Consider the following 57671-nt stretch of genomic DNA (forward strand, 5'->3'; position numbering starts at 1 on the left):
TCGTACAGCTTCTCAAGCTCATCATTATTGCTGTAATCCGAGCTGCTGCAATGACTGGCAAGCCGCAGTCTCAGCTCATTATCGTTATAGAGCTTCTCGATTCCTTCGGCAATGCCTGCGACTGACAATTCCGTAATATATCCGTCTGTCATATGCTCCACCTGGCTTGCAGCCGTCGAATAATTCGTAATCACGATCGGTTTCCCTAATATTTTGGCTTCTGTCACAGTAACTGCTTTGCCCTCGTATCTAGAAGGCTGTACGTATAAGTCACATTTGCTCATGAACGGATAAGGGTTTATCTGCTTCCCCAACAGGATAAAACGTTCCTCCAGCTGATGCTCCTTGATCAGAGACTTCAGCATCGCTTCGTCGCCGCCATATCCGACAATGTACCAAACCAGATTATGATAGCCCTTGTCTATGAGAAGCTTGAATGCGCGTATGGCATCATCGAAGCCTTTTGCATGGCATAGTCTGCCAACCGATAGAAGCTTGAACCGTGAATCATCAACTAATGGATTGTTTTCTACTTGCTGGGCTGACAGGCTTCTTATAGGCAGCGGCGATACGATATTTTCCATTACGACAACTTTATCGCGCAGAAGTCCATACCGTTCAAGAAATGAAGCTTTGCAGGCATCCGAAACCGCCACGATATAGTCAAACTTGTTCCATATTTTGTAGTCCAGCTTATGATCAGCGGCAATCGTCGAATAATCCGTATGGATCCAAGCGATTTTCCTCTGTGCAGCCACCTTGTTGGCTACAAAGTCATGCGGCCATAAATAGCTGATTGCCACGTCATATTCTCTCTTGAGCGAAGGCAGGAAGGGTCGTGCATATCGCCATACCATCTGCATCTGCACATAACCGATATCATTGATTCCGTGAGCTTTTTGAAAAAGCATGGCATGAGCTTTGGCGAGTACGCGCGAGGCTCCAATCGAAACCTGCTTATCCTTGAAGGTCTCTGCTACAGACTTCCTAAATGAAGTGTATTGCGGAATTTCACCTAACAAATTTGCTCGATCAGTCAATAGGCCCATGAAATCTCCCTTATGCCGGTACAACATGAGGTCAATGTTGAACGCCGCATAGTTAAACTGATCGAGCATGCCTGCTAAGCTTCTTTCAACGCCGCCGACTTCCATGTCATAGGACGCTATAAGTACGTTTTTCATCATCTGCTCCTAGTCACATATAAGTTTCTTTGTCTTTATCGTTTGGACGAATTTTCCTCCACCCCCAAATGAAAGGACGAAGCGGAAAATAGAGAAAATGGAGCGCTTTGGGGAGCGGCAGCGTTTTGGCGTCTTCCGGATAAGGGTAGAGAAAGCTAGCGAGAAACATCATCTTCTGCCTAACCGTAAGCAATCCAAAAAGATACTTTCTATGATAGCGGTCTACCTCCTCCGGCAAGGGAGGACTATGCAAATTAACCATTCGATGCACATAGAACATGGCATCCTCAGCCGACCATTCTGCTCTTCTATCACTTAACAAGGGCTTCATTTCCTCGCGCAGCGGCACAGCGAACAATCTAGCTAATAACAGCAAGGCCTGCCCTCCAATATGCGAGAACTGATGCTTGCGAAGCAGGTGAATAAGCTTGGGCCAATCGACTTTCTGTTCAAGCAGCTGTTTAATATCCAGCAGCCATCGAAGCCTTGACCAGCCGTGACGCGCACCGTGCGAGACCAAAAACATGAATAGATCCTCTCTGCCCAAATAATAGATGGGACGCGAGATTAATGAGCTTTGCCTTCTCCTCTCCCAAAGGTCCTCGAATTTCGGTTCCTTAGCGGGAGCTGGATTGAGTCTCCAATGAACCTCTACCTTAATCTTTTTGTCTGGATGCATAAAGGAAGTATGATGATGGCGCCATTTCCAATCGTTCAATACCGTCAAAATATAATCATCCTTCACATATCCGCAAGAGAGGAGCAGATTTTCTGTTCTCTCTAGATCAACAATGGGTACGAGCAAATCCAGATCACATGAGGTTCGCAGCGATACATCTCCGTACAAGTCGGCGGCAATCACAGGTCCCTTCAGAAATAATGAACGTATGCCATTGTCAGAGAACAGTTTGGCAAGCTGCTCCATTTCTCCACTTAGTGTGAGCATTTGCAGTGTATTCCGATAATAATCGCGCTGAAACAATTGCGACACAAACACAGGAATGCCATTCGCTTTCAGCTTCTGCAGCTTATGGTTAAGTGACGGAAACACCCTGTGATGCCTGGCCAGCTCAATAAATCGATCCCAATCCGCATGACGGAGCAGCTCCTGCAGATCGAATGTGATCTCGGCCTTATTATCCATTGAAAGAATCGAGAGCATGAGTCTCAATTCATCAGACAAGTCTTCATTATGGAGAGTGACATCGTTATTCATGAATTTCTCCTTCATACTAATTAGCCGACAGCGAACAAAATATTCATTTTTGTTCTATAAAACGAACACAAATACAGATTAACACCTTCCCTAATATCTGTCAATCATCATTCTCTTTTTACGTTTACAAAAATAACCTTATATCTGCTAGAATGAAAGAGCCGTTTGGAACGGCTATATAAGGAGGCATTAGGGATATGAAAAATATTATCGTATTCGGCGCTGGCGGTCATGCCAAAGCCGTGATAGATACCATTGAGAAAACCGGCATATACCAGATCGTCGGTATCATTGACGGCTTGAAGCCCGCTGGAACGATGTTTTATGGTTACGAGATTCTAGGCGATGAACAATGGCTGGCACAGCATGAATCGCTTGCGAGCAGCGGGATTGTCGCCATTGGCGATAACTGGACACGAGCAGCTGTCGTCGAAAAAATCAAAAGCATTCTACCTCACTTTTCATTCATTACGGCAATCCATCCTAGTGCATCAGTAGCCAGGGGTGCACAAATCGGGAGCGGCACAATTCTTATGGCTGGCAGCGTCGTTGGCAGCGATACACGAATCAGCGAACATTGCATCTTCTACGCGAATACCATTGCCGAGCATGATACAACGATCGGAAACTATGTAACGTTGGCGCCGGGTGCGTGTACGGGTGGAAACGTACGTATTGGCGACTATTCTGTCGTATCGCTGGGAGCAGCCATCATTCATGGCAAAACAATCGGCGAGCACACCGTAATTGGCGCTGGCTCTACCGTCTTAACCGACATTGCAGCATATATAGTTGCTTACGGAACGCCCGCTAAGGCTGTTCGTGCAAGAGTACAAGGCGAACGATATCTCTAAGCTTCTCCTATGCAGACTGCGCGCTTTTTTCGGCCGCTTTATCAAATACCTCATTCATGCAATCCATCACTCTTACTTGATCAACAAATGCCATGCTGGAGCCCGACGGCAAACAAAGCCCGCTTTCGAACAGCCGTTCACAAACAGCTACCTCGCCCGCATGGGCATAAAAGCGAGTACCTTCGAACAGCGGCTGCAAATGCAGCGGCTTCCATAGCGGGCGCGCCTCAATATTCGCGGCTTCCATCGTGGCCAGCAGCTCTGTAACGGTTGCATCCGTCTCTCCCTTATCCAGAACGAGGGTCGACAGCCAGCGGTTCGAGCGCGTACCGCTTAGCTCGGGCATAAAGCTTACGCCTTGCCTTGTCGAGAATGCCCGTACATAATGATCGAATATCGCTCTTCTAGCCGCGACCCGCTCATCTATTACCTCAAGCTGGGCCCTTCCAACACCTGCCAAAATATTGCTCATCCGATAATTGAACCCCATACTGCTATGCTGGTAATGCGGTGCCGTATCTCTTGCCTGCGTAGCAAGAAAGCGTGCTTTTCTCAGGAGCTCCACATCATCAGAGACGAGCATCCCTCCGCCCGACGTCGTAATAATCTTGTTCCCGTTGAATGAGAATATTCCAAACTTTCCGAATGAACCGCTCTGTTTCCCTTTGTACGTAGATCCCAGCGATTCCGCTGCGTCTTCGATTAAAGGCACTTCATACTGCTCACACAATGCCATAAGCTCATCCATTTTGGATACTTGCCCGTATAAATGTACGACGATTACGGCTTTCGGCAATTCTCCTCTGCGATCCGCGTCTTCAAATGCCCGCTTTAATGCCAAAGGCGACATATTCCACGTTTCCGGCTCCGAGTCGATAAATACAGGCTCCGCATGGCAGTACCGAATCGGATTAGCGCTTGCTACAAAAGTAAAACTGGAGCAAAACACTTTATCTCCCGTACCTACGCCAAGCAGTTGCAAAGCTAGATGGATCGCAGCCGTTCCTGAGCTAACCGCTACCGCGTCTGCCGTCCCCACATAAGCCGCCATTTGTTTTTCAAAGGCATCGATATGAGGTCCCAACGGTGCAATCCAATTGGTTTCAAAAGCCTCGTCAATATAGCGCTGTTCCTTCCCGCTCATATGCGGTGGAGATAAATAAATTCGTTTCATTTCATTTGTCGACACGCTGCCACACTTCCTTTTCCAATAAAATAAGCCATTCCTCAAGCTATGCTGCCGCTTGAGAAATGGCTTTATCCTTCACTGCTTGTCGTCGTTCCTTGAAATACGGGCATCGTGGCATGATTGCCATTCGAGACACCTTCAGACCTAATGACCTTCTTTATCGTCATGGCCAAAATTTTGAGATCCAGCATAAAACTTTGATTCTCTACATACCAGACATCATGCTGGAATCTCTCTTCCCACGAAACTGCATTTCTGCCATGCACTTGCGCCCATCCTGTAATGCCTGGGCGTACTAGATGACGTTTAGCCTGCTCGGTGGTATACAGCGGCAAATATTCCATTAGGAGAGGACGCGGCCCAATGAGGCTGAGCTCGCCTTTCAGAACGTTCACAAGCTGCAGCAGCTCATCCAGGCTGAATTTGCGCAAAAGGCTGCCGAAAGCAGTAAGCCGCAGATGATCGGGTAGCAGCTTGCCCATACTGTCTTTCTCGGAGGTCATCGTACGAAGTTTATACACGTAGAACGGTACGCCATGCAAGCCAGGACGCTGCTGCTTGAACACAATCGGCGCTCCCAGCTTGAAGCGCACAAGGATGGCGGTGAATGCAATAATCGGGGAAAGCAGCACCAAAAGGACAGCTGAGAGGATGAAATCAAATAATCTTTTTATCATCGGTATGAGCTCCTGATATTGAAATATTGTCTTTTAATTGGAAGACAGCAGCTTTCTCATTTTGGAGATGACTGCTGGACCGACGATGCGGCTTACAGCCTTCTTTACACCACCTCTTATACGCACATGCGCAGGCAGCCAGGATTGAGCAAAATGATGAATGGTGTGGCTGTCATTTGATATGTAATTACCACCATCAATATAATCATATGGACTGAAGTATGTACGAGGATAAAAGGTCACTCCATTAGTCAACACTTGAAACTCACCGTTTAATTGAAGATCATGCCTGCTGCATATTTCAGTTATAACGGCAGTGTTGGTCGTCGTATCGAGCTTTCCGCTAGGAAGTAAAAAACTTCTCTTATCATAATTTTCAAGTAATTCTTTGATCCACGGATGCTCTTTCGCTGCTCCCATCGTGCCTGATTGTAAAAAGCGTTGGTCTTCGAACCCCGAAAAAGCTTCATGGCCAAGAAATTTATCCAATGGCTTAATTACCTCGACATCGGTATCCAAATAGATGCCTCCATGCGAATATAACGCATATAATCGAACATAGTCACTCACGAAAGCATATTTCCGTGCTTCATATGCTTCTTTCACATATCGAATGGAAGAGATATCAAAGTTATCTTCATTCCACTCCATGACTTGAAAATCCCCTAGATGCTTCTCCCAGCTTTTCATGCATTTCACGATTTTTCGAGGTTTCTCCCCCCTGCCGAACCAGCAATAATGCAAGACCCGGGGAATTTGTTCCGCTTCGCTCACCATTCCGCCTCCTTTATGATGGCCATATTAAATAATCACTTGTATATCTGATATCCAGCGTAATGACACTTTCAAAATAAAAAAACAGTAAATAAAAAATCAATATGGCGAAGTAAACCAATTTTTGGTCCTTCTCTCGAAATACTTTCACGATCCAACCAATTAAAATTAATTGATAGAGATTAAAATAAATCGTCATTCTGGCAAATATCCAGTTTTGAGTCGAGATAATCATGAGTGCAATTCCTATAATAGATAGATTCGCCAATATATCACTTTTCGGAAATACCGTTCTCAGTTTTTCTCTCCCCAAGAAACATATGATTAGCGGAACTGCATATACAAGTACGCGAATAATGCTCGCTCCGCCTTCTTGGAAATTCTGATAATGGGCGTATTGTGTTCCTTGAATGGTTTTGAATAATAGATCAGAGAACTGATTAAAACCAGCGACGATCAAAATGGCTACCGATAATAATAAAAAAGTTGTGCCTGTCCAAGCCTTTCTTCTAACGATGAAATAAAGCGGCACCATGACAAGCGCACTCTGATGAAAAATAGCAGCAAATAACACGACTGCCATGTACGTTTTCCATTTACCATCGAAAAGAGCCTTGGTTGCTGCAAATACGATAGCCGCAGCTAAAAACTGCCTAAGCCCATTCATTGAAACAACAAATGCACCCGAAGTTATGTATACATATAAGCTCAATTCATACATACGAGAATACTTAAACATAACAATTGCGATAATCATATTAGTCACTAACGCTGTTGTTATTAATAAGATTTGCGGATCTGCTGTAATCTGCTTAAGCAATAATTGGAGAATGCCAAACCCTATGTCCTTCTTACTGATAATGGTTGCCCAATCATATGTATCCACAGTATAGGCATGAACATAAAAGAAGGTATCTCCAATGTTATTCCGTAAACCTGAAACTAAAATAAGAGAAGCCGCGGCTGCAGCCGCTAATATTCTATTAGGTTGAATGTTAAAAAAGCCTATTTTTGCTGGTACAGCAAAGTATCGAGCAAAGGTCGCCAACATAAAAACAACAACTAAATTAAGCCATAGGATAGTCATTTGCCGGTCCTTTCGGTCGATATGCTTTATTCGTTTTTAATGTGATATAACCATATAACAATATGCCTGGGCATAAGGCAGCTATCGTCAAAACTTTGGATGGTGCATCTTTTAGCCAACTCGTGTTTTTTGACATCAGACCGCTAGATACATAGTGAATGGCCTGCCTATATTTATACTTAAAGTTTCCAAACGGCATTTCCATTAACGATTTTCGATAGAAAACAAATCCATTAGGATTTTTCCGATACTGCATCAGCATGTTTCGCGATGACCCATCTGCTAAGTATTCTACATGACATAAAACCTCGTTCATCAGCAGCAATTCATATTGCTGATTAATTAAATGATATTTATAATCTAATCCTACATACCTTTCTCCTTCAAATAGAGGGTAAGGATACCGTTTGGTGAGGGAAGTACGATAGACTAACTTTTTATCGCCAGTTACACCATACTTATGATATAAATCAAAAAGAGTGGAGCTTTTCAGTTCAGTAGGAAATGTAGATCCAACAATATTACCGTTTGAATAGGCATCTAATCCGACAAACCCACACACTTTATCACTTTTATTTTCTTGCCAAAAACGTACGATTCGTTCGACAGCATCATCTGGCATATAATCATCTGAATCAATACATACGTTTAGCTCAGTTTTCATTCGTTCATATGCCGTATTATGCGCGCCATGCATGCCTTGATTATGCTGATAGATGTAATTGATGGTCATATCCTGTTTAGCTACCCAACTAGCAACAAGCTTCTCGGTATCATCGCTTGATCCGTCATCAATAATAAGCCACTCGAAATCCTTGCATGTCTGACGCTGCAAGCTCTCATACACTTGATGCAAGCAGTAAGCTCGATTATACGTGGGCGTAAACACGGTTAACGTCTTCATATTCCACCTCGAATTGTGATAAATATAATGATGTCGCCTTCTGTACGGTTTGGCGGATATCATAACCCTTTTGAGCTAACGCACCAATCGGAATTTCACGCGACGTCTTTTTAGAAGCTTCAACGATATGATTAATGCCGTTATCAGCATGTTTCAATGAGAAAAACCGGACCAAGCCTATTCCCATATCTACCTCCGCCGGGACCGTGTCCGAAATGATGCATGGCAGCCCTGCCCCTTGCGCTTCAATAACGACAATGCCTAGCCCTTCATGATAGGATGGGAAAACAAATACATCAAAAGCCTGAAGCATTTCATTAATGTTGCTTTTAACGCCAAGAAACATCACATGATCTTCGATTCGAAGATCTCTTACCTTTCTTTCTATCTCAGACTTCAAAGGGCCGTCACCAACCAATAGAAGCCTGCTATTTGGCCTTTTTTCTAATAGCTTGTGGAACATATCAATGAGTTGTACGTGATTTTTTTGATGAGCGAATCTTCCTACATGACCGACAACAAAACAATCATCTGGAATGCTCAACTCTTTGCGCAATCTTGAACGTGTTTCTATGGAATAAATAAATTTCTCAGTTGCTATGCCGTTTTGTAATACAAGTACAGATTCCTCTTTTCGTGGGAACATCCACCGAGCGGCGTCGATTGAGCAAGCAACATAATGCGTCGCTGCCGACTGCACAAAAGTTCCTGCATACCACTTATAGATGCGTGAAGGAACGCTGCCTTCGCTGCTTGTGTTGTGGCTATGTGCAATCCGCATCGGAATAGCTGCTCGGCGAGCTGCCCTTAGTACAAATCCGCTCATTTTATCCATGTGCGAATGAACAACCTTATACTCAGCATGATTAAGAAAAAAACGGTCCAAGCCTTGCAAATAACCTCTGTGTCCAGCCTCCGTAATATAAGGGGTCCGATGTATGATTCCACCTAAGCTTCGAATCTCATCATCAAATACACCTTCTTTGCATGTTAGAAAATCGAACTGAATTTTAGATCGATCGATATGGCGATACATATTCATCAGCAAGGTCTCTGCTCCGCCACGATTCATGTTAACAACAACGTGCAATACCCTTAAAGGACCACCCATTGCAACCTCTCCTTATTGTCTGCCTGCGGCTGTTCCATTAAAGATTTGTATATATCGTTCAATTCTAGAGCTACTTGCGCTAGAGAGTATTTCTTAACCATTACTCCGCTTTTCTCTCCTAACTCTTCACGTAACGACTTTGACCTGCTAAGCTCAACCAACTTGTTTGCAAAAACCTTCATTTGATTTTCTTTCACCAAATACCCATTCTCCCCCTCCGTCACCAGCTCCGAATGCCCTCTATTCGTTGTTGCGACGATCGGCAGGCCGCAAGCCATTGCTTCCATTATATTGACAGGAAGCCCTTCGCGCAGGCTGGACGCGACAGCGACATCGCACATCGGCAGAAGCCTGTCGATATCCGTCCGGTAGCCAAGGAAATGAACCATCATACCAACACCAAGCTGCTCGGCAAGCTGCTTGCTCTCCTCTAGAAGAGTCCCTTTTCCCGCAAGCAGCAGCCTTGCATGGGGCACTTCTTCTTTAATCGCTGCCATGGCATGGATTAACAGCTGATGGTTTTTATTCTTGTTGAACTCTGCCGCATAGAACATGAGGAAATCATCTGTTCGGTAATCAAGCTCTTGACGAAGCCGCCATTTGTCAATTTTGGACAATGGCTTATAGTTAGAGGTATTCACACCTACGCCGTGAACATGGGCAATTTGCTTTGCTTTGAAGCGCTTCGAAACCGCAAGCTGGTAATCCTCGTTGTTAATCGTGATCAAACAATCAGTCAGACGCGCAAAGTACTTCTCGATTGGATAATAAAGAATCCAGTTTAGTAGAGAGCCACCTTTGCAGAAATGAAACCCATGTGCCGTATAAATCACCTTCGTGCCTTTTTTTCTAGCTTCTTGCGCAGCCAAACGGGCAAGAACGCCGCCTGTCGGCGTATGGCAATGAATGATTTTATACTGCTGCTCGTTAATGATGGCCTTTAGCTCTCGGTAAGCTGTCATATTATTCGAATGGATTGGAGATCTCTCGATCGGCAAATTAAACTTGCGGTCAGCAAAAGGGAGCTCCATATCACCTTTAGCGGCGATATGAACCTCCCAGCCCTGCTGCTTGAACCATTCCATAACAGGCAAATGAAAAGCCTTGAAGTGGTAGTCAACCGTTGCGCAAAATAATATTTTATTGGGCATGCTTATACCATCCTATACTAGAATTATTTTCTAGCTGCTTCTCGTTCAACCATCGCGGACAAGTAGTTTAAGAGGTCGTAACGCAAATCCTCACGCTGCAGAGCAAACTCAATCGTCGTTTGGATAAAGCCCATTTTTTCTCCCACATCATAGCGTTTGCCCTCAAATTCATAGGCGTATACCGCCTCCGATAGGTTTAATGCTGCAATCGCGTCCGTAAGCTGGATTTCTCCGCCTGCTCCTGGAGTCTGGTTGCCCAATATATCAAAGATTGCCGGATTCAAAATGTAACGTCCCATGATCGCCATATTCGATGGCGCAAGCTCTCTAGCAGGCTTTTCAACCAAATGTCTAACCCTATGGAAGCCATCCTCCATCAACGTTCCATCGACGATGCCATATCTGGACACCGCTTCCTCCGCAACACGCTGCACGCCGATTATTGAGGTATGATACTGCTCATGCTTCTCGATCATTTGTCTGATGCACGGCTTCTCCGCGGAAATGATATCGTCCCCAAGCAGCACGGCGAATGGTTCATCCCCTATGAATTTGCGGGCGCACCAAATGGCATGCCCCAGTCCCTTGGGCTCCTTTTGGCGAATATAATGAATATCCACCATATCCGCTGATTTGCGGACCTCGCTTAGCAGATCGAACTTATGCTTGGCCGTCAATATTTGTTCCAGCTCTACCGAATTGTCAAAATGGTCCTCGATTGCCCGTTTGCCTTTTCCCGTCACAATTATGATATCCTCAATGCCGGATTCAATCGCTTCTTCCACGATATATTGAATGGTCGGCTTATCTACGATAGGCAGCATTTCCTTAGGCATCGCTTTGGTTGCGGGCAGAAATCTTGTGCCGAGTCCCGCAGCCGGTATAATCGCTTTTCTTACTTTCATAGCTTCAACAGCCCCTTTTTCATATTAGCCCGTTACGGAGGCGAATTCCGGTAGTTCAACGACATTGTTCGCGAGATCAAGCAGCCGGATGCGCAGCTCTGCTTTGTTCATACCGCCATGAAGGGCAATGATCTCTTCGATTTGGTCAAAATATATTTCCGATGACTTGCCTATGTATATTTTCGGATATACTTGCTTCTCGTTCATTTCGGTATCCTTTAGCATTTCTTCAAACAGCTTCTCGCCCGGCCGGATGCCTGTATAGTGAATACCGATCTCCTCAACCGTAAAGCCCGACATTCGAATGACATTTTGCGCGAGATCGGTAATTTTGACCGGGTCGCCCATGTCCAGTACGAATATTTCTCCACCTCTGGCGAGCGCGCCTGCTTGAATGACGAGGCGCGAAGCCTCGGGAATGGTCATGAAATAACGAACCATGTCCGGGTGGGTTACCGTGACCGGCCCGCCCTTTTCAATCTGTTTCTTGAACAGCGGAATCACACTGCCCCGGCTGCCCAGCACGTTGCCGAAGCGTACCGCTACAAATTTGGTATTGCTCATACGGTCCATGTGCTGAATGACCATCTCGGCAATGCGTTTGGTCGCGCCCATCACGCTAGTCGGGTTTACTGCCTTATCCGTGGAGATCATAACAAACGTATCGACCTTTGCCTGGTTAGCGGCTCTAGCCGCATTCAAGGTGCCCATCACGTTGTTTTTGAAAGCCTCCTCCGGATTTCTCTCCATGAGCGGCACATGCTTATGCGCAGCCGCATGATACACAACCTGCGGACGGTGCACCTGCATAACCGTCAGCATTTTGGCCGCGTCCTGCAAATCTGCTATTTCCGTTACAAACTCAATATTCGTATGACCGTACAGCTCTCTCAACTCCATCTCAATGGAGTAAATGCTGTTCTCACCGTGCCCAAGCAAAATAAGCTTCTCCGGCAAAAACCTTGAAATTTGGCGGCAGACCTCTGATCCGATCGATCCCCCTGCACCTGTCACCATAACGACCTTCTGGGTTACGTAGCCGGAAATGCTTTCAATATCGAGCTCGACAGGCTCCCGTCCAAGCAGATCCTCGACCTGAACATCACGAAATTGACTAACCGAAATTCTTCCGGTAGCCAAATCCTCAAGCATCGGTATAATTTGCGTTTTCGCTCTCGTTTTCGCGCATTCGCTGAAGATGGTGTTCAGCTGCTTTTTGCTTAACGATGGAATAGCGATCACGATATTGTTAATATCCAAGTCTTGCGCCGCTTTAGCAATGCTCGATACGCCGCCTCTAACGGGAATGCCCATAATGTCTAGACTATGTTTATTGACATCATCATCAATGAACGCGATTGGCAGCAGCTCTGTATCGTTGTTGCTCAGCAGCTGCCTTGCAAGCATCGTGCCTGCCGATCCCGCGCCTACTATTAAGGTGCGTTTTCGCATTCCAACATTTTTATGATAGCCGCCTCGGAATATGCGCCAGCACAGTCTCGAGCCGCCGATTAGAAGCATATGGATCATCCAAGTGACAGCAAGCAGCCTGAAAAAAACATCCTGCATCACTACCTGCTGGATGAGCGCTGCCGCTATGATCGAGAACGTCACTGCCTTCGTAATAATAAGCAGCTCCCCGACGCTGGCATATTCCCATGCCTTCTTATACAGCTTGTAATAAAAAGAAAAGAAATGATGACTTAATAGAAGAGTAATCGAGCTGATTACAATCGGCGCTGTCACCACATCGAGTGAAGCGCTAAGTAAAAACCTGCTGAAAAAAATGGCCGTTAATACGATAAAAGAGTCAATGAAGATTAAAAAAGACAGTCTTTGCCTGTACGTCAATACCTTTCACCCTTTCCTATCATCCTTCATATCATGTAAATGTCTACAACTACACAAGCCCTGTTGGCTCATCGCATGCTGAATACCGCAACACTTTAGAGTGTTTAACTAAAAGGTTTTAGCAAAACCGTTTAGTTAAAAACCCTAACGCAGAAATCAGGGCATTCAACCCCGCCTCACACCACACTCCTGACGACTCGCGTCTAAGGTTTGACCTAACCCACAGCATGGCCGAGTGCCTCCGTTGATAACGGTTAGGAGACATCACCGTACATTAAAACATTGTTATTTAGAATAAAAAGTTCTCTATAAAGAACACCCTGTCGCAAGGTGAAACGCTTGTCGCCGTCCTTTGACGGCGCGGCGCGTTTCATACCGAGAAATATAGAGAAAGGATGGCGAAATCATATCCTTTCCTATATTTTTTAAAAAAGCGCTATCCGATAGCGATCATCACACGCTTTTCTTATTTAATATAACGCCAAGAATATTGGCTTTGGCGAACAACAACGCCCGCTTCGCTTCAAGCGCAAGCTCCTGCTGTGTTTTCCCGCTTCTTAAAAGCAATACAACGCCATCACATTTGCTTACCAGCGCATTTGTATCCGATACCCCGAGAACTGGCGGACAATCGAGCAGCACCATGTCATATTGCTCGGACGCAAACGACATCACGTCAGTCATCATTTGCGAATCGAGCAGCTCCGTTGAGTTGAAGAGGCGCTGACCGCTTGGAAGTATATCCAGTCCTTCAACCTCGGTATTGTAAATGGCTTCGCGGATTTCAAGCTGTTGACCAAGCACGTTCGACAGGCCAGGCGAGGTTTGCACATTGAAAATTTTGTTGATAATCGGGTTTCTGAAATTTGTATCGATTATGAGTACGCGGTCACCGCGCTGAGCCATGCACACCGCTAGATTGACAGCTGCCGTTGATTTCCCCTCACCTTCAGATGGCGAGGTCACAAGCAAAGAACGAATTTTTTTACCGTTTGCCGCATATTGAATGTTATTACGAATGGTACGATATTGTTCGGATATCGAACCGTGGGGATTAATGTAGGATAACAAGCTTCTATTCACATAAGAATTTGACGCCTTTTGTCGTTCACGAACCAATGGTTTCACCTCTCACAACGATCGTTTTTCTTTTCTTCAAATATCTGGAATAGTCTTTCCGTTTTATCTTGGTTACTTGACCAAGCATCGTTAAGCCCAGCAGCTCTTCAATCTCACGTTCCGATTTGATAGAATCATCAAGCGAATCTAGCAGAAAGACTAAGCCTATGCTCAGAATTAAACCAATCATAAAACCGACAAGCACGATCGTATTGCTTTGCTCATTAATTGGGAACGGGTTTTCTTCAGCCTGCGTTAAAAGCCGAATGCTCGTAACGCCTAATGTCTCGCTTGCGACTCGCTTATAAATCTCAACACCCGTATTTGCAATTTCAGCTGCTAGCTTAGGATCCGAATCGACTACCGAAACAACGGTTACCAGTGAGCTGTCCACGCTGTCGATTCGAATTTGTCCTCTGAGCTGTGCAACGGAGCGGTTTATTCCAAGCTGTTCAATGATTTCATTCAGAACAAGGGGCTCCCTGAACAAAACCCTAACCGTGCTAATCATATCTGGACTTGCGGCAACGATCATTCTGGAATTTGAAGCATACATAAGCGTTTCAGGCCTGCTGTTATAGATGCCTGCCAAAAATGTTACTGCAATCGTAATGAGTGCGATTAGCCAAAGACGTTTGCGAATGACTGCGTATAATGCCTTAATGTTGATTTCTTTTGTTTTTTCTTTTTCTACGCGAACGGATTGCGAGTCATCTGATTGACTTACGTACATGTAAACACCTGCTATCGTTGTTTTTTATAAAGAACAATAACACAATATTAGTTCTTTATATAGAACATGTCAATACCATTTTACAGCCCTTTTTGTTCTCCATTAATTATCGATATGAAGAATGATGATATTCGATGTTTTCTTTTTGTTACCTGATTGAGGATTCACTTCAAGCCTATTATCCTTCCACATATTCGAGCGGATCAGATCTTTCAACGCTTGGAAATCTCCCTTGCTCATGCCTTCATCTACCGCATCCTTAATAATCGAATGCCATTCTTCGTCAAGCATTTCCTCATGGTTAAGTTTTGGTAAATGTTCTTCTCCAAGTAAATATTCAATGTTAGAATCCAAAGGCGCAGCGATTTTTGCCATTACCAGTAGTGAAGGGTTGTTCTGCATATTGCGTTCAATGTAGCTCAAATAGGACTTGGATACGCCTGCTAGGTCGGCAAGCTTCGTTATCGAATAGCCCTTTTTTTCCCGTAGACTCTTAATCCGTTCCCCAATCATATTATTCTCCTTCGGCCAGTTTAGATCCTAACAATTAGCAAAGCGTTTCCAAAACAATAAACTATATAACAGACAATAAGTATATTTTAGTTCTTTAAAGAGAACAAAGTCAATACCATTCCGTTTTTCACCTTCGCATTTTGTCGCTTTGGCACCTTTGCAGCATAAGAAAAAGCGCCTAAACTTAAAGATTTCGGCGCTTTTTATCATCCTATAAGCGAACAAATTACACATCGTATTCTAAACGTTTCCGTGCTTGAGCAATGAAATCAAGCGGCGTTGCGATCGATTCCGGATGATATTGAACGGCGCTCATCGTAAGCTTCAGCTCAACTCTGTATTTCCCAGCGAATTCAACCGAATTAAATGATTCCGTTTTTTCCCTTAACCGCTTGATGACGATATTAGCGCCATCATCATCCGTAAAGAGAAGCATCCCCCAAGTAGGCGTTTCCGTGTTCAGCATGTAGAGGGAATCGTTTAAGCGGATACTGGTCTCATTTAACTTGGAAACATCATAAATCATCTCCGTCATCTGATCTTGGCTGATCATCCGGCTTAATTCATCCCAATATTTCACAGTCACTACTAATAAAGTGAGCGGAATTTGGTATCGCGTGGACAGCGCCATAAACACGGTGGCGTCCTTTTGAAAGGAGCGGCTGTTTTTCAAGTTCGTACGCTCATCCATCGTAGCCAAAGAAACATTCTGCTTAATCAGCAGATCTTTCTCCGCTTGAAGCTGTTTGTTCGCAGAGGTCAACATCCAAGTAACCGTCGTAATGATCGGAGTCATGATTAGCCAGAAATAATTCTGAACGCTTACGACATCGCCGACAGCGACGGTCTGATATAACGTAAACGTACCGTAGCCGAAAATAAATACGATATTTAAAATCAACCCTGTGGTAACCGTCGTGAAATAAGTGACGATCGCGATTAGAAAAGCAACATTCAACAAAATAATGTTTAGAATATACTGGTCGGAGTTGCCTGCCGTGAACATCATGCATATCAAACAAACCAAGAACAAGAGTAAAAATGCAATGTCCGACATTAAGCTGCTTTGATTACGTTTCATCGCTCTCCCTCCGCTTCATGCGATATTTGCGTATGAGCAGGATAAGCGAAAGCAAGATGACAACAAGAACCAATCCAACAGCAATCATAAACCCAAGCACGTCGCTCCTTTGCATAACGTCTTCCAAAACCGTCGCTTGCTCTTGCCCTGCCTGCTTCTTGAATCGGAACGCTTGAATGTTGCCGTCCTTATCCGTTACAGCACCATCCCCGAATACCTTCCACTTGGTGCTCTCACTCGTAAGCAGCTTGGACGCCATGAAATAATACTCGGAGCCTACTCCCGTGACAGCCATTAATCCAAGTCCAGACTTGTAGGGCGAATCAATCAGCTGCAAAGTCCCAATACGCTTTCCATAATCGGCGTCAATGCTCATTTTCTCATTAGATATAATAGTGTCGCCGAATTGATTGTATTGAAAATAAAGTTTGCTGTTCTGGTCGCGGATGACCTTGTTGTTCTTATACGTACCGATTGCAATAATATTATGTTTCTCCAGCTGTGCTGCATCCGTGCCGTCTTCATAGAAATGAATGTCTCCCGCATTGCTCTCGGCAAAACGACCAAGCATATTAAAAAGATTGGAAATGGCCAGATACGTATAGCGGTCACGCTCCTCCGGGAGTACGACCGCAACTTGGTTATAGGCACCGTCTCGTAAAAAAGGATTGGGATAGTTGTTGAATAGCAATGATGTTTTGTCCATCGTATTCAACTGCATGATCGAGCTATTTTCTATGAATGCCCACGGCATTTGATCCCCAAGCTCGATACATCCCGCATTTTTTAATTCGAGATCAAAGGCAACGGTGATCGAGAAATTGCCCGTTATATCCTGATTTTTCGGAATCGGCAATGTTAGTTTGTCTCCGTTGGCAAGCTCAGCGCTCAGTTTTTTGCTGCCAATCGGCGTATCATTGACCAGCACCGTTACCAACGAACGGTCAAAATCAAGATTACCCGAGTAACGCATGTCGAGGCTGATTTTACTTGCCTCCGCTATGGAACGGTTTGCTGGCAACGCGATAAAATAGGTTTTCTCTTGATGGGAAAGGCCCGTAAGCCGATCACCTGTTTCGGTGAGGACTACGTTTTTGTTTACATTTACCGCAGGCGTATCCACCTCTGTTTGCTCATCAACAAGCTTCAGGTTGCCGCTTAGCTGCTGTACGAGTCCTTGATTGGACAATAGGCGCCCAGCCTTCACCAGCATTCCCGCATCCGCGGAGGTTACGACAAGAGCTTGCTGCTTGCCGATGCTCATCACTTGGATCAATCCTTTATTGCTCAAATCTTGATCCTTTAATTGAGTTTTCACTTCAACGGGCAATCGGTCGAATAGAGCTACGATGGCAATCATCGATTTCTTCTGCAGCATATCCGAATTCCATTCCAGCAAAGGTATGCTTTCTTCCTGGATGGGATTGGCCTTGGCGAAGCCTGACAGCACATGAACCGCTGCTTCCAGCTCGGCAGGATCACTGTTTCCCGGAACGGCTATCGCATTCATTCCTGCACTAACCGTATCAAGCCCAACGAACTGCTCAGTGAAGCCCTTTATACTGCCGGCAATTCCTGCTTTCGCATAAGCGATCGAAAGGTTGGAGGTCTTATATAGTTGAAGCCAGCTGTCCCGCTTATCAACCGACACACATACATTATTCGGTTGCCCCGTCTGTATAAGCCCCTCAACGGACAGCGTGTTGCTGCCGGCAAGCAATAGATCCTTCGGCACCGCTATGCTCAAACGTTTCTGCTGCCTCTCGCTTTCCGTAGGACGGAAGGAATAAAAGTTGTTGCCATTCACGGCAAGCGTAATACTTGATTGCTCACCTTGTGCTAGAGGCGTGGCTTGATAATCCAGATTAAGCATGACCGTGTCTACTTTCCAGTAATCCTCAAGTTCGAAATAAAAGGGCTTCGAAACGACATTGCCAGTTAACAATGAATCCGTGCTTGCCAAAGACATTTCATAATGCTGCACATTTCCAGTCTCCGCAACGGCAGCGGAAGCATGTCCATTCTGCATGAACCATATAGCTAGGCAGAGCAAGCCAGCGATAAACCATCTTTGATGCAATTGCCTCTCCCCCTCACTTAGTAGCGTTCCGTCTTGTACCACTTGATTTCTCTTTTAAAAATGAGATCTTTCATATAGTTGTAAAGACCATAAGCTGCAACGACCATCCATAGTTGACAATACGTGATGTACATCAGCATAATAATCCACACATTGGAGAGGCGCATTTCTCCTTTTTCGGTAATCAAGGTGATAAAGGTTCCCGTTATAAACAAAATAATGGCCAGTACCCATAGAAAAAGGCTATACCCCGCAATCGTCGTATGCACATATCCAAGCGCATGCAAGATCAACAATATATCCGACGTGATCAATGAGGTTAATAGTAGAAAATAGATCGATATGAAATACAGAATGTCGAAATGAATGTTTTTCGCTGAGCGATTAAACAATAAAGGCATATTCTTCACAATCACATATATGTTTCCCTTTGCCCAGCGTGTACGCTGCTTAAACCAGACTTTAAGGGTCTGCGGCTCCTGCTCCCACGTAACGGATTTCGGCTGAAACTTGATTCGATAGCCCATCATATAGATCCGGAAGCTGATTTCCGTATCCTCCGCAATCGCCTTCACATCCCAGCCGCCGATTTGCTCAACAATCGAGCGTCTCATAATAAAATTAGTTCCCGGTATGGTACAGAGCTTAAATAGCTTCCACCTGCCAGCCTGTGCCATCCATTGAAACGACAAGGTCTCGATATTAATGAAACGGGTTAATAGGCTCGCGTTGCGGTTTCGGGTTCTGAATTTGCCGATGACGGCCCCTAGCTTGTTATCGTGCATAATCTCGCCTACGAGGTAACGAAGCGCTGTTTTTTCCGGCGTATTGTCCGCATCGTAGATGGCGATCAGCTCTCCTTTGCTTTGTGCAAACCCAATGTTGAGCGCATTGGATTTTCCTTTCCCTCCGGTAACCGCATCCGTGTTAATCACGATCAGCTGCCCGCCAGCATGCTTCTGCTGCAATTTCCCTAGCAGCTCGCTGCTGTTGTCCGAAGAATTATCGTTAATCACGATGATTTCATATCGATCATGCGGATAATCCAGCGCGAGCAGCGCTTTTACCGTCTCTACGATAACGATTCCTTCATTATGTGCCGGCACCATGATCGATACGAATGGCGCTTCCCCTTTTATGGCTGGAACAGCTCTTCTCTCGTTTTGCAAATAAAAAAAATATCCTGCGATAATAAGCACTACGTTTACGAGCAGCAGCGACCAAATACAAATTACCGCGATCAGCATCAAAATATCGGCTAGTGTCATTTCTTGCTCCTCACTTGTAGTATTTGCGTCTATACATCCGGGAGCCTAAAAAAAACAGTACCGCGAAAACAGCGATGGCGATCAAAATAATGCCGATGAAGAGCTTGTTTTGCACGGCAAACCATTTCTCAAAGCTTACTGCTTGTTCCGGTTCGTATATGTAATCGGAGTCAATGCTCATCCTCTCGCTGACGAGGGACAAGCTCTGACCATTGATTTGTAAAATGCCGTTACGGGAAGCTATGTTGTTTTTAGTCGTCTTCACGGTATGCTCTCCGGCTTTATAATCCGCAAACGTAGTCCAACCTTCAATCAGCTTCTGTACTTCTTCATTGAGCTCTGCCTCGTTATCAAAAAAATCAAAGGTAATCGCTGTATCCATAGGCAAAGGCTTCATCAGCTTTTCCTTGTATTCATATGCCTCCAAATCTTCTGGCTGCAATCTGTAAACCGAGGAAGCAAACGGCTGTGACGTATTCGTTCGCGACTTGTACATAAGCTTCTCATTTGGGAATAACAACGCAGAATCAAATAGAGACATTGCCTTCTTCACATAATAGCTGTCATAAGACCAATACAGCTCTGCTCCCATGCCAAGCGGTGCAATGCCATACTCAGCCAACACGTCGATAAAGCTCTCCATCTGGCCTCTTAAATCACGGTCAAGCTCGCTGATTGTGGAAGCAACAGCAGGCGCGTGTATCATGATTGTGCCATTTCTGGATTGCACATATTTTAAAGTCTCTAAGTAACGCTTCATTGCTGGATAATCCGTATTGCTCAGCACAGGCCTTACGCTTGCCATAAACGGAATACCGGCATCGTATAGCTTATCCGCCAGCTTAACGAGCAGCTCTAAATCAGAAAAAGGATATATTTCTTTGAATACAACATAATGTTCACTTGTCCCAGTCATCCCAAGCCAGTCTTTCAACAGATAAGACATTGCGATTTCACTGAGATTGCCTTTCTCAAAAAACGGAACATACGCTATTCCATCACGAATCATGCCATAGGGTGAAGACTCCTCATTACTTGCTGAAACCACCCTGCCATAAGGCTTTCCCTCCGCTTCTGCGATATAGTTTATCTGCTTTACCTGAATAGCTTGCTCCATGAATGGCCCGACTGACAAACGAATGGATTCTTGCCCGCTAATCTGCAGCTTCAGGCTAAGCTTGTCCTTGACCTTCGCAGGCACATTGCCGCCGATATAAAGAAAATCGCCTTGATATGCTTCAAGATCATCGGCGTATGTGCGACTTGCCTCCGGCAGCTCTGGTTCGTTCACGAGACTAATAACCTTCTCGTACTGGTACATCATTTCGGATTGATAGTCACTCTGGGATTGTACGGTCAGCTTAACACCGAAAGAAGCAAGCAGACGCTGGAGTGCTTCAACATTCCCTTCGTTTTCCGTTCCGATCGCCAAGCTGTCATAGACGAGCAGGACAGCAGCCGCGTTCTCATATTGAAGCGCCAATACACGAGGAAGGGGAAATATAACAATGATGCCCATCACGAAAAGGATGACCTTTCTACATAAACTTTTATACACTCGAATCGCCGCCTTAGAAACCGAATCATGCTGAGTGGCTAATGGTTTGGGTTTTCTGAACGCTCTCGCTATTCCATAAGCTTCCTTGAATCGCATCGGCAACAACCGTAAACGTAACGATATCGAAAGCGAGCGTAAACAGAAACTCATGCTTGGATAAATCGGCATCGCCAGCGCCAATGATGGATACAAGAATGCCGGCTAGGCCCATTGCGATCATACATATCATCTGCGGAAGTCGGAGCATTCCTCGTATATTTTTATTTCTCCAAGCACTAATAAAGGAAGGCAGATACAGACCGATTACAATGATCATCCATATCACGACGAACCCGAAGGTTTTGGGAGCTAGCGCTTGTTTACTATCACTATAGACAGAGAAAAAGTTGGTCTGCGCGCCAAATGCTTTTCCAGCTGATTTCTCGTAATTCCCCATAGCGGGCGGTCGGATCGTAAAGGCATTTTTAGCGGCAAGATCCAGCATTTTCCCAGCCTGCTCCGGGTGAGTCGCATAAAAAGCAACGATTTTCCCAAAACCGTATTGATTATAGAAATGATCCTGCAAAATATCCGAATCGACATCAATCGTCGTGTACGGCTCGTAATAGATGCTTTTGTTCAACACAGAGAACTGCTTGTCTATGCCAAAAGACTCCAAAGCCGCTTCGGGGTCCTCTGACTGGAGCATGACGCCTCGTGTCATTGCATGGTATTTGTTAATGTTAACGAACTCCTGGGGAATAAGGGCATACGTTGCAATGCCTGCTGCGAATACGCATACGAGCGACGAAGCGACGAGAACCCGGAACGGCTTCTGTCTGCGGACAAAAAACAACAGAATACTCATTACTGCAATAATGACGCCTACCGGAGCATTTTGCTGCTTGCTCGTTGTTAGTATTAAACCGCTAATCAAAAAGATACCAACCAGAACATAATCATTGAATCGATTGCGGTACAGCAGCATAACCGCTGCAAACAAATAAATCATCATGATCAGCACGATGCTTTCACTGAAAAAGGAATTGAAAAAAGCCGTGTAAGCCGTATCTCCAAATATAAAAATAGCGATCACGGCTATCATATAGCCTTGCATCGCTTTTAACTTCCAAGTCAAGCTCTCAATCAGCAAGTAAACTGCTCCCGTATAGAGAAGCGTAAACAACGCTGCTTGAATGCGGATATCAAAAACACTCGGGTTGAATAATTGGTTAATCCACATGGAAAGCCTTATGAACATCGATTGTGATGATGATAGGGTTGCCCCATTTTCGTTGAAATATTGAAATATCCCGTAGTTTTTCACAAAATGGCCCAAATACTGACTGTCATAGTCTGGCGCATTGAAATAAAGCCCGTTGCTGTATAAGATACGGAAATAATCTCCGTTATCCGCCATTCCGATGTACGGTGGGACAAACAGAGCCATTATGGTTATGACCAGCACACCTGCCGAAGCAAACACGGCCGGTGTGACGAAGCGCGCAAAGCCAATACGATTATGTTTTTGTCCCAACTCGGTGTCAATGACAGACATGCTGTATGTCTGCCCCCTTTCTGCAAGCTACTTTAGTAGGCGTACGCTAACAGTGCCATTAGATTATCGAATGAATAGGCCTGTCCGGAAGCAAGATCGGCGAAGCCGCCTAGAAAAGGACTATTCGCTTCAATGATTCGGAATTGATTCATCCTATCCATGCTATCCTCATAGAGCGCTTTGTCCTCGGTCTCAGCTCCAATCATGGCTGCAATAGCATAAATCGCCGTCGATTGTATTTGGTTTTGAGCGACGCCCGACCTCGAATATTGACCATAAAGCGTACCGTCTTTCACTTGCTTCTTTAAATAGCGGATACTTTCCGGTTTGTGCATGTTCATCTCGGATAACGCTAGTATCGTCAGAAGCGACTCCACTGTGTTTATGTTCTCAGAGACATAATCGTTTTTTTCATACGAATAACGTGTCTCATAGAAAGGAAACTGGTCGGAGAGGTAGCCGTTTCGAGCAATAGCAGCCATGTTTTCCATCAGCTTGTTTCCTTCCTTCGAGGAGAGGGGAAGCAGCTGCAGCGATTTCAAATCGATATAGCATAAGGTTATAAACTGATTGGTTACTTGATAGCTTTCATCGTAGAAATCGTACGCATAGCCGTCCTTTACGTTGTGTTCGTAGAACCTGCTTCCGTAAGTGCTCGCTTCTTGCCCATAAAGCGGCACGTTGAATGCAGCCTCCGCCTCATGCAGTGCGCGAATGATCCTTAAATCATCGACTGCCGCGTTAAGCTGATATTTCTTATTGAGCTTAGGACTGTAACGGTAGCTAAAGCCATCGTTCAGATCGAAGCTTCGTTTCGCTCGTTCCCACTCTCTGTCGAAAGCATCCTGCTGCCCCGTCCGTGCATAATATCTCATCAGCAAACCAGCCGATTCGCTCAGCACCTCATGCCCCGATGCCGCCTCGGCCGATTGCCCGGTATCTATATAATTGGTATATACCCCATAACTGCCAGACAATTGATTGGTAATAAAGCTTAATAAAGCTTCTCGGTTAGGAGCTTGCCTGAAGTCGTCTCCGTACTGAGTCTTATGAAGTATTGGAGGATTTGAATGAGAGTCGGACTGCGACTTCCCGCAGGCTGCAAGAACGCACAATGACAATATGATAACAAGAGCAATTGCACGCTTGCCCATTTCCGCCCCCCCCCTTCAAACTTATATATACCACAATAGCATTACCCATGAAACATTTTCTGAACAAGTTGATTCCATAGTAGCATGTATACCCTAGTCAGACTAAATCCAATATAAGTATATAGATCCTTAATCCCATTAAGTACTCCATACTTGTTTCCTAAACGCGAAACGCCTCTATCCCATCAACAATCGAATTGATAAAAAACAGCTAAATCAAAGCCAATGCGGATTCGGAATCATGATCATTGCTCATCTTTTGTTCACTAGACCAATATAATCAAGGAACAGGAATGATTGTAAGGGGAAGGGGAGTAACAATCTTGGCAGTGACAATAAATATGGCAAGTCCAGTGCCAGATGCAGGCAATGGTGTGGCGATTGTTGGAAGTGTGGTCACGATTAGCAATCCTTCGGTGGATTATATTGTGACAGGAACGACTATAGTCAATAAGCTTGTCATCGACGGTGCGTTATCTGTCGCGTTACATTCTTTATCGATTACCGCTTCGACGGCAAATTCACCGATATCGGTCAATACGGGCAATGTGAGCATGAGCCTATTGGGCAGTAACCGGCTAGAAAGTACAGGTGGTAATGCTACTCTCGGTAAAGCAGGACTGGAAATCTTGCAGAATGCAAGCCTAATTCTAGAAGAAGACCCCAATACGCCAGGAGGGTCTTTGACCGCCATTGGTGGATATGGGTCGTCTGGAATTGGAAGCAGCATCAATACGTTTGGCGGCAATCTCACGATACAAAGTGGCCATATTAGCGCAAATGGCTATACGACGGCAACGACGACGCGCTTTAGCGGTGCGGGGATCGGAGCAGGCGCGTCCACCGTGTTCTCGGGTGCTAGCTTCGGAATAATTATGTTTAATGGCGGAGTCGTTAACGCAATCGGTGGAAGCGTCGGTAGCAATGGCGGTGCTGGAATAGGCGCAGGCCATGCCAATGTCGGTTCATCCATAGTTACGGCTATCATCATTAACGGAGGAAATATAACGGCTAACGGCGGTGATTTCACAACCAATAATAGCGGTGCTGGTATCGGTTCAGCATGCGCGGGTGCGAATGCACTGTCGAGAGTAGGCAGTATTACGATAAGTGGTGATGACACCGTCGTCAATGCAAAGGGAGGCTCCGTGACTGGATTGTCTGGGAACAGCGGCGGCTCGGGCATTGGATCCTCGTGGCCGACTACAGCAAGCGGGGAGTCGAGTGTTGGTGACATAACGATTAATGGTGGCTTAATTAACGCGAGCGGAGGAACGGTTTCGAGTTTTACCGGAAGTGGAATTGGTGCTGCTGGTGTTAGATTCACGGCGATTTCCCAAGTTGGTGACATTAACATTAACGGCGGGACGATTGTAGCTACCGGCGGCAACAGCAGCACTTCCGTAGACACTAATGGCGGTTCGGGGATTGGTTCGGGATTTGCGAGCGGCGGTGGAACCTCGAAGACTGGCAATATTACGATCAATGGCGGCAATATTACAGCCAACGCTTCACCGACACGCCAAGGAGGGGCGGGAATTGGAGCTGGTTCCGCACAAGGGACGAATTCGACTACCATTGTAGGGGAAATACGTATCGTCGATGGTAACGTTAATGCCTATGGAAGCGAATTCGGAGCCGGCATTGGTACTGGCGGTATTTTGAGACTTGCAGTGTCTAACGTAACTGCGCGAACAGGTGATATATTAATTGCCGGAGGTAACATCACAGCCATCGGCATCAAAAACTCACCGGGTATCGGACCGGGAACCGCATCTGCCAATGCCCTCTGCATCGTTCCGAACATTCGTATTTCGGGCGGCACAATTACTGCTAAAGGTTCGACTGATACATTCAATACACCCGGTGGCGCAGGCATAGGAACAGGGTTTGCGGTTGGTGGTACTTCTCAGGTGGGCACTATCGAAATTACAAACGGTGCGGTTATCGTTGAAGCATCGTCTGGATTTAGCGGTGCGGGCATCGGTACTGGAGGAGCTACATTTGCGGCTGGAAAAGGAGTTTCGCTCGTGGAGCAGGTCATCATCCGGGATTCTATTATTAGGAAAGCTTCCAGCGGAGGCAATCCTGTGAACGACTCCGGCGTTGGCATTGGCGCAGCATACGCGTTAAACAGCGGGGTATCACGCGTTCATACGATTCTGATCGAGAACTCAACGTTAGATGAAGTTTATGGGAGCCTCAACAGCTCGGCAATAGGCTCAGGCAGGGCTGATTTCGATCAAAGCCAATCGTCGGTCGGCTCGATTACGATAACAGGTTCGACATTTGGCCAGGTCATTGGAGGAAACTTTGGTTCAGGCATTGGTTCGGGCAACGGCATGGAGGGAAAATGCCGCCTCGATAATCGGTACGTTTCAAGGCGTGGACACCGTGAGCGATTGGAGAAATTGGGCACTTGGTAATATTGTCATCACGAATTCAACTTTTATTTTAATAGCGGCATTTCCTTTTGCGGATCCGCTGGCTGATATCATCGGGGGCACTGGGATCGGGTCAGGTGCTAACGCTGCTAGGGACGTCATTACGAGCGCGAACGGTATCTCTAAGATCGGTACGATTATGTTAGATGGGGTGACGATTACAAGTGTTAAGGGCGGATTAGGGGCACCGGGCATTGGTTCCGCATTCTCGACAAATGGCGGTGAAAGCCACGTAGATGCGATTAATATAATAAACTCGGTGATCGGAACGGTAATGGGCGGGATGACGCGTGCAGAAACTTTGGATCGCGGACCAGGCATTGGCACAGGTTACGTAACTGACTTTCGTATTGCTCAAACTTCAACGCAATACAAGTTTGGCGGCACATCTACGGTGGATTCGATTAGTCTTGAGAACACACAAATCGATGGCGCGTTCGGTGGAAATGAAGCCCCAGGGATTGGTGCTGGCTTTACGGAGAATGCTGAACCTGCGAACATCGGCGTCATCATGAATCGCTCTCACATTCGAATGGTAAGCATTACAAACAACAGCAACGTGACGGCATTTGGCGGCATGAATGCAAACGGCATTGGGATATCGGAGATTGCTTTTTCCTCCAGAACACCCTCAGATCCGGTAGAAGGTACCATTAAAGCCTCCTCCCATGTAGATATTTTACAAATCGATAATACCTCTCATGTCATCGCCTATGCCATTAACTTCCCCGGTGCTTGGACGGGGATACCTAACGCTACTTTCTTCAATGCCTCTCCTTCTATCGGTGGAACCTATCAGGACGATACGTTCAATCAACGAGATCAACTGTGGACCGGCCTATTTAATTATAACCAGTTCGATTCTGAAACGAAGTGGCTATCGATCGGAGGATGGGTCAATAAGCCTGGAAGTATTCCAGCGAATATCGTGAACGCTACGTTCTACAAAGGGAGGGATACGGACGGCATCAACGGGATTAACGCCATAAATACTACTGAGCAGTTGACGCTTGTTTCTGTAGGGGCAACGGACAGCGTTAATCTTGTGATTCCGCCAATGTACAAATATTTTGCCTTTACCGGTGAAGACCCGGATTATTTGTTTCTTCTAGACGGTGGTCCTTATCAGAACAAGACTATCGTTGATCGTCATACGACGTTAAACCTCAGCAGAAAACCATCCGCTTTGCCTAAAGTGGTTAGCGAAACGATTCTTAGGCTTAAAGTGCTGCAGATACGACTTATGGTTACCTACTTTTCCAATACGCAATCCGTCGGTCGCCCCGAATTGACATCAGGCACCGTACCGACGGATTCAACTGTTTATATCAACGATAATGATGTCGTCGTGCAGGAAAATCCAAATCAAATGACGTTAGCCGGTTTCAGCTTCGCGGGTTGGTCGCTAAATGATAATGGAAGAGGCACCGGTCCCATTTTTCAGGATCCTGACGTACCCCCGGGCACACGCAATACTATAATAAATAACATACAGACGGATCAGAATCTGTACGCCGTTTGGAAAGCACAAGCGCCACCACTGCCAATCATCGTTATTCATGTTGATCCTCAGGACGTTCCTCCAGGAGGAGATACGATGGTGACGATTACGATCCAGAATATTGCCGATATTGCGATTACGAAAAACTTGCGTAACCATATCCCGCACGGGTTCTTGTATCTCATTGATTCACTGACTATCAATAAAGTGCCTATTACGATGAGTAACTTAAATGGCGTCGAGCTTGACCTTGGCGTTAACGAGCCCGGCGAGATCGACATCATTCGATTTCGTTTGAGCGCTCCCCTTATTCCGCTTATTGACCGCCACATACTCCGATCGGTGTTATCTACCAGCATCGGCGAGGTCATGGCGGAAGTAGAGCTAATATTGGATGAAGACGAGGAGTAGAATGTAGAAGAAAGCCTCTTATATTCCGCTCGTGTAGAAAGATAATAATGGATTATACTGACTCCACTATAAAACAGCGGCAGCCTTGGACGAGAAAAAAGTCCTAGACTACCGCTGATTTTATTGAGCAACCGTCTAAAGTTCTTTAAACTCACCATCAGGAGGTCGCTCTTTCAACCTTGCTCGTTTTCTTTTGGACAAAGGAATTGAATCTGTTCTTGTGAAACGAGGAGCTGCGGACTCTTAAGGCCAACCGGGACACAGTCATAAAAGGATTAACAGCGCAGTTAACCAGATTCTTTGCTGGTATATACATTGTTTTCTCAGAACTGTTTTTCCTAACATTCTGTTTACATGCGTTGCTTGATCAGCAGCTATTGCAATTCGGATGCGCATCAAATTCGAAAAAACGCCTCAGCAGTCGCTGTCGTTGCCTCAGCAACCTCTTCCTCTGAAATCCCTATGCATCGCGCTATTGCTTGAAGAATATGAGGCAAGAATGCAGGTTCATTCCGACCATCCAGCGGTTTTTCCTTCATATCTCGCGGAGTCAGAAAAGGCGCATCCGTCTCGATCATGAGTCGGTCCAGCGGAATCATTCGGACAAGGTCCCGCAGATGCCTGCCTCTTCGCTCGTCACAAATCCAGCCGGTGATACCGATGTGGAAGCCCATTTCAAGATACGCCTTAAGCTCGGATACCGTCCCGGTAAAACAGTGGACAACCGCCTTATTCACTGCATGCTCCTTAAGAATCGCCGAAAAATCCGCAAATGCCTCCCTCTCATGCAGAAAAAGCGGCATATCCAGCTCAAGCGCCAACCGGATTTGTTCAGTGAACCATCTGCGCTGCACGTCACGAGGCGAGAAATCTCGGTTATAGTCCAGGCCGCATTCCCCGATCGCCACCACCTGTGGCAAGGCTGCCAATTCTTTTAATTTAGTCATCGTTTCTTCATTGCAGCTCTTTGCATCATGAGGATGTACCCCCGCCGTACAATACAGCTTCCCCTTATAACGTCCGGTAAAGCGGGCTGCTTCCATACTGTTCTTTAGGCTCGTGCCTGTAATCACAATGGGAGTGACATTGTTTGCGACTGCCCTTTGGACAATCTGGTCTCGGTCCTGCTGAAACGAACGATGCATCAAATTAACACCAATATCGATGATTCGCTTACTCATGATTCTCGTTCTCCTTTTCCTGAGGTTGCCATACAGAGCAGCTTTCCGGCGGAACATGGTCTGCCAGCCACACCTCATTACCCGCGTAATAAAAAATGACCCCAAGCTGCGCTGCACTTATCGTATCCACCTTCAAAATAACCAGCTCGCCTCTGCGGCTGCCAGCCAGCGTTGCAAAATGGGTGCCTTCCGACAAATGGACATACTGTCTGCTCATCGGTTTTAATCCTTCGTTCAAGATAGATGGCAGAGCCTTTTTATTCGTCCCGTGATACAAAACGTCTGGCTGCTCGGCAGGCGCGTAGCTGATTTTGTCATGGCTGTGCCCGTATCTAGCTCTTATTCGCCCGCTCTGTATCTCAAACCGCTGCTTCTCCGAGTTCCGTACGACCTGCTCTATATCCTCCTGCTTAACCCATGACCAATTGGACTCGGCTTGAATGGTTTTCAATAGAGCGCTCACCGTGCATGAGCCGTCCTCAGGATTCAGGGCAAGACCAAACTCCTCTGGCGTATGCCGCAGCAGCTTAGTCATCCATTTGCTTAACCTTTTTTCTAACGATTGATTTAACATCACTTTCACATCACTTCCTAACCCTTCTTTTCCTTCTTTTCCTTCTTTTCCTTCTTTTCCTTCTTTTCCTTCTTTTCCCTCTTTTCCCTTGACTGCATTATAACTAATTTGGATGCTGCGAGCTGGGAATTTTCAATTAAAATCAAACGTTACTGCGTTTCGTAATCGAGTGGACTTTGATAAACGATCCTCCCAATGACTACAACAACCCCATAAAAAAACAGCTAAATCAACGCCGAAGCGGATTAGCTGTTTTTACAGTGCTATTTCACGATGATAGGCTGCCCCAACAATTTGATTAGGCTGCCAAATTCCAGCTCATCGAACTTTCGGACGACTGTTTCCGTGTCCATGCTCCACAAGCAATCGAGCAATTCGCATGCTACGGGCGCATTGAGTTGTATCGTCGCCAAATCGCGTGAGAGATGAAGCATGTCCAAATCCGCTTCAATTTTGGCACGGATCGTCTTGGATACAGATTCCAGATTAGCAAGCAAGCCTTCAATGGAGCCATGCTCTTGAATAAGCTTATGCGCTGTTTTCTCACCGATCCCTTTGACGCCGGGATAATTATCGCTCGTATCGCCCATCAAGCCTTTAATATCAATGATTTGAATCGGCGTCAGCTGACGTTCCTCCATCAAGCTTACTGGCGTATAGACCATATAGTTGCCGATTCCTTTTTTCATGATAGCAACGGAAACCCGATCATCAACCAGCTGCAGCATATCATGATCGCCGGTTACGACGAATATATGCGCTTGATCTTTAAGCGCAGCCGCTAACGTGCCGATACAATCGTCCGCTTCATAACCAGCAATCCCAATGTTCGGCACGTTAAAGCTTGCCACAACATCCTTCACGAGATCGAATTGTGGAATCAAGTCTTCCGGAGCTGCAGGACGGTTCGATTTGTAACCATCGTACTGCTCCGTTCGGAAAGTTGTGCTTCCCATATCCCAGCAGCATACGACATGCGTAGGATTAAAAGTATGGATCGCATCCATGAAATACCGTACAAAGCCGTGCACCGCATTCACCGGTACGCCTGTACTCGTCCTGCGAATGCTTCCTCCGAATGATGTAGCGAAATATGCCCGAAATAATATTGCCATGCCGTCAACTAACAGCAGCCGTTGCTCACTCATTATTTAAAAACCTCTCTCTCACAATTGCGTGCTACTATCTTTTATGCCCACGAATAAAGCTTCCGATCCTTCTCGCCGCTTCTTTCAGGCGCTCCTCATTCTCCACAAGCGCAATCCGTACGTATCCTTCGCCTTCCGAGCCGAAAGCTTCTCCCGGGACGACAACCACTCCGGTTTGTTTCAGCATTTCCTGGGAAATTCGCCGTGAGTTCCAAGGCTCGTCCTGTGCCCACTCCATAGGAGGCAGCGGCGCCCAAATAAACATCGTAGCTTTGGGAGCGGCAACCTCCCAGCCCTCTTCACGCAGCGCTTCCAGAAACACGTCACGGCGACGCTCGTATAGCTTTCCTGCCTTCGGCAGGTCTGGACTCGCGATTGCTTCCCGCAATGCAACGATACCCGCTTCTTGAATAGGATCAAATACGCCGTAATCGATATTCGCTTTCAGCTCGCGAAGCGCCCCAACGGCTGCCGCGTTGCCAGCCAAGAACCCGATGCGGCAGCCAGCCATATTGAAGCTTTTGGACAAGGAATGAAACTCGACAGCCTGCTCGATTGCCCCCGGCACCTCGAATATGCTGGGCGGCTCGCAGCCGTCGAAGCCCATTTCGGAATAGGCCAAATCATGCACAACCAACACTCCATGCTGACGGGCTTTGTTAATTAGCTGCTCAAAAAAAGCAAGATCAGCGACAGCGGTAATCGGATTGTTCGGATAGTTCAACAAAATAAAAGAAGCTCTATCCCAATCCGCGTCCGGGATCGCAGCTAAGTCAGGCATGAAGCCACTCTCTTCCCTTAATGGCATAAGCTTCGCCTCCACCCCTGCTAGCGCAAGCGAAGCTGCATAAATCGGATAACCTGGGTCAGGCAGCAGCGCCATATCGCCTGGATCACAAAGTGCCATAGCGAGATGTGCCAGCCCATCCTGAGAGCCGAGCAGGGTAACGATCTCGTTCCCTGCATCAAGCTCAACGTTGAATCGATGCTTCATCCAAGCCGCGGCTTGCTGGCGAAAGGGCAGTCCGCTCTTCGTTGCCGGATAGGCATACATATCCGAGCGTAAAGCCGCTTCGCTTAGAGCTTGCTGAACGGCTGGCGAGGGAGGCTGATCCGGACTGCCGATACCAAGATCTATAATATCTCGCCCGCTCTCCGCAGCGGCTAGCTTCCAAGCCGCTACCTCCGCAAAGATCGACGATCCCAGCTGTGACAGGCGGTTTGACCGCCATTTGGTTTGCGACATTGTCCATTCACCCTTTTCAAGTATTCCAAGCTTGTTCATATTGTTCTTCCTTGTAGCCAACCGTAACCTTTTCCCCGTCCGTCACGATAGGACGCTTGATGAGCATGCCGTTTGATGCGAGCAGCGCATATTGGTCATCCGCTGACATTCCCGCCAGCTTGTCCTTCAGTCCTAATTCCCGGTAGACATCGCCAGAAGTGTTAAAAAACTTTTTGAGCTCCAGCCCGCTGTTTGCTACAAGTACTTTCAGCTCTGCAGCCGAAGGTGTATCCTCGACAATATTACGTGTTACAACGTCATTTCCTTTATTTTGAAGCGATTTCAATGCAGCTTTGCATGTACTGCATTTGGGATATTGAATAATGGTTAATGGCTTTGTCATTCTGTTGAATCCTCCAGTATGGATATAAACGTTTCGCTGTTATTTTATAAGCTTCTGCTCTAATCGTTCAAGCTCAGGGGGGAGATCTGCCTGCCACTCCATCCATCGCTTCGTAATAGGGTGTGTGAAGCCCAGAATTTCGGCATGCAATGCCTGTCTGCCTGCTTCTAACTCCCACTCCTCAACGCTGCCCTGCTCGGAACCATACATTTTGTCGCCAATCAATGGACAGCCAATGTGCTTCATATGGACGCGAATCTGATGCGTTCTTCCAGTCTCCAACTTCAGACGGACGGCTGATGCCGGTCTATTGGACGTTTCATTATAGCTAGCCAACGTCTCATAGTGCGTGACCGACGGATATCCGGTTGGCGTGACGATCCGAATATGAGGACGCTCAGGGTCACGGTCAATCGGTTCATCAACCGTACCCTGCGCGGGTGTCGGGCTTCCGTACACATAAGCACGATACAGCTTCAAGATACCATTTGCCTGCATTTGCTCGGACAGCTGCTGATGTACATATGATGTTTTCGCGATTGCCACAAGGCCGGAGGTTTCTTCATCCAAGCGATGCACAGGTCTAAATCGTACCTGTTCACCCCGCTCCTGCCAATGGAAAACAACGCCATTCGCGAGTGTCCCCGTATAATGGCCATGCGTTGGATGTACGATCATGCCCGCTGGCTTATTCACAATTAAGAGATCCTCATCCTCGAACACGATTTGAATCGGAATCGGCTGCGGTAAAATATCCTCCGAAATTTCCCTTTGCATCCTTACGCGAATAATATCGCCGGCAGCAACAGGTGCTGTCGTGTAGGCGCGGACCTCGTTCACCGTCAGTCCATGCTCCGTCAGCTTCACCTGCGACAGCAGCTTTCGGGAAACGCCGAGCTGCCGCTCCAGAACGGTACGCACCGTTTTGCCATGCTCCGCATCCCGAACAGTCGCTATTAATGGCCGATAATAAAGCTTTTCGTATGGATCATTCATTTCTTTGGCTTCCCAAATACATGTGCGCTTCGCACATATTCGGTGTCATTCACGCTAAGCTTGGCATTCGCGGCTCTTGCCGCTGCAAAGAAAAAGTCAGACAAACGGTTTAAATAGGTGAGCACTTCTTGATTAACGGCATGCTCGCCTGCAAGCGTAACGACGCGGCGCTCTGCACGGCGACATACCGTCCTGCATACATGCAGCAAAGCAGAAACCGGGCTTCCTCCTGGAAGTATGAATCTCGTAATTTCCGGAGCTTCACTGCTATATTGATCAATCCAGCCTTCTAGACGAAGCGCAGGCTCCGCTGATATTTTCAAAGGAGCCCCCTGGACCGCATACGCAAGATCAGATCCGCAATCAAACAGCTCCTGCTGAATATCGATAAGCAACGCAGCCATCTCCGTAAGCTCATCATGCTTGCTCGCCTCTGCCGCTGCTTGCCCGACAAAGGAATTGAGCTCATCAATTGTACCGTATGCCTCGACGCGAGCGTCATCCTTGCGTACTCGCCCGCCAATTAAGGAGGTCTGGCCGCTATCTCCTGTTTTCGTGTATAGTTTCAACCTCTTCAGCTCCTCATCCATTTCCGAATCGTTATTCATGCAAACAGCAGGCCGGATAATCTCCTGACCTGCTGCTCATTTAAGTAATGGTTTCAACCTATAATTAGCCCTGCTGCTTCAAACGGTGGACAAAGCCGCCGATCCGCTCCAGCGCTTCGGTTAGATTGGTAACGGATGTGGCATAGGAGCAGCGAAGATGGCCTTCGCCTCCGAGCCCGAATACATCCCCGGGAACTGCGGCTACCCCCGCTTCATCCAACAGACGCTGCGCGAATTGTTCACTAGTCAAGCCTGTTGAAACGATGGACGGAAATGCATAGAAGGCTCCTTGCGGCTCATGGCAATCAAGGCCAATATCCCGAAAACCCTTTACGACTAAGCGGCGCCGCTGGTTATAAGCCTCCACCATTCGATCCTTCTCCTCCAAGCCGTGCTGAAGCGCTTCAAGAGCTGCATATTGAGCCATGATCGGAGCACACATCACGGTATATTGATGGATCTTCAGCATCGCCGCAATCAGATCAGGATGGCCGCATGCATAGCCCATCCGCCAGCCCGTCATCGCAAACGCCTTCGAGAAACCGCTGACCAGAACAGTGCGATCCTTCATGCCCGGCATAGCGGCAAAGCTGACATGCTTCGAGCCGTAGGTCAATTCCGCATATATCTCATCCGAAATGACGACAAGGTCATGCTCTTCCACAAGCTTCGTAATCGGCAGCCAGTCCTCATAAGTCATCGTCCCGCCGGTTGGATTGCTTGGGTAACATAGAATAAGTACTTTCGACTTCGGCGTAATGACCGCTTTTAGCGATTCTGCCTTTAGCTTGAATTCATCCTTGGCATACGTTTCGATGCCTACCGGCTTTCCGCCTGTAAGTGCCGTTATTGGCGAATATGAAATATAGCAGGGCTCCGGGATCAGAATCTCATCTCCTGGAGATATGAAAGCGCGAAGCGCAAGATCAATCGCTTCACTTCCTCCAACCGTCACCAAAATTTCGTCAGCAGGATTATACGCTACAGCGAACTGGTCATTTAAGTACTGACCAATCGCTCCGCGAAGCTCCGGCATTCCTGCATTCGATGTGTATTGCGTTTTCCCCGTTTCAAGCGCATACACAGCCGCTTCCCTTACATGCCAAGGCGTAACAAAATCAGGTTCGCCGACGCCAAGCGTTATGACATCCTTGCGCGTGCTGACCAAATCAAAAAACCGGCGGATCCCCGACGGTTTAATGTCCCGAACGAGCGGAGACAAGTAATCGGCCATGGATGGGCGCCGCACAGGTGTGGAGGGTTGTTTCTCTTCGTCTTTAATCATTGCCATCACCTTTTTACGGCGAAACCATCAACCGATGATCCCCTTCATGCTCCTCGAAGATAATGCCGTCCTGTTTGTATTTTTTTAAGATAAAAAACGTTTTAGTCGATAATACCGCATCGATCGGCGATAATTTATTCGAAACAAAAGAGGCAACCTCTTTTAAGTTTTTCCCTTCAACCTCAACCAGCAGGTCGTAAGCGCCGGACATGAGATATACTGATTTTACTTCCGGATATAAATAAATGCGCTCAGCGATTCCTTCGAATCCGCGACCGCGTTCTGGTGTGATTTGAACCTCGATAAGTGCCGTTACCTTCTGGTCATCGATCTTGCTCCAGTTCACAACGGTAGCATATTTCACGATAATATGGTCGCTCTCAAGCTCAGCGATCGCTTGCTTCACTTCCTCGATTGGTACGTCAAGCATTGTAGCGATCAGCTCGGCGTCCCTTCGCGCGTCTTCCTTCAGCAGTTCGAGCACTTTCATCTGTAATTCGGTCATGGTATAACTCCTTCCAGTACGACTGCGATTATAAAGAATATTTTACAACTTTTTCGAATTACGCGCAATCAAAGGCTTCATGAAAGCAACCAAAAAAAAAGACCCGCTAGGGGTCTTTTCCGGTTACATATAATAGGGCTGCCCGTTTTGCTGATGCTGGCTTGATTGCTGCATTTGCGGCGTGTATAGGGTTTGGTTTTGCTGGCCGCCCAACGTTTGCTGTAAAAACTGATTCGTTTTTTGCTTGGTTTGCTGATATTGCTTTGCTTGTTTATCGAGCTCTTGGCGAAGCGCAGGCGATGACGTATTATACATATTGGCTTGCTGCATCGCTTGGAACACTTGGCCTTGAAGCGCCAGCGTATTGTCCGTCAGCTTCGTAAACAGCTGGCGAATATCAGGACATGTCGACTCGGTTGCGGCTGTTGCATATTCGCGAACAATCCTCTTTAAGTCAGAGAGAATGCCGCCGGCCAAATCTTCTTCCGTTAGGACCGACTGTTTTTGCTGCTGTTGTTGATACATATCGACTTACCTCCTACGTCTATTATGGCGTTCTCTTATTGCTGCGGCTGCGTGGGAGCCATTTGCTGGTGATGCGAAATCGCATGCAGCAATGAATCATAATGCTGCTGATGCGTTTGAATCATTTGAGTGGCAAGGCTCTTTAGAGCCGGGGTAGTACCCGTTGCCGCCAAAGCCGCGCATGACTTAATTTGCGCATCTTCATTGGACATAGAGTCAGCGATGTACTCCAGTTCTTTCCCTGTCATTGGCTGAATCATCGTTCATCCTCCTTATTTCAATATGGATTGCTTGAGCACCACGGACCCATTATTTTCGTGCCAAACGTATTATGAGCTATTTTTCCTTTATTTATGTATCGCTGTTTAATTCGAAATTGCCGGAATGAATGAGCTGAAAGGTTGTTTTAAATTGCAGTTGCCCCTCTTTCGGCATCCAATTCTTCCCCTTGCAATGCTGCTTCCAATAGGCGTTATGGTATCGGTAAAGATGGTGCTCGAGACCGAACACATCCATTCCCTTTGCCAGTCCCTTGCGATACGTCTCCAACAGCTGCCGCTGAGTCTTCGCTGCCATCTCTGTCTCTATCTGAGACTGTTTCATGCCAACCTGCATCTCTGCCATATCTCCAGCCATTCGTACAGCGAGCATGAAATGAGGAACACCATCCTTGAACGAAGCGTTTATTTTCGCTTTGGAGGAGGTGACCGTCACCGTTGCCGTGCCATCATTGACCTTCACTCCAAATAAAAAATGCTCAAATTCCGGGTTTATCCATCTTAACCCTTCTGCCTCCGGCTCCGTCATAAATCCAATATACCTAAACTCCCGATATACAAAGACGCCGTCAATAAATTGTATTTTAAGCGGCTGTTTTTTTCTTTTCCAATAATCCTTATTAGCCGAAAGTGATGGAACGGTCGTTGTCATGGCTGGCTCATTTAAGGATTGAACAGCCAACTGAAGAGCATGCGGACGAATGAAGCTTCTTTGCACATTAAGGGGGGAAGGCATGTACATGATGCTGTTCAGCGGCGATTGGTCAAAAAAAGTATCGGTTGTAAAAAGATCCTCGATCGGGGATTTTGTCCCGAACAATATGGAAGTATATCTGGAAGCCCTTTGCCGATTGAGACCATCCATAATATCCTCCATATGCGTCATCGCTCTTTCTTGCACAATGACAGATTTCAAATGCTCCAGGCTAAGAATCGCTTGCCCTGCCTTCGTCAGATCATTAAATGCAAGCAGGATGGAATCCCCTTTGCCTTTGCCGATCCAAACAGGGTTCGGATCGGGCTGAATCGATTCCGTCTTCGCAATTAGCCCGAACTTGATCATTTGGGCGTAAACCTCATAATGCCCCTCCTTGAAATCAATGCCAAGAGATGAGATATAGCTCACGTCCTCAAGGTTGATTTCATCCCAGCATCCTTGGAGCAGCAAGGAGCTCAGCAGCACACCAAGCAGCGCCGTCCGCTTCACCTTCTGCCTTCGCAGCATGATCCACCAAGAGAGCATTACTTATTCCTCCTTCCGCTTCGCAGCTTCCAAGGCAGCTGCATGATCGCAGGAATAAGCTGCTTAAAGCTAAGCGGAGCAAGCGGCTCTAAATAAGACCTTCCAAACGATTCAAGCGTGCATAAATAGATGATGACCGCGAAGGTACCTACGAAGAAACCAAAAATGCCCAGGACTGAAGAGCAAATAAGAACGAAGTAACGAATAACGCTGACCGAACCGCTTAATGATTGATTAACAAGCGTGAACGTAGAAACGGCAGTTACAGCTGCCATGACCAGCATGGTCGGCGAGGTCATTCCCGCTCGTATCGCAGCATCGCCCACAATTAAGCCTCCAACAACTGAAACGGTCTGGCCGACAGCCCTTGGCAGCCTCACACCCGCCTCTCGGAATAGCTCGAACATCGTAAGCATCATGAACATCTCCATGGTCGCAGACAGCGGCAATCCGATTCTTGATATGGTAATGGTCGCAAGCAAGGTAAACGGAATTTGATCCGTATTGAATGCTGACAAAGCAATCCAGAACCCCGGCAGGCAAATGGACAGGATGAGGCCAACAAATCGCAAAAGCCTCTCCAGCGATACGTAATAATAAGGCAGATGGGCATCCTCCGGCGATTTGATAAGCAGCAGCAATGTTCCAGGCGCTATAAGTGCGGCTGGCGAACCGTCAAGCAGAATCGCTACCTTCCCTTGCAGCAGTGACTGCACGACATAATCCGGCCTTCCCACATATTCGACAAGCGGAAATAAAGAGAGACGGCGATCCGATAATAGCTCCTCCAGCTGGCTGCCGCCTGTTATGGACGGAACATCAATTCGGCTAAGCCTATTTCTCGCTTCTTCTACAAGCTCAGGCTCCGCAATGCCATTCATATAAATCAGCGCGATTTCCGTCAACGATTCGCTGCCGAGCCGATTGTATTCAACCTGCATATCCGGCGTGCGGAGTCGCTTGCGTATCAATGCAACATTAGTTGTCAGCTGCTCCACAAACCCGTCGCGTGGACCTCTAATTGATACCTCCATCGTGGATTCCTCAGGACTTCTGCCTGGCTGATCAGCAATATCGTACTCATATAGACCCTCTAAATTCTCGAATGAGAGGATCACGCTGCCTGCAAACAATCGAGCAAATAAATTGCTGCCGTCAGGCCCGCTCTTTAATTTACTGAAAAGCATACTGGGCTTATGGATATCCGTCTTGATGTCTTTCGGGAAAGCTCTAAGCTGCTCCGCCCATTTCTCAAGCTGGGGAAGCAGGCCGAGCTGCAACTGCTGGTTATCAATCAAACCATCACAGTAAAACAAGATCACCTCTAATGGTCCATGGACGTCCAGCGTTTGTTTATATTCAATCACGTCATGGCAGCCTGCTAGATAGTCTCTGAACTGCTCTACACTTAAGCCGTTGTCATCTGCATGCTCATTCAACTCTTGCCGCACGATAGGTTTCATGACTGCTCTGCCTCCTCCGAGCCGTTTATCGCGATACGCTTGTTCTCATTTGCGCTCTTTCCCTTTTTAAGGAAGGATATGAGCCAAATGATGCTGGTTACTGCAATGACAAATAATCCGATGTACTGAAAATAAACCATAAACAACTCTTTAATAATAGTCATGTGGTTAATGCCAATGCCTGAAGCAATGAGGATCAATAATCCCAATACCGAAGGCGATAGCCACTTTCTTCTCAGATGCCGCATCGGTCCGAACTCAGATAAAATATGTATGGATACCGATATTCGAATGAGCGCTCCGGACATCCATTGAAATATCGCAAAAAAATCAACATGCTCGAAATATTTGCCAATCGACACCAGCCTCCACTGCGAAAAGGCGGGATAACGGAGATCTTCCGCTTCCTCCGGCCCGAATTGCGTAATGGCTCCCGTTACAGGCCCAATCGTCAGCAATGCCAAAAATAGGACGAGTACAATGAAATGCCAGCGTTTGAACGTCCCTTTCACGTGGTGCTGAATAAATAGCAGCCCAAACAGCTCACAAGATGAGGTCACACAAAACAACACACCATGCAAAACGGGCATCGGTCCTCTCTCAAGCATCGGCAATAAGTAATGGTAGTCCTTATGCGGCATGTTGGCTGACATGACGAAGTCCCCCAGCAATACTACAATCGGCAATAATATACAGCTAACATAGGCAACCGTTCTCAGCCCGGATATGGAGGCAAACAAGCACAGACCTAAAAACACCATACATACAACTAGCGAAGGGGTGTTTGGCAGGTAGGTTGTGGCGGTCCAAGAGGCCGTCGTAATGAGCGTCTCAATCGCCGTACATAATTGAACAAGAAGCAGCATGCCGATTAGGAATGCTGCCAGCCACCGAGGAATATATTCCGCGAGCCACTTGTCGATAGCCATCCCGTTCATTCGTTTCAAAGTTCCATATATAGGGAGCAATGTCCATGGCAAAACAATAGCGAGCTCCGCTAACACCGATATCCATGCGTCACGTTTGGCCACATCAAGCAGCAACGGAACCACCAATACATGATTCACGAGGCCGACAGACAAAATCAGCATAAACATGACGGGTAAGATGCCAAATGGTTTTATCTTCATTACCAATCACTTCCTTACAAAATAATGTTCCCTTAATGCCTTTCATAATGCATCCAAATTTCGTTTTTACATATAAGCGTAAACGGCTTTCACCGCCCTCTGTAGCAAAAGCAGTCGTTTGACGGAGATATATAAGCACATTTAATTGTGAAAACATATAGATTCTTATCTATCAAAAAAAGATGCTTATGCCGTTTGACGGCAAAGCATCTTTCCACATTTTAAGGAATATGAACGGTTTTGACATGATCAAAATGAAGGAAAACAGCATTCCCGCTGGCGTTTGCCAGCTCTATCATATTTTGATCGACACTTTTGAGCACACCGATCTTGTTCGAATTCTCGCCTAAATCAAGCACTACAAATTCTCCGATAAGCTTGCGAAGCTGTTGATCGAGGGTTCTTGCCAATGTTAGCGGGGATGGCTTCAGAGGGAATTGCTCAGGTGTTAGCGTGTAGGGGGTTACGTTCGGCGTATACGGAATTAAATATTTCATATGATGCAGCGAAACGATTACCGTATGGTAAACGGGCGAATAGAAAACGAAGAAATCGTTCATTACGGTTGTGAGATAGCCATGTATCGATTGGTTTCCTGTAATATAAATTTCCGAGAACATGCCTTTGGCGTTCATTAACATTTTGCGATACGAAACAGGCTCGTTATAGGGCTCAAAGGGTGTCTCCGGCACTTCGTAGATTTCTTCATCCTCTCGTGTAGAGAGCCGCAGCTGCTGCAAGTGAATAAGCGGAATATATAGAAATTGCGTTCCGTTGTGCAGCACTAATATATCTTGACCAAATTCAATCAGTTTACCTCGTATAGGCGCTACTTTTCCTGAAATCTCCAATTCGACCTGCCGGTCAAGCAGCGGATGACGGGTTTTCATGCAATCAACCTCCTCTCATCCGATTAGGATTGAGCCAGACAAAGGATAAACACTTTGTCTGGCACCAACCATTAGCCTTACTTAACCGACCGACGTGGAGCCTTGGAAACCATTTTTACAGAAGCTGCGTTTGCACGGTTTTTCCCACCGCTGCGGTTGCCTTGCGATTTGTTGCTTTTGTTTTCGTTTTTGTTGTCGTTTTTATTGTCGTTTTTGTTTTTGTTGCTGTCGGAATTGTTAGCCGTGCTGTTATTGCCGCCTGAACGGCCGCAGTTCAGTTCTTTAATCGTCTTGATGTGGTCGATTTGAATTTGAATCGCTTCTTTACCTGATACTAGCAGGACGGAGTTGTTGTTTACTTGAGCTAAGAAGCCTTCTACCCGCTCAGGTCCGCCCCAGTTGATTTGTACGAACGTTTGATTCAATGCACGGATAACCCCTCGGAAGTTATTCGCTTTGATAAAGTTAGGGTCGCGGTGCCCGCTTTTATGACCGCCGCTTTTGTTTCCTCCGCTTTTATTGCCGCCATTTTTGTCGCAAGCTACTTCAGTAATGCTTTTAACATGACTTCTAGCTACATAAACAACGCCTTCTCTTGTGTTCACTACGAGATAATCGCTTTTTACTGCAAGAAGCTTGCCTTGAATGGAGTCCGGACCTCCGCGGTTGATTTTAACGTTTTTGCCTACCAAGCTTTGAAGAAAATCATCGTTTTGTCCATTGCTTCTATGACATCTGTGATTGTTATTCGAATCCATTTGACCAGCAACGTTCTGATAGTTACAGCAATAACTCATAAATAAATCCCTCCGATAATATCATTAGTTAATTCAAGCCTTACCGAGAAAACGACATCTGACTGAACGCTATCCTTCTGTTCTTCTAGCTTTGCATCCCTCCCAAGCGTCTTTCACTCCATCTATCATGATGCTCGATATGTAATATATTTATATGTATCCCCTATAGTAGCGGTACTAGATTACTATCTATTTATTTAAAGTTGTGTCTTTTGTCATTACTAGAAATAGAGTCAATACGGACATATAAACGATAAGGGTAAACACATCGTCATTTGCAGCTCCGAAGCTGTGACCATCTGGGCATGTGCTGAATACGGTAATAAGATCAAAAGCCTATCGTTATGAGGTGGGCTGTATCTTTTGCCACGGGAGATGATGGAATGGCTGCTGCCTTGCCTGTGCGTACGATTCGCATCACGGACTCAGACTTGCAGGAAATAAAGGGGAATGCATGGGGAAAAGACTTCAAGCCGGCTGAGCTCGGAATGGATGAGCATACGTACAAAGCAGAATTCGGCTTGCGGGGAGGCCATACGCGCAACTATGCCAAAAAATCCTATGAGGTTCGGCTGGAAGATGGCAGAACGCTGCATTGGAATGCCGAGTATGATGACCCCTCCATGATACGCAACGCGCTTTCCTTTCACTTTTTCAATACCATTGGCGTGCCTTCGCCACGAACAAACCATTTCTGGTTAATAATCAACGGGATTGCGCAAGGCGTCTATTTGGAAATCGAAGCCGTTGATTCGCTCTTCTTTGAGAAACGAAGCATTCGCAGCAGATCGTTGTTCTACGCAGTGAACGACAGTGCTGATTTCAGCTTAATCGACCCGGTAACGAAGGATAGGAAGCCTTCATTATTTGACGGCTATGAGCTTATGAAAGGAAAAACGGGGACAAAAAGCAGGCTGGTCTCGTTTATTCGAGGCTCGAATCGTTTATCGGGAGAGAAGCTGCACAAACATACCGCAAGAAGACTCGACGTATCCCAATACTTATTGTGGCTAGCCGGAGCGGTATTAACGGGAAACTATGATGGATTTGATCAAAACTATGCTTTATATGAGCATGTGCCAAGCGGGAAATACAGAATGATTCCATGGGATTACGAGGGAACTTGGGGAAGAAATTGCTATGGGAAGCCCTGCGGAAGCGATCTCGTACGGCTGCAAGGCTACAATACGTTGACGGAAAAGCTGTTTACACTTCCTGCTTGCCGCAGAAAATACAAGTCCATTATGAAAGGGCTGCTGAAAACCGATTTCACATTGGAGAAGCTTGAGCCCGTTATGTCCAGCATGCACGAGAGCCTGTCTCCAGCGATTCGGAGCGACTATACAAGAAAGGCAAGCTACGATACCTTTCTATCGGAGCCTGCCTTCTTCCGCACCTATATTCAAGAGCGGCGTATCATTGTGAAGCGTTCGCTGCAGGAATGGACATAAGTGCGGTCCTTGACTAAATCAAAAGATATCCATGCTCATGTATCGCTCTCCCGTATCCGGCGCAATGCAGAGCACGCGTTTTCCGGCACCAAGGCGCTTTGCGATCTGCATGGCTGCCCATACGGATGCACCGGAGGAAGGACCTAGCAGGAGGCCTTCTCTTGTAGCAAGGTCCCGCATTGTCGTTAGTGCATGATCATCGGACACTTGAATAATTTCATCATATACCGAAGTATTAAGAATGGCCGGCACAAATCCGGGACTTGTTCCTACCAGCTTATGCGGTCCCGGAACACCGCCTGATAATACAGGAGACCCCTGAGGCTCCACAACCGCCACATAGAGATTCGGCATCGCCTCCCTGAGCGCTTCTCCTGTGCCGGTTATCGTCCCCCCAGTGCCTGCCGTTGCAACAAACGCATCAAGCTGGCCATCCATTTGCTCCACAATTTCAACGGCTGTCGTTAACCGATGAATATGCGGGTTCGCTTGGTTCTCGAATTGATTCGGGATATAGCTGCCAGGACGGTCTGCTTGCAGCTCTTCCGCTTTGCGAATAGCGCCAGGCATTCTTTCTGCGGCGGGGGTGAGCACGACCTCCGCTCCGTATGCCTGCAGCAGCTTAATCCGCTCCGCAGTCATATTATCCGGCATGACTAGAATCATTTTGTAGCCTCTGGCTGCTGCGTTCATAGCGAGTCCAATGCCAGTATTGCCGCTTGTTGGCTCAATAATGGTATCACCTGGATTGATTAATCCCCTTTGCTCCGCATCATTGATGAGAGACAGGGCGGCACGATCCTTGACGCTTCCGCTCGGATTAAATCGCTCCAGCTTAACATAGACTTCGGCGCTTCCCTCTTCCGGCAGGCGTCCAAGCCTTACGACCGGCGTATTTCCAATCAATTGCGTAATGTCATTCACGATTCTAGGCATTGTAAGTCCTCTTCTCCACTTATGTTAAGCGCTTTGCTCCTTCAAGAACGGCTTCATAAACCACCAGCCCGCAATCGGAACTACCCCGACCGCGAACAGAAGCCATGTTATTGCGGTTGTCGAATGATTAAGCGGCAATACGATCAAATAGGATGATAAACCAATGACTCTTCCGAGTACAAGCCCCGCTTCGCGCAGCACGATAAATTCTTCCCGCTCCCGTGCACTCTCTTCGGATTGCCCGATCAGATCGAAAACTCGCGAGGTCATCGGAATAATATAAAACGGCATAAAAAGCGACGTTCCGATACCGAACATCAGCAGCGTGCCATAGGTTACTTTCCAGAACAGCGGCAAAATGACGATTCCGATCATTACGGCTCCCAGAAGCATGGCCCGTTTGCGATTGTTCTGATTAAGCCTCTTTCCGACTAACCAGAAGCTGACAAGCGCGACAAGTGAAGTAATCAGCGAAAACGTGCCGAGCTTGCTCTCGTTTTGGGTAGCTACATATACGGTAAGACCCACAAGAAACATAAAAACACCCTCGCGTACGCCCTGCGCCGCAATCGCAGGAAACATTCGCCGCCAAGGATTTCCTTTCTGTCTGAGCTGTCGCCAGCCGTGCAGCCAGCTGTAGCTACCTTCCGCATGCCGCTTCTTAAGCCAAAAGCTCAACACGACGCTAATTGCGAATATGACGAGGGAGATCGTGAAAATGAGTCTATACCCTTTCTCACCTTGCATGGAAGTAATGAGCAAGCCTGACACCCAAGGTGCTACGATACCTGCCGCCGAGCCGAGTAATCCGGCCCAACCATTGTACCGATCGCGGTTATCGGGATCGGTCACCTCGAAATAAACCACATTGAATGCGATCCAAAAAAAACCGAGCGCCATACCGTTCAGAAGTCCCAGCGGCACATAATAAAGCTTTGCTTGCGTGCCAAGCAGCAGAACGGTGCAATAAAAAACGCCTGATAATACGATGCCTGCACGCAGGCTGTTCATTTTGTTATGCTCTTTCACCCATTTGCCCGCGACCCAAAAGGTTAATCCACTCATTACATATTGGCCCATGGTGAACCAACCGATTAAAGAATAGGACTGGCTTGCTTTCCATAAGTACACAGGAACAAACGTCCCTGACAGGGCATTCGCAACGCCGTACAGCGCCTGAACCACGAGCAATAAAACAGCTTGTTTGTCTAAGGTTTTGGCCAAAACGATTCCTCCTGCCAAAAGGGAAGGACCTGTTAGCCATGTCCTTCCCTTCGCGTTTCCGAATTACGTTTTGTAAGATTCCCTCTTTCCGCGCAAGCCATGCCCGACCAATTTATCCAGTCGCAGCTACTCGTTTGGCGTTAGCCGTTTCAGCATTTGCTCCCTGTCGCTTTGACTAAGCAATGTGGACGTGTGGTAACAGGCAGGGCAGACATATAATGCAAGCTTGAACGGAGTCGTAAGCACTGGTCCGCCAAGCGAAGGAGCGATTCTTGCCTCGAATTGCTGCTCGCCTACGAGCTGTACGCCAGCCTCAATCATATAGGAGCGGCAAACCGGACATTCTGGCACCTCGTCTTGATCGTCGAGCACCCGCTGTACGGTTTCCTCTACGGCAAACCGAGCCGTATCGGCACTGCGGTAACCATCATCCTCTTGCAGCCAGCGTTTATGGCCAGGATCATCGGAATCATTCTCCTGCTCATCTTCATCCCACTCTTCTTGGTCCATATCAGAGCCGTTTTGCTTCGCAGCTCGGTGCGTATCGTTAATTTTCAACGCTTGGACTGCTCTTTCATGCTCGTCAGCTTCTACCTCATCCTCGTCATAGCCAAGCTCTATCGTCCGGTAGGCGCTTAACTCATTGTCACAATGAGGACAATGAGATTCGGGACCGATTTCCTCATCCCATACGATTTCTGTCAAACACCATGGGCAAATCAAATGCTCTTCCATTGTTTGTCTTCCCCTTTAATTGTTCATTAGATAGACGACGCCAAATGCAAAAAACAAAATAGCGACGACGATTAATATTTTCCATAATACATTCAAAATGATTTCCTCCGGATTATAAAATGACCGTTGCTCCGATGACATAGGATAGCGATACCGAGATGATCATCGCAATAAGTCCCACCGCGCGATTATCGCGGGCGATTTCATCATCAATTCGGAAAACAGGCGTTAGAAACTCGAATAAGAAATAAGCGGCCATCAGAATAACGAACCCGAAAGCTCCCCAGATGAGGCTTTGATAAACCGAATCATTCGATTCAATGGAGAACCTGAAAATATTGCATATGCCAAATATTTTCCCGCTTGTCGCCATCGCAACGGATACATTGCCCTTCTTGATTTCGCTCCAGCATTTGTATCTGGTCACAAGCTCAAAACAAGATAAAAAGACGATAAGGGACAAGACAGTCACTGACACATAAACGAGCGAGGCTGCGTAAGGATTGCTTAGCAGATTATCGACTTCATTACTCATTCCCTGTTCCTCCATATCAGGCGATCTTGGGCACCTGACGGCTGCGGGCTATTTCAATTCCGCAACCGTCACGCCAACGCCGCCTTCGCCATAGTTGCCGAGCCTGAAGCTTTTGACATGGCTGTGCCTGCGCAAATATTGCTGAATGCCGGTACGGAGCACTCCCGTGCCTTTGCCATGAATGATGGCAACCTGTGCGAGCCCCGACAAGAAAGCCTCATCCAAGAAGCGGTCTACCTCTAGAATCGCTTCTTCCAGGTTCTCGCCCCGCAAATCCAGCTCCATTTTGAAATTCTCTTCTTTGGAGCGCTTTAGGCTGGCAGCTTGCTTCGGCTGCTGCGTTTTCGTGGAAGACGATGCCTTCAAGAGCTCCAGATCGTCAAGCGCTACCTTCATTTTCATAATGCCCAACTGAACAGTTGCATCCGATCCGTGGATTTCCACGACCGTCCCCTTCTGATTCAGACTGTACACCGTTACTTCGTCTCCTGCTTCAATCTTGGCAGCCTTCGCTGCGGTTTTGGTACCGCCGCGTTTGGATTTCTGCAGCTCCGGTGCTGCTTCATCCAGCTTACGGCGCGCTTCGATCAGCTTATGCTCCTTAACCGAAGCTCCTTCTTCCATTGCAAGCTTGCGCAAATCGGCAATAATCTGCTCTGCTTCACGCTTCGCCTTCATAACAGCCTCACGCGCTTCCTCCTGCGCTTTCAGCAGTAGCTTTTCCTTCTGCTCCTCGAACCGTTCGCGATCTGCTTCATGGCGCGCACGAAGCGTCTCCATCTCGCGGCGCAAAGATTCTGCCGTTTGGCGCTCGGTTTCAGCTCCCAAGCGATTCTCTTCAAGTGATGCGATCATGTTCTCAACCCGTTGATCCTCTTCGCTTACCTCGCCTCTTGCATGCTCGATAATCGTTCGGGGAAGCCCGAGCCGCTCCGCAATTGCGAACGCATTGCTTCGTCCCGGCACCCCGACAAGCAGGCGGTAAGTAGGACTAAGCGTAGCGACATCGAATTCCATGCTTGCATTAATGACTCCCTTGCGGTTATATGCGTATGCCTTCAGCTCGCTGTAATGCGTTGTTGCTACGATACGGCTTTCCATGGCATGCACATGCTCGAGAATCGCGATCGCAAGGGCTGAGCCTTCAGCAGGATCGGTACCCGCTCCAAGCTCATCAAGCAGCACAAGGCTCTTCGAGGTCATCGTGCCCAGAATGCGGATAATGTTCTTCAGATGGCTTGAGAATGTGCTTAAGCTCTGTTCAATGCTTTGCTCATCGCCAATATCGGCATAGATGGCATCGAATACGCAAAGCTGGCTTCCGTCCTCCGCCGGAACGAATAATCCGGACATTGCCATTAAGCTAAGCAAGCCAATCGTTTTCAAGGAGACCGTCTTGCCTCCCGTATTCGGCCCCGTTACGATAATAGCCGTGTATTGATTGCCGAGCTCAACATCAATAGGTACGACAAGCTCAGAAGCGATCAACGGATGGCGGCCGCGTTTGAGCTTAAGAAATCCTCTGTCATTCATACGCGGCTGCGTCGCTTTCATGCCATGGGCAAGTCGAGCCTTCGCATAAGCAAAGTCGATACGTCCCAGCAGATCCAAATTAAAGATCAAATCCTCCACGTAATCCGAAGCAAGGGCGGTAAGCTTTTGCAATATTTTTTCGATTTCACGCAGTTCGCCTGCCTTTAGCTCACGCAGCTTATTGTTCATGGCAACGATTGCTTCCGGTTCAATGAACAGCGTTGCACCGGATCCGGATTGGTCATGCACAATGCCGCCGAAGTGAGAGCGGTACTCTTGTTTTACGGGAATCACGTACCGATCGTTTCGCAGCGTGACAATGGCGTCCTGCAGCATCTTTTGGACGGAGGACGAGCGAACCATTTGATCCATTTTCTCGCGGATGCGTGATTCGCCGTTTCTCAGCTCGCGCCTGATGGATGCCAGCTCAGCGCTTGCGCTGTCCATGACCTCTGCTTGATCGTCAATGCAATCGAATATCGCATCCTCAAGCTGCTTATGCTCACTGATTTGGTCTGCGATTTGCTGCAGCATCGGTATCGGATGATCCTCATGAAGCAAGCCGACATGCTTCTTTACGCGGCGTCCGCCTCTGGAGGTAGCCGCGATGTTAAGCAGCTCTTCGGGGTTAAGCGTACCCCCGATGCGGGCTCGATGAAGCGGCGCAGTAATGTCAACCACGCCTCCGAACGGTGCGCTGCCCTTCAAGCGGTCAGCCGCATAAGCTTCGTCCGTTAGCTGCAGCGTTGCTTTGACCGCTTCCAGGTCCGACAGCGGCTGTAGCGCTTCCGCTATCGTTTTCCCGAGGGATGTTGCCGCATGCTGTGACAATCTATGTATGATTTTGGGATATTCAAGTGTCGTCAAAATTTTGGTGTCCAACAAATAACACTCCTCTCGCCTTTCTATTATAGCCGAACCACGGCTGCGATGCACGATCTGAGCCTTTGTTTCATACATAATTGATGAGCATTTGGTCACAATAGTAATGAACGAGCTTTCTTACAATGCAGCTTTCGCTACAAACGGCGAAAAGATCCAGCTTGATTGAGATTTTTTCGCACAATAAAAGGAGGTTTGCGCAATGACTTTTTTAGGACATGTCATCCGGTTTATCGTGGCCGCGCTGGTGTTAATGCTGGTTGGTTTTATCGTTCCCCAATTTAGCGTAGGCGGTTTCTGGAGCGCCTTTTTTCTTGCTCTTGTTATCGCTGCTCTTGGCTGGGTTATTGAAGGGATATTTGGCAAAAGGGTTACCCCCTTCGGCCGCGGCATCGTCGGCTTTATCGCCAGTGCAGCCGTCATTTGGATCGCACAATTTATCGTAGGCGGTGTTAGCGTCACGCTGCTCGGCGCAATATTGGCTGCCCTTGTCATCGGTATCATCGATTTGTTCATCCCGGTGAGCACACCGTATGAAGCAGGCAGACGCAATCGCGATTAATGAATCAGCTTCCATGCACAAAAAGCCCTTGATCGCCTTTCAAAGCGTTCAAGGGCTGCTTTTTGCGACTTGGAGCTGCACCGAATTTCATCATACATTCACAGCTTATTCAAAAGTTTGCCATATGGTCATGTCTGCATGGCCTGGAATTTAGGCTACAATAGAGATAACTCGGCCTTGCAGCAAATGCCGGGAATAGAAGGGGGAAACTCAGTCATGAAAAAATGGTTATTATTTGCAAGCGCGCTTTGCCTTGTATTCGTCCTCGCGGCTTGTGGAGCAAATTCCGCCAAAGAAGACAACAAGGAAGCGAACACAACCGCCGCAGACAGCGGTTCGGCGTCCGATCTAGTCGTGACCGCATCCAACTGGAAGTTCGACCAGAAGGAATATAAGATCAAAGCCGGTGAAACGGTCAATCTTAAATTGGACTCCGTTAGCGGCCTGCACGGCCTGCAAATCCAAAAAACCGACTATCAGATTGCAAACGGCAAATCCGTTGCCGTCAACATAAGCGAGCCGGGCAGCTACGAGATGATCTGTACGGTACCATGCGGTACTGGTCACAGAGAAATGAAAGCTACGCTGGTTGTTGAGTAATTAAAAACGAATGAAAACAAGGGCTGTGCCGCAGATCTCATGGATCAGCCGCACAGCCCTTGCTCTTTCCATCCTTCAGATTGTAATCGGTTCACACTTTCTTTCGCACTAGCCCTTAACAGCTCCAACCGTCATGCCGCCGACAAAATACTTTTGCAGGAATAGAAAGGCTACGAGCAGCGGCAGCGCACAAAGGAAGCAAGCCGCGAACAGCACATTCCACTGCGTCGGATTTTGCTGATCCCCCAAAAAGCCGAGCATAGCCAAGGGCAGCGGAGAATCGGCAGCTCTGGAAATGAAGATCATATTAAAGAAGTAGTCATTCCATATCCATACGCCTTGCGTAATGATGACCGACACCGTTACCGGTAGGAGCAACGGGAATACGACAAGCCAGAACCTGCGGAACAACCCCGCCCCATCGATATGGGCAGCCTCTTCAACCTCCTCAGGCACGCCGCTTCTAATGAACCCTGTGTACAGAAACGTTGAGAACGGGAGACTGCATGTGATAAACATCAGAATCGGCGTATATTGCGAAGTCGGAATATGAAGCGAGTTAATCATCTGCACGATCGGGATCAGCACCATTTGGGAAGGCACGACTAAGCCCGATAGGAAAAATAGATACAGGAACTTGCTCCATTTGGATTGGAGACGCGCCATTGGATACGCAGCCATAGCCGCCAGCAGCACGACAAATATGACCGATATGCCAGTGAGGATAATGCTGTTCATAAGCGCTTGCGAAAAATGCATTCTCTCAAATGCTGTCCGGTAGCTTGCAAAGGATATTTCACTGAATAATTGAAGCGGATTGGCATTGTTATTCGGATCGCGCAGTGAAGTCGACAGCGCAATGATAAGCGGTATTAAATTAACAGCCATGACGATAATAACCGAAAGCTGCACGAGCGTCTTTTTGGTCAAGGAACCGATGGTCATGCCGACACCTCCCGTTTGTTCATGCGGATAACGAAAGCGGCCGTCAGTACGATAATCAGGGCAAAGGAAATAACGCCTAGCGCCGATGCCTTGCCAAATAGCTGCTCCGTAAAGGCCATCTTATAAATGGAATAAATCAACGTATTGGTAGATGTGCCAGGGCCGCCGTTTGTCATAATGAACGGGAAGTCGAATGCCTTCAAGCCGTTGATCAGACTTAATGTTATATTAATCGTGATCGCAGTCGCGAGCAGCGGCAGCTTTACATGCTTCAATAGGCGCCACGGGCCGCAGCCATCCATTTTCCCCGCTTCAAGCAGATCATTCGGTACCGTTTGCAGGCCTGCTAGGAAAATAATCATCGTTGTTCCTATGTTTTTCCAAATTTCCACGAAAATAATAGCATATAATGCGGAGGAATAGCTGCCTAGAAAATTCAGATTGTCGTCGTTGATGCCGAATTTATCTAGGAAGGACGAGATCATGCCGTAATCCGGCATATATACGTAGCTCCAAATGAATCCGACTACAATTGCGCTGAACAACGTCGGAATATAAGCCAAGGAGCGGTAAATCCCTTTCCCTCTAATTTTCATATTTAGGAGAAGCGCAAGCGCAAGGCCGATAATATTGCCAAGCACGACTGTAACGAGCGTATAAATCAACGTGTTTTTGACGGAAATACCGAGTGTATCTCCATTAAAGAGAGCCTTATAATTATCCAGACCGATGTAGTTGTACGCCTGTGAAAAACCGTTGTAGTCCGTAATGCTGTATTGAAACAATCTTAGAATCGGAAAAATCCAAAAAATCAGGTAAAAAATGAGGGCCGGTATTGCAAAAAAGTACATCGTTTTTTTCATAACAATCGAATTCATGTTGCTCCATCCTCTCCAGCTAACCTCATACCGGCGGGGAAGACGGCTGTCTTCCCCCCGCTGCTGCTACCCTTTAATCAAAAGATTATTTGTTTTTCCAAAGCTCTTGGAACTTCTCATCCATCGCCTTCGCCACATCTTCCGGCGTCGCTTTTTGACCGCCGATAATTTCAGCAAACTTCGATTGCATCACATCGGAAACGCCCGCTGGCCACATTTGGTTACTGAAGTATACCGAGTTGCCGTTCGTTTGATAGTTATCATTGACCGTTTTGAACAGCTCATTGATAAGCGGTACGTCTTTATAGACGCTGATCGAACTGTTGGCGGCAACGAATGCTTTGAACAAATCCGATTCTCCGTCAAACAGATAGTTCAAAATTTCTTTTGCAGCGTCCAGGTTTTTCGATTTGGCATTGATGCCGTAGCCAGCAGCTGTTGCCGCAGAGACAAAAGTTGGCTTGCCTGCTTCGTTGCCTGGAAGCGAATCGAATCCGCGGGTAAATTCAGCAGCGCCCTTCGACGTCATGGAAGCATAATCCCAAGTACCCGTGAAGGTCATCGCTGCCTTACCGTCAATGAACAATTGGGAAGCCTGCGCGCTGCCTACTCCAAGCGAGTTTTTCACGACATAGCCTTTGTCATAAAGCTCTTTATACATCGAGATCGTTTTTACCCATTTCGGATCGTTCAGCGATTTCTCGCCGTTTTGCACCTTTACGTCAAAGTCCATCTCATCCGGGTAAACCACGTTCGCCGCAATCGGATACATGCCGAATTGAATCACCCAAGGATCTTTATCGCCAAGCACGATTGGTGTAATGCCCGCATCCTTCAGCTTCTGGCAAGCTTCAAGGAAGGAAGCCCAATCCTTCGGAAATTCGGTTACGCCGACTTTCTCCAGCATTTCCTTGTTATAGTAAACGCCTAGGTAATCCAAGCCTTTTGCTACGGCATAAGGCTTGCCTTCATATGACATATCATCTTTCGCACCCGTTCCGATGTTGTCCCAGAATGTCAGATCGGACAAGTCGGCTGTGAAGCCTGCTTTCGCGAAATCAATAACGCCGCCGGCTGCATTTTTAGGGAAAACCAAGAAAATATCCGGCCCTTGCCCCGCTGCGAGCTTCGTGCGAACGGAAGTGTTGTATTGATCATCCGGAAGCTTCTGCACTTCTAACGTAATGTTCGGAAACTTCTCTTTCACGAGGCGCGGAAGCGTCTCTAATTCAAAATCCTCGCCTTCCGATGCTTTATTGCCGGACAACATCATGGTCAGCGTAATCGGCTCGGTTGAAGCTGCTTCATCCTCTTTATTTCCCGAATCGTTTGCGCTATCCGTCGCGGCCGGCGTATTCGTCGCATTCGAAGCTCCGTTATTTGAACCGCAGGCACTGAGTAGAACGAAACAAAATACTAGAATTGCGAGTCCCATTGTTTTAACCGATTTCATTGTACAATTCCCCCTGTTTTCATTGTTTGTGTCGCAGGCTGGCTCTCTCCTGCTTTTCATGAAACGCTATTGCCTTGAGCACACTTTTATAATAATGTGAGAAACAGTATAAATGCTTTGGCTCATTTGGTGCACTATTTTTAGATTAGACAAACGAGGAGGATACGTGTATGCTCTTTTTTAATATTAAAACCAAGCTGTTTCTCGTGCTGGTCCTAGTATCCATTGTGCCCATTATTGTGGTTAGCGTAAGCTCCTATCGCAGCTATACCAAGCTTGTCAATGAACAGACCTCGCTTGTCGCTTCAACAACGATCAACAACTCGGTGAAAAGCATTGAGGATATATTGCAAAATATTAATCGAATCTCGATTACGGTGCAGCAGCAGTCCTCAACCGCAACCGCTTACACTACCGTTAGCGATGAGCTCAGAAAGCTTCGCAACACGAATAACCAATACGAAATATTTATTACCCGAGCCAAGCTGAAGCTTATTTTCGAGAATATTTTGTTGGGTTATAATTACATTAATGGCATTTATCTATTTATGCCGGATGGCAAATTTATTAGCTACGGCAACGGAACAGATCTCATGGTCGATTACGTTCCTTTCGCTGACGATTGGTACAAGCAGACCATTGCAAGCAAAGGTGATCTGTTCATCGGCGAGGTTGAAACAAAGCCCTACATCATTAATGCGAAGCCTTCCATCGGCTTTTCAAGAGCGCTTTATGATCCCAATTCCAATGAGTTTCTTGGCGTATTCATGCTGGATTGCAGCATGAACATATTTGCCGGGGTGAACCGAAATCCCGCTCCAAGCATCTCCAATATTTACTTGGCGAATGAAAAAGGGAAAATATTGTTTGACGGCACCAACAGTCTCGCTGGTGAAGATCTGCCCGAAGAGCTGCTGAGCAAAACGCTTGCGATGGAGGGCACCAAGCAGCAGTTCAACGATGCAACGAGCTTAACGGTTATCCAAACGATTCCGAGCAACAACTGGAAGGTTATCGCCAACATTTCTGTCGCCAAGGTCTATGAAGAATACGGCATTTCGCAGAAGCTTATTATTTACGTTTCGGTTTCCTGTGCCGTTATCTTCCTGCTCCTTTCCTTCTTCTTGTCCAATTTAATTACCAAGCCGATCATACAGCTGACGAAGGTTATGCGCAGGAACAAAGCAGAACGTATCGTCACGATCAAAGCAGACAACAAAAGAGTGGACGAAATCGGCATACTCTACCATGAATTCGACAAAATGATGAAAGATATTGATACGCATATTCGCGAGAGCTACCAAAACAGGATCCTCACAATGGACTCGCAAATGAAAGCGCTTGAAGCTCAAATCAACTCGCATTTCCTATACAACACGCTAGAGTCCATTAACAGCATCGCCGAGATCGAAGAGGTGGAAAGCATCGTTGTCATGACGAAAGCGCTGGGCGATATGTTCAGGTACAGCATCAAAACCGATAGCGAGCTAGTAGCTGCTGCTGAGGAGATTCAGCATGTAGACAACTACATGGCGATTCAGCAAATTCGATACGGCGATAAAATCACGTTCAACAAACAAATTGACGAGCAGATCTTGCAGGTCAACATGCTGAAGCTTCTTCTGCAGCCGCTCGTTGAAAACGCCATTTACCACGGTTTAGAAAACAAACGCGGCAAAGGCAGCATCACCATTAAAGGCTATCAGCGCGAAGAAATAATCTACTTCGAAATTTGCGATGACGGAGTCGGCATGTCGCACGAACAAGTTTCAGAGCTTAGATTACTGTTATCCCAGCCTGCTGAATTCTCTGCAATCGGACAACGGTCAAGGCAAAGCATCGGCATCAAAAACGTACATTCCAGGCTTGCGCTTTATTATGGCTTGGAGAACGGCCTGACCGTCACTAGCGAGAAAAACATGGGCACCACCGTCATGATTGCCGTTCCGTCTAATTGGGAGAAGAGGTGACAACAGCATGTACTCATTCATTATCGTAGACGATGAGCCCTTGATTCGGAAGGGGCTGCTCAAAAAAATACAATCCTATGGCGAGCCGCTAGCCTTCGCTGGTGAAGCCGATAACGGCGCAGATGCTTTGGAGCTAATCGGCAGCCAGAACCCCGATATTATATTTACGGATATGCGCATGCCCGAGATGGATGGAAAGTCGTTGATGAAAACCGTCCATCAGCTCTACCCCGACAAAAAAATGATCGTGATTAGCGGACATTCGGACTTTGATTACATGAAGGAGGCGATCTCAGCTAAGGTCGTCAGCTACTTGCTTAAGCCGTTTAGCCGCGAAGAGATCCACCGCACGCTGGAGCAAGCGATCGAGGCTCTTGAGAAGGAGCAGAGCGTCAAGCAGGAGGTTGTGCTGAAGACCGCAGAGAATGAGCAGATCAGCTACCATTCCGACATTCAATCCCTGCTTAATCTTATTATCGGCATTCACCAAAGGGATAAGCTGCCCGCCTTTCAATCCGCTCGCTTGAAGGAGGCTCTAACAGCATCTGCTTTTATTCTGCTTACCGTATATGCGCCTGATTCGAATGCGCAGCATATCGATGAGCTGCAGCCGGAATATGTGTATATTCCCCATTCCCAAAGCGACAAGCTGGCTTTTATCCTTATTCCGTTACCAGCCGAGCAGCCCGATTCGGAAAAGCTTGCCTACGCCAAACGGACAGCAGAGCAGCTCATTAGCGCCGTAAGCGTGAGAAAAGGCAGCGAGGGCTGCGTGGGCATCAGCAATGTATTCCACGATATCAGCATGCTTCGACAAGCCCATCACGAAACCATCACCGCGCTTGATCAGCGGTCGATTGCCGATTTCGGCCGCTGCTACATGTACGAAAAGCAAGGCGAATGGCCTGACGTTATGCTTTGGGAAAGAACCCATGAGCTGTTATTTCTGGTGGAGTCGGGCAAGAGCCTAAAAGTTAAGGAGCTCGTCCTCGACTTTTTCGCCTTTTATATCCGTCAGCCTGCCGTCTCTCTCGCCCAGCTGAAGGAGCAAAGCAGGGATATGATACAAGAGGTCAAAAAGATGCTGTCCGTTTACTTGCAGACGCATGCCGACGGCTCCCCCTCTTCAAGCCTGGAATCCGTGCTGAACATCTCCTTTGACCTGGATTCCATCCGCGAGTATTTGCTCACAGTCTTGATGAGCACCGCCGACCTCTTGAAGGAAAGCTCCGTCTATGCATCAGAGAATGTGATCGACAATATTAAAACCTACATCCACAAAAATTTTACGAAGGATCTAACCCTTGAAAAAATATCATCGCTCTTTTATCTCAATCCAAGCTATCTCAGTTTCTTGTTCAAAGAAAAAACAACGCATAATTTCACCGATTATATTAACCAGCTTCGGATCGAG

The 57671-nt window shown here is 47.0% G+C and carries 52 protein-coding genes (2 of these 52 cut by a window edge); 8 read left to right on the top strand and 44 right to left on the bottom strand.

The window, feature by feature from the left end; all coding sequences use genetic code 11:
- A protein-coding gene (locus tag AB4Z29_RS00810) for a glycosyltransferase (protein WP_441941572.1) crosses the window boundary here: on the bottom strand, positions 1-1184 show its 5' portion. 28 nt of this gene lie to the left of the window's left edge; only the first 1184 of its 1212 coding nucleotides appear in the window; its start codon is at positions 1182-1184; the stop codon falls past the left edge of the window.
- A gap of 13 nt (positions 1185-1197) precedes the next feature.
- Positions 1198-2400, bottom strand: a complete 1203-nt coding sequence (locus AB4Z29_RS00815) for a nucleotidyltransferase domain-containing protein (protein ID WP_441941271.1) — start codon at positions 2398-2400, stop codon at positions 1198-1200.
- Positions 2401-2597: 197 nt separating this feature from the next.
- On the opposite strand from AB4Z29_RS00815, the gene AB4Z29_RS00820 reads away from it, so the two are divergent.
- Entirely contained in the window at positions 2598-3254 is a 657-nt protein-coding gene (locus AB4Z29_RS00820; RefSeq protein WP_441941272.1) for an acetyltransferase, read from the top strand.
- Positions 3255-3261: 7 nt separating this feature from the next.
- On the opposite strand, the gene AB4Z29_RS00825 is transcribed toward AB4Z29_RS00820, so the two are convergent.
- From AB4Z29_RS00825 to AB4Z29_RS00910, 18 genes are all read right to left on the bottom strand, one after another.
- Positions 3262-4428, bottom strand: coding sequence for an aminotransferase class I/II-fold pyridoxal phosphate-dependent enzyme (locus AB4Z29_RS00825; protein WP_441941573.1), 1167 nt, complete (start codon positions 4426-4428; stop codon positions 3262-3264).
- A gap of 83 nt (positions 4429-4511) precedes the next feature.
- Entirely contained in the window at positions 4512-5117 is a 606-nt protein-coding gene (locus tag AB4Z29_RS00830; protein ID WP_441941574.1) for a sugar transferase, read from the bottom strand.
- Positions 5118-5153: 36 nt separating this feature from the next.
- On the bottom strand, positions 5154-5897 hold the full coding sequence (locus AB4Z29_RS00835; protein WP_441941273.1) for a glycosyltransferase family 32 protein: 744 nt from the start codon (positions 5895-5897) through the stop codon (positions 5154-5156).
- Positions 5898-5907: 10 nt separating this feature from the next.
- Positions 5908-6981: an EpsG family protein gene (locus AB4Z29_RS00840; protein WP_441941274.1), complete on the bottom strand. Its 1074-nt coding sequence runs from the start codon at positions 6979-6981 to the stop codon at positions 5908-5910.
- Positions 6962-7885, bottom strand: a complete 924-nt coding sequence (locus tag AB4Z29_RS00845; RefSeq protein WP_441941275.1) for a glycosyltransferase family 2 protein — start codon at positions 7883-7885, stop codon at positions 6962-6964. Before AB4Z29_RS00845 ends, AB4Z29_RS00840 begins: the two co-directional genes overlap by 20 nt.
- Positions 7851-8996: a glycosyltransferase family 1 protein gene (locus AB4Z29_RS00850; protein WP_441941276.1), complete on the bottom strand. Its 1146-nt coding sequence runs from the start codon at positions 8994-8996 to the stop codon at positions 7851-7853. The genes AB4Z29_RS00845 and AB4Z29_RS00850 overlap by 35 nt, the downstream gene beginning before the upstream one ends.
- Complete coding sequence (locus tag AB4Z29_RS00855; protein WP_441941277.1) at positions 8981-10147, bottom strand: glycosyltransferase family 4 protein; 1167 nt, start codon at positions 10145-10147, stop codon at positions 8981-8983. The genes AB4Z29_RS00850 and AB4Z29_RS00855 overlap by 16 nt, the downstream gene beginning before the upstream one ends.
- A gap of 23 nt (positions 10148-10170) precedes the next feature.
- Positions 10171-11052 carry a UTP--glucose-1-phosphate uridylyltransferase GalU gene (gene galU, locus AB4Z29_RS00860; RefSeq protein WP_441941278.1) on the bottom strand — a complete coding sequence of 294 codons (882 nt, stop codon included), beginning with the start codon at positions 11050-11052 and terminating at the stop codon, positions 10171-10173.
- 24 nt (positions 11053-11076) lie between these two features.
- Entirely contained in the window at positions 11077-12903 is a 1827-nt protein-coding gene (locus tag AB4Z29_RS00865; protein ID WP_441941279.1) for a polysaccharide biosynthesis protein, read from the bottom strand.
- Between the two features lie 453 nt (positions 12904-13356).
- The gene (locus tag AB4Z29_RS00870; protein WP_441941280.1) at positions 13357-14022 is read right to left on the bottom strand and encodes a CpsD/CapB family tyrosine-protein kinase; all 666 of its coding nucleotides are present in this window, start codon (positions 14020-14022) and stop codon (positions 13357-13359) included.
- Entirely contained in the window at positions 14012-14755 is a 744-nt protein-coding gene (locus tag AB4Z29_RS00875) for a YveK family protein (protein ID WP_441941281.1), read from the bottom strand. The genes AB4Z29_RS00870 and AB4Z29_RS00875 overlap by 11 nt, the downstream gene beginning before the upstream one ends.
- 102 nt (positions 14756-14857) lie before the next feature.
- Positions 14858-15268 carry a helix-turn-helix domain-containing protein gene (locus AB4Z29_RS00880; protein ID WP_441941282.1) on the bottom strand — a complete coding sequence of 137 codons (411 nt, stop codon included), beginning with the start codon at positions 15266-15268 and terminating at the stop codon, positions 14858-14860.
- 226 nt (positions 15269-15494) lie between these two features.
- Positions 15495-16349 carry a diguanylate cyclase domain-containing protein gene (locus tag AB4Z29_RS00885; RefSeq protein WP_441941283.1) on the bottom strand — a complete coding sequence of 285 codons (855 nt, stop codon included), beginning with the start codon at positions 16347-16349 and terminating at the stop codon, positions 15495-15497.
- On the bottom strand, positions 16339-18429 hold the full coding sequence (locus AB4Z29_RS00890; RefSeq protein ID WP_441941284.1) for a cellulose biosynthesis cyclic di-GMP-binding regulatory protein BcsB: 2091 nt from the start codon (positions 18427-18429) through the stop codon (positions 16339-16341). Before AB4Z29_RS00890 ends, AB4Z29_RS00885 begins: the two co-directional genes overlap by 11 nt.
- 17 nt (positions 18430-18446) lie before the next feature.
- Positions 18447-19697, bottom strand: coding sequence for a glycosyltransferase (locus tag AB4Z29_RS00895; RefSeq protein WP_441941285.1), 1251 nt, complete (start codon positions 19695-19697; stop codon positions 18447-18449).
- Between the two features lie 10 nt (positions 19698-19707).
- A complete protein-coding gene (locus AB4Z29_RS00900; RefSeq protein WP_441941286.1) occupies positions 19708-21255 on the bottom strand; it encodes a hypothetical protein in 1548 nt (515 codons plus the stop codon).
- Positions 21256-21280: 25 nt separating this feature from the next.
- Positions 21281-22792, bottom strand: a complete 1512-nt coding sequence (wsfD, locus tag AB4Z29_RS00905; protein ID WP_441941287.1) for a glycan biosynthesis hexose transferase WsfD — start codon at positions 22790-22792, stop codon at positions 21281-21283.
- Between the two features lie 32 nt (positions 22793-22824).
- Positions 22825-23946, bottom strand: a complete 1122-nt coding sequence (locus tag AB4Z29_RS00910; RefSeq protein ID WP_441941288.1) for a hypothetical protein — start codon at positions 23944-23946, stop codon at positions 22825-22827.
- Positions 23947-24275: 329 nt separating this feature from the next.
- On the opposite strand from AB4Z29_RS00910, the gene AB4Z29_RS00915 reads away from it, so the two are divergent.
- Together AB4Z29_RS00915 and AB4Z29_RS00920 are read left to right on the top strand one after the other, a co-directional pair.
- Positions 24276-26372, top strand: coding sequence for a beta strand repeat-containing protein (locus AB4Z29_RS00915; protein ID WP_441941575.1), 2097 nt, complete (start codon positions 24276-24278; stop codon positions 26370-26372).
- Positions 26260-28302, top strand: a complete 2043-nt coding sequence (locus AB4Z29_RS00920) for a hypothetical protein (protein WP_441941289.1) — start codon at positions 26260-26262, stop codon at positions 28300-28302. The genes AB4Z29_RS00915 and AB4Z29_RS00920 overlap by 113 nt, the downstream gene beginning before the upstream one ends.
- A 395-nt stretch (positions 28303-28697) precedes the next feature.
- Here AB4Z29_RS00920 and AB4Z29_RS00925 read toward each other — a convergent pair whose 3' ends face one another.
- The 16 genes from AB4Z29_RS00925 to AB4Z29_RS01000 all read right to left on the bottom strand — a co-directional run bounded on the left by AB4Z29_RS00925 (position 28698) and on the right by AB4Z29_RS01000 (position 42553).
- On the bottom strand, positions 28698-29483 hold the full coding sequence (locus AB4Z29_RS00925; protein WP_441941290.1) for a TatD family hydrolase: 786 nt from the start codon (positions 29481-29483) through the stop codon (positions 28698-28700).
- Positions 29476-30057 (bottom strand): RNA 2'-phosphotransferase, encoded by a 582-nt coding sequence (locus AB4Z29_RS00930; protein ID WP_441941576.1) that lies wholly within the window; start codon positions 30055-30057, stop codon positions 29476-29478. Before AB4Z29_RS00930 ends, AB4Z29_RS00925 begins: the two co-directional genes overlap by 8 nt.
- Before the next feature lie 263 nt (positions 30058-30320).
- A complete protein-coding gene (locus AB4Z29_RS00935) occupies positions 30321-31205 on the bottom strand; it encodes a 5'-3' exonuclease (RefSeq protein WP_441941291.1) in 885 nt (294 codons plus the stop codon).
- A gap of 34 nt (positions 31206-31239) precedes the next feature.
- Positions 31240-32490, bottom strand: coding sequence for an aminotransferase class I/II-fold pyridoxal phosphate-dependent enzyme (locus AB4Z29_RS00940; protein ID WP_441941292.1), 1251 nt, complete (start codon positions 32488-32490; stop codon positions 31240-31242).
- Positions 32468-32833, bottom strand: a complete 366-nt coding sequence (locus AB4Z29_RS00945) for an arsenate reductase family protein (RefSeq protein WP_441941293.1) — start codon at positions 32831-32833, stop codon at positions 32468-32470. The genes AB4Z29_RS00940 and AB4Z29_RS00945 overlap by 23 nt, the downstream gene beginning before the upstream one ends.
- 39 nt (positions 32834-32872) lie before the next feature.
- Positions 32873-33829: an RluA family pseudouridine synthase gene (locus AB4Z29_RS00950; protein ID WP_441941294.1), complete on the bottom strand. Its 957-nt coding sequence runs from the start codon at positions 33827-33829 to the stop codon at positions 32873-32875.
- Complete coding sequence (locus tag AB4Z29_RS00955; protein ID WP_441941295.1) at positions 33826-34398, bottom strand: cob(I)yrinic acid a,c-diamide adenosyltransferase; 573 nt, start codon at positions 34396-34398, stop codon at positions 33826-33828. The genes AB4Z29_RS00950 and AB4Z29_RS00955 overlap by 4 nt, the downstream gene beginning before the upstream one ends.
- Before the next feature lie 103 nt (positions 34399-34501).
- A complete protein-coding gene (locus AB4Z29_RS00960) occupies positions 34502-35722 on the bottom strand; it encodes an aminotransferase class I/II-fold pyridoxal phosphate-dependent enzyme (RefSeq protein WP_441941296.1) in 1221 nt (406 codons plus the stop codon).
- 13 nt (positions 35723-35735) lie between these two features.
- Positions 35736-36227, bottom strand: a complete 492-nt coding sequence (locus AB4Z29_RS00965; RefSeq protein WP_441941297.1) for an Lrp/AsnC family transcriptional regulator — start codon at positions 36225-36227, stop codon at positions 35736-35738.
- A gap of 123 nt (positions 36228-36350) precedes the next feature.
- The gene (locus AB4Z29_RS00970; protein ID WP_441941298.1) at positions 36351-36752 is read right to left on the bottom strand and encodes a spore coat protein; all 402 of its coding nucleotides are present in this window, start codon (positions 36750-36752) and stop codon (positions 36351-36353) included.
- Between the two features lie 35 nt (positions 36753-36787).
- Positions 36788-37012 (bottom strand): hypothetical protein, encoded by a 225-nt coding sequence (locus AB4Z29_RS00975; RefSeq protein WP_441941299.1) that lies wholly within the window; start codon positions 37010-37012, stop codon positions 36788-36790.
- A 91-nt stretch (positions 37013-37103) separates the two neighbouring features.
- Positions 37104-38273, bottom strand: a complete 1170-nt coding sequence (locus AB4Z29_RS00980; RefSeq protein WP_441941300.1) for a Ger(x)C family spore germination protein — start codon at positions 38271-38273, stop codon at positions 37104-37106.
- The gene (locus AB4Z29_RS00985; protein WP_441941301.1) at positions 38273-39736 is read right to left on the bottom strand and encodes a spore germination protein; all 1464 of its coding nucleotides are present in this window, start codon (positions 39734-39736) and stop codon (positions 38273-38275) included. Before AB4Z29_RS00985 ends, AB4Z29_RS00980 begins: the two co-directional genes overlap by 1 nt.
- Positions 39733-40866 carry a GerAB/ArcD/ProY family transporter gene (locus AB4Z29_RS00990; RefSeq protein ID WP_441941302.1) on the bottom strand — a complete coding sequence of 378 codons (1134 nt, stop codon included), beginning with the start codon at positions 40864-40866 and terminating at the stop codon, positions 39733-39735. The genes AB4Z29_RS00985 and AB4Z29_RS00990 overlap by 4 nt, the downstream gene beginning before the upstream one ends.
- 221 nt (positions 40867-41087) lie before the next feature.
- Complete coding sequence (locus AB4Z29_RS00995) at positions 41088-41756, bottom strand: DUF2642 domain-containing protein (RefSeq protein WP_441941303.1); 669 nt, start codon at positions 41754-41756, stop codon at positions 41088-41090.
- A gap of 77 nt (positions 41757-41833) precedes the next feature.
- Positions 41834-42553 (bottom strand): DUF2642 domain-containing protein, encoded by a 720-nt coding sequence (locus AB4Z29_RS01000; protein WP_441941304.1) that lies wholly within the window; start codon positions 42551-42553, stop codon positions 41834-41836.
- A gap of 383 nt (positions 42554-42936) precedes the next feature.
- Between AB4Z29_RS01000 and AB4Z29_RS01005 the strand changes: the two genes are divergently transcribed.
- Positions 42937-44004, top strand: coding sequence for a CotH kinase family protein (locus AB4Z29_RS01005; protein WP_441941305.1), 1068 nt, complete (start codon positions 42937-42939; stop codon positions 44002-44004).
- A gap of 18 nt (positions 44005-44022) precedes the next feature.
- Here the strand turns inward: AB4Z29_RS01005 and cysK are convergent, their stop codons facing one another.
- From cysK to AB4Z29_RS01030, 5 genes are all read right to left on the bottom strand, one after another.
- Positions 44023-44940, bottom strand: coding sequence for a cysteine synthase A (gene cysK, locus AB4Z29_RS01010; protein WP_441941306.1), 918 nt, complete (start codon positions 44938-44940; stop codon positions 44023-44025).
- 24 nt (positions 44941-44964) lie between these two features.
- Positions 44965-46164: an MFS transporter gene (locus tag AB4Z29_RS01015; RefSeq protein WP_441941307.1), complete on the bottom strand. Its 1200-nt coding sequence runs from the start codon at positions 46162-46164 to the stop codon at positions 44965-44967.
- Between the two features lie 126 nt (positions 46165-46290).
- On the bottom strand, positions 46291-46899 hold the full coding sequence (locus tag AB4Z29_RS01020) for a hypothetical protein (RefSeq protein WP_441941308.1): 609 nt from the start codon (positions 46897-46899) through the stop codon (positions 46291-46293).
- A gap of 112 nt (positions 46900-47011) precedes the next feature.
- A complete protein-coding gene (locus AB4Z29_RS01025) occupies positions 47012-47434 on the bottom strand; it encodes a DUF350 domain-containing protein (protein WP_441941309.1) in 423 nt (140 codons plus the stop codon).
- Positions 47435-47482: 48 nt separating this feature from the next.
- The gene (locus tag AB4Z29_RS01030) at positions 47483-49849 is read right to left on the bottom strand and encodes an endonuclease MutS2 (RefSeq protein ID WP_441941310.1); all 2367 of its coding nucleotides are present in this window, start codon (positions 49847-49849) and stop codon (positions 47483-47485) included.
- A 202-nt stretch (positions 49850-50051) separates the two neighbouring features.
- On the opposite strand from AB4Z29_RS01030, the gene AB4Z29_RS01035 reads away from it, so the two are divergent.
- Positions 50052-50411, top strand: coding sequence for a phage holin family protein (locus tag AB4Z29_RS01035; protein ID WP_441941311.1), 360 nt, complete (start codon positions 50052-50054; stop codon positions 50409-50411).
- 216 nt (positions 50412-50627) lie between these two features.
- Complete coding sequence (locus tag AB4Z29_RS01040) at positions 50628-51011, top strand: cytochrome C oxidase subunit II (RefSeq protein ID WP_441941312.1); 384 nt, start codon at positions 50628-50630, stop codon at positions 51009-51011.
- 108 nt (positions 51012-51119) lie between these two features.
- Here AB4Z29_RS01040 and AB4Z29_RS01045 read toward each other — a convergent pair whose 3' ends face one another.
- From AB4Z29_RS01045 to AB4Z29_RS01055, 3 genes are all read right to left on the bottom strand, one after another.
- Positions 51120-51956, bottom strand: a complete 837-nt coding sequence (locus AB4Z29_RS01045) for a carbohydrate ABC transporter permease (RefSeq protein ID WP_441941313.1) — start codon at positions 51954-51956, stop codon at positions 51120-51122.
- Positions 51953-52834, bottom strand: a complete 882-nt coding sequence (locus tag AB4Z29_RS01050) for a carbohydrate ABC transporter permease (RefSeq protein WP_441941314.1) — start codon at positions 52832-52834, stop codon at positions 51953-51955. The genes AB4Z29_RS01045 and AB4Z29_RS01050 overlap by 4 nt, the downstream gene beginning before the upstream one ends.
- A gap of 85 nt (positions 52835-52919) precedes the next feature.
- Entirely contained in the window at positions 52920-54287 is a 1368-nt protein-coding gene (locus AB4Z29_RS01055) for an ABC transporter substrate-binding protein (RefSeq protein ID WP_441941315.1), read from the bottom strand.
- 170 nt (positions 54288-54457) lie between these two features.
- Here AB4Z29_RS01055 and AB4Z29_RS01060 point away from each other — a divergent pair, with 170 nt between their 5' ends.
- Together AB4Z29_RS01060 and AB4Z29_RS01065 are read left to right on the top strand one after the other, a co-directional pair.
- Positions 54458-56257: a sensor histidine kinase gene (locus AB4Z29_RS01060; protein ID WP_441941316.1), complete on the top strand. Its 1800-nt coding sequence runs from the start codon at positions 54458-54460 to the stop codon at positions 56255-56257.
- A 7-nt stretch (positions 56258-56264) separates the two neighbouring features.
- Positions 56265-57671, top strand: the 5' portion of a protein-coding gene (locus AB4Z29_RS01065) for a response regulator (RefSeq protein WP_441941317.1). Its footprint extends 141 nt past the window's final position; the window shows 1407 of its 1548 coding nt (coding positions 1-1407); it begins with the start codon at positions 56265-56267; the stop codon falls past the right edge of the window.

It is taken from the genome of Paenibacillus sp. 2TAB23 (assembly GCF_052115165.1).
In the GTDB taxonomy this organism is placed as follows: domain Bacteria; phylum Bacillota; class Bacilli; order Paenibacillales; family Paenibacillaceae; genus Pristimantibacillus.

Bases quoted from the DNA above. Each gene is read 5' to 3' on its own strand.
- AB4Z29_RS00815 (WP_441941271.1), bottom strand. From the start codon at position 2,400: ATGAATAACGATGTCACTCTCCATAATGAAGACTTGTCTGATGAATTG.
- AB4Z29_RS00820 (WP_441941272.1), top strand. From the start codon at position 2,598: ATGAAAAATATTATCGTATTCGGCGCTGGCGGTCATGCCAAAGCCGTG.
- AB4Z29_RS00825 (WP_441941573.1), bottom strand. From the start codon at position 4,428: ATGAAACGAATTTATTTATCTCCACCGCATATGAGCGGGAAGGAACAG.
- AB4Z29_RS00835 (WP_441941273.1), bottom strand. From the start codon at position 5,897: ATGGTGAGCGAAGCGGAACAAATTCCCCGGGTCTTGCATTATTGCTGG.
- AB4Z29_RS00840 (WP_441941274.1), bottom strand. From the start codon at position 6,981: ATGACTATCCTATGGCTTAATTTAGTTGTTGTTTTTATGTTGGCGACC.
- AB4Z29_RS00845 (WP_441941275.1), bottom strand. From the start codon at position 7,885: ATGAAGACGTTAACCGTGTTTACGCCCACGTATAATCGAGCTTACTGC.
- AB4Z29_RS00850 (WP_441941276.1), bottom strand. From the start codon at position 8,996: ATGGGTGGTCCTTTAAGGGTATTGCACGTTGTTGTTAACATGAATCGT.
- AB4Z29_RS00855 (WP_441941277.1), bottom strand. From the start codon at position 10,147: ATGCCCAATAAAATATTATTTTGCGCAACGGTTGACTACCACTTCAAG.
- galU (WP_441941278.1), bottom strand. From the start codon at position 11,052: ATGAAAGTAAGAAAAGCGATTATACCGGCTGCGGGACTCGGCACAAGA.
- AB4Z29_RS00875 (WP_441941281.1), bottom strand. From the start codon at position 14,755: ATGTACGTAAGTCAATCAGATGACTCGCAATCCGTTCGCGTAGAAAAA.
- AB4Z29_RS00880 (WP_441941282.1), bottom strand. From the start codon at position 15,268: ATGATTGGGGAACGGATTAAGAGTCTACGGGAAAAAAAGGGCTATTCG.
- AB4Z29_RS00885 (WP_441941283.1), bottom strand. From the start codon at position 16,349: ATGAAACGTAATCAAAGCAGCTTAATGTCGGACATTGCATTTTTACTC.
- AB4Z29_RS00895 (WP_441941285.1), bottom strand. From the start codon at position 19,697: ATGACACTAGCCGATATTTTGATGCTGATCGCGGTAATTTGTATTTGG.
- wsfD (WP_441941287.1), bottom strand. From the start codon at position 22,792: ATGTCTGTCATTGACACCGAGTTGGGACAAAAACATAATCGTATTGGC.
- AB4Z29_RS00910 (WP_441941288.1), bottom strand. From the start codon at position 23,946: ATGGGCAAGCGTGCAATTGCTCTTGTTATCATATTGTCATTGTGCGTT.
- AB4Z29_RS00925 (WP_441941290.1), bottom strand. From the start codon at position 29,483: ATGAGTAAGCGAATCATCGATATTGGTGTTAATTTGATGCATCGTTCG.
- AB4Z29_RS00930 (WP_441941576.1), bottom strand. From the start codon at position 30,057: ATGTTAAATCAATCGTTAGAAAAAAGGTTAAGCAAATGGATGACTAAG.
- AB4Z29_RS00935 (WP_441941291.1), bottom strand. From the start codon at position 31,205: ATGAGTGAGCAACGGCTGCTGTTAGTTGACGGCATGGCAATATTATTT.
- AB4Z29_RS00940 (WP_441941292.1), bottom strand. From the start codon at position 32,490: ATGAACAAGCTTGGAATACTTGAAAAGGGTGAATGGACAATGTCGCAA.
- AB4Z29_RS00945 (WP_441941293.1), bottom strand. From the start codon at position 32,833: ATGACAAAGCCATTAACCATTATTCAATATCCCAAATGCAGTACATGC.
- AB4Z29_RS00950 (WP_441941294.1), bottom strand. From the start codon at position 33,829: ATGAATGATCCATACGAAAAGCTTTATTATCGGCCATTAATAGCGACT.
- AB4Z29_RS00960 (WP_441941296.1), bottom strand. From the start codon at position 35,722: ATGATTAAAGACGAAGAGAAACAACCCTCCACACCTGTGCGGCGCCCA.
- AB4Z29_RS00965 (WP_441941297.1), bottom strand. From the start codon at position 36,227: ATGACCGAATTACAGATGAAAGTGCTCGAACTGCTGAAGGAAGACGCG.
- AB4Z29_RS00970 (WP_441941298.1), bottom strand. From the start codon at position 36,752: ATGTATCAACAACAGCAGCAAAAACAGTCGGTCCTAACGGAAGAAGAT.
- AB4Z29_RS00975 (WP_441941299.1), bottom strand. From the start codon at position 37,012: ATGATTCAGCCAATGACAGGGAAAGAACTGGAGTACATCGCTGACTCT.
- AB4Z29_RS00980 (WP_441941300.1), bottom strand. From the start codon at position 38,273: ATGCTCTCTTGGTGGATCATGCTGCGAAGGCAGAAGGTGAAGCGGACG.
- AB4Z29_RS00985 (WP_441941301.1), bottom strand. From the start codon at position 39,736: ATGAAACCTATCGTGCGGCAAGAGTTGAATGAGCATGCAGATGACAAC.
- AB4Z29_RS00990 (WP_441941302.1), bottom strand. From the start codon at position 40,866: ATGAAGATAAAACCATTTGGCATCTTACCCGTCATGTTTATGCTGATT.
- AB4Z29_RS00995 (WP_441941303.1), bottom strand. From the start codon at position 41,756: ATGAAAACCCGTCATCCGCTGCTTGACCGGCAGGTCGAATTGGAGATT.
- AB4Z29_RS01000 (WP_441941304.1), bottom strand. From the start codon at position 42,553: ATGAGTTATTGCTGTAACTATCAGAACGTTGCTGGTCAAATGGATTCG.
- AB4Z29_RS01005 (WP_441941305.1), top strand. From the start codon at position 42,937: ATGGCTGCTGCCTTGCCTGTGCGTACGATTCGCATCACGGACTCAGAC.
- cysK (WP_441941306.1), bottom strand. From the start codon at position 44,940: ATGCCTAGAATCGTGAATGACATTACGCAATTGATTGGAAATACGCCG.
- AB4Z29_RS01020 (WP_441941308.1), bottom strand. From the start codon at position 46,899: ATGGAAGAGCATTTGATTTGCCCATGGTGTTTGACAGAAATCGTATGG.
- AB4Z29_RS01025 (WP_441941309.1), bottom strand. From the start codon at position 47,434: ATGAGTAATGAAGTCGATAATCTGCTAAGCAATCCTTACGCAGCCTCG.
- AB4Z29_RS01035 (WP_441941311.1), top strand. From the start codon at position 50,052: ATGACTTTTTTAGGACATGTCATCCGGTTTATCGTGGCCGCGCTGGTG.
- AB4Z29_RS01040 (WP_441941312.1), top strand. From the start codon at position 50,628: ATGAAAAAATGGTTATTATTTGCAAGCGCGCTTTGCCTTGTATTCGTC.
- AB4Z29_RS01045 (WP_441941313.1), bottom strand. From the start codon at position 51,956: ATGACCATCGGTTCCTTGACCAAAAAGACGCTCGTGCAGCTTTCGGTT.
- AB4Z29_RS01050 (WP_441941314.1), bottom strand. From the start codon at position 52,834: ATGAATTCGATTGTTATGAAAAAAACGATGTACTTTTTTGCAATACCG.
- AB4Z29_RS01055 (WP_441941315.1), bottom strand. From the start codon at position 54,287: ATGAAATCGGTTAAAACAATGGGACTCGCAATTCTAGTATTTTGTTTC.
- AB4Z29_RS01060 (WP_441941316.1), top strand. From the start codon at position 54,458: ATGCTCTTTTTTAATATTAAAACCAAGCTGTTTCTCGTGCTGGTCCTA.